Origin of the sequence: Flavobacterium facile (genome assembly GCF_036321945.1) — a bacterium.
GTDB classification, from domain to species: Bacteria; Bacteroidota; Bacteroidia; order Flavobacteriales; family Flavobacteriaceae; genus Flavobacterium; species Flavobacterium facile.
Map to the genome: position 1 here is coordinate 1 of NZ_JAZAYT010000031.1, position 57,671 is coordinate 57,671.

The following is a 57,671-nucleotide window of genomic DNA, read 5'->3' on the forward strand; positions in this document are numbered from 1 at the left end:
CAGCAGTTGGCGTTCCTCCTAATTGTGCAAATAATTGCGCATTTGTAGGTGTTGTACCTTGACAAACTGTTAAAGTACCATTTGTTCCTGCATTAGGTTGTGGTTGTTCTGTTACAGTAACAGTAGCTGAAGCATTTGTTGTACATGGCGCTATTGCAGCAACAGTATAAGTATAAACAAAACCTGAATTTGTCCAACTTCCTCCTGCTGTTGGCGTGCCTCCTAATTGTGCAAATAATTGCGCATTTGTAGGTGTTGTACCTTGACAAACTGTTAAAGTACCATTTGTTCCTGCATTAGGTTGTGCTTGTTCCGTTACGGTAACAGTAGCTGAAGCATTTGTTGTACATGGCGCTATTGCAGTAACAGTATAAGTATAAACTAAACCAGAATTCGTCCATGATCCTCCTGCATTTGGTGTTCCTCCTAATTGTGCAAATAATTGTGCATTTGTAGGTGTTGTACCTTGACAAACTGTTAAAGTACCATTTGTTCCTGCATTAGGTTGTGGTTGTTCTGTTACAGTAACAGTAGCTGAAGCATTTGTTGTACATGGCGCTATTGCAGCAACAGTATAAGTATAAACTAAACCAGAATTCGTCCATGAACCTCCTGCATTTGGCGTTCCTCCTAATTGTGCAAATAATTGTGCATTTGTAGGTATTGTACCTTGGCAAACTGTTAAAGTACCATTTGTTCCTGCATTAGGTTGTGCTTGCTCAGAAACAACAACAGTAGTGCTTGATGGCGTACAGCCTGCTAAATTAAAACTATAAGTATAAGTTCCTGGTGTATCTAAAGCTGGATTATAAACTCCTGTTCCACTTGCCATTGCTGGCGACCATGTTCCTCCTGCGTCTTTTGGACCAGTGATAGATAAAAACAAATCTTCTGGAGTATCTGAACTACAAAAGGCTTTTGGATTACCTGTACCGGCATTGGGTGCAGCAGTTAATGTAACATTTACTAAACTGAAATCGTTAGCACATGGCGAGGTACCTGTTAATTCATATCTAAAAACATAACTTGTTGCTCCTACTGCTGGTAAAAACGTACCTGCAGCAGAATTAAATGTTCCGCCTACTCCTGTTGAAGTTGGATCTATTGACCATGTCCCTCCTATTTGAGCGCCAGTTAAATAGCTAAATAAATTAATGGCTGTTGTACTACTTTCGCAAATTGTTGTACTTCCATCTGCACCAGCATTAGGCTGAACATTTTCTGAAACAACAACTGTAGTACTTGATGGCGCACAGCCTGCTAAATTAATACTATAAGTATAAGTTCCTGGTGTATCTAGAGCTGGATTATAAACTCCTGTTCCACTTGCCATTGCTGGTGACCATGTCCCTCCTGCGTCTTTTGGACCAGTGATAGACAAAAACAAATCTTCTGGAGTATCTGTACTACAAAAGGCTTTTGGATTTCCAGTTCCTGCTTTTGGTGCGGTAACTACAGTAATTGTAGCCGTTGAACTTAAAGTATTTGTAGTTACTGGCGAACCACCTGTTATACTTGTTAAATCGTAAGTAGTAGTTGCAGTTAAAACTGGTGAAGTCCAAGTTCCCATACCAGACCCATTTAAAACTACGCTATAATCTGCTGGTAGTACTGCTGGTGAAACATCAAAATATACAGTTGCACCTGGCGTACCAACAAAATTTAGAGTACCTGTATTTGTTCCTGTTTGACATATTGAATTTCCAGTTGCAGTTGCATCATTTAAACATTGTACATCAATTGTCATGATGTTTTGTGTTCTATTACATGTAGGTGATCCATTAACTTCTAACCTAATAAAAATGTTTCTATCAAAAAGAGGCTGATAATTAGTTAAATTTGTTATTGGATTAACATCATTATTTGCATCTGTTATAGAAGTATGAAATGTTAAAGTGTAATTTGAAACATTTACTGATCCAACAATACTAGCAATTAAAGCTTGTAGATTAATTGTACAATTCGTGCTGTTATTAACAATTTGAGTCCCAATATTTGTTAAAGAAGGAGGTCTGTTAAATTGTACAAATATTTCATCATCATAAACAGAATTTCCACATAATGGACTAGTTACTTCAACTTTCCATGTACCAGACTGGGTGACTGTAATCGACTGCGTCGTTAACAAAGGTTGCAAGACATTATTTAAATACCATTTATAAACAGGTGTTGTTAAACCCGGATTATTAGGCCTAGCAGTTAAAACTTCAGATATAGGTGTAGGAGCACAATTAATTACATCCAATTCATTTCCTAAAAAATTTTTAATTCTAACTCCACAAACCGGATCACAACTTAATTGATTGGTAATAGGAGACGATGGTGTACCTCCTAAAATTTGTACATATCCCGCACCACCATTAAAATTGGTTATCATTACCATGTAGTACTGACCTGAAATTGCATTAGGTATTGTAAAAGTTTCAATTGCTGCTCCGTTATAACTACAAGCAACTAAATTACTTGGCGTATTAGGAACGCCATCTAAACCAGAAAAATTACTACAATTTAAAGCTTGAGTTAAAGTACTGAATGGTCCCCAAGCTTCAAAATCAACGTCTATATTATTGTATAAAGGCGGATTACTTCCTTGAGTAATAGTTAGTTGAATATTTCCAGTTGAATTCACTTGAATTGGATGAAATGATCTTCTTGGAGTAGAACCCAAACAATTAGATGGTGGACCAGGAAAAGGACCGGTAGTGTTTGACGCAGGTGGCAATCCTCCATCGCAAATAGGACTATAATTTGTAATAGGACATTGTGAAAAAGATAAAGCCGTTACAAATAAGAGTAAAAATTTTTTCATTTTTTTGAATATAATTAGTAATAAGTAGTTGATTGTATCTAGCAAAAATAAATAAAAATTTAACTTTACGTTAATAAATTGCTTTTTTAACAAAAACAGATGCATTTCGTCGGTTTTATATGTTTTTTATCGATATTTTACAATAGAACACTTAAATACAAAAAATAATAGTTAGGAATTTACTTTCAAAATAATATAAATCAAATTTATTTAGAAATGTATATATTTGCAGTAATTTGCAAACTAAAGGTATGATGATTAATAACGAAGAACAAAACGACGAAATAGGCAATAACCATATTGCTACAAACACTCATAATCCAGTTAGAGAGGACGCTTTTGATATTTCTGACGAGGAAAAAATTACAAGAATAAAAAAAGACGTAGAAAACATATTACTAACTCTTGGAATGGACTTAACAGACGATAGTTTGAAAGGCACGCCAAATAGAGTAGCAAAAATGTTTGTGAAAGAAATTTTTGGCGGATTAAATCCAAATAAAAAACCAAGCGCTTCTACTTTTGATAACAAGTACAAATACGGAGAAATGTTGGTGGAGAAAAACATTGTAGTATATTCTACTTGTGAACACCATTTACTACCTATATATGGTAGGGCTCATATTGCTTACATTTCAAACGGAACAGTTGTAGGTTTATCTAAAATGAACAGAATTGTGGAATTTTACGCGAAAAGACCTCAAGTTCAAGAACGTTTAACGATTCAAATTGTAAAAGAATTACAAGAAGTATTAAACACGGAAGATGTAGCTTGTGTAATTGATGCGAAACACATGTGTGTAAATTCTCGTGGAATTAAAGATATTGAAAGTAGCACTGTTACTTCTGAATTCGGCGGAAAATTTAAAGAAGAAAAAGTAAAAAGAGAATTCTTAGACTATATTAAATTAGATACGAGATTTTAACTAGCCCTGATTGCAGTGAAAATCCTTTTTATTTGTTGCTAAAGACAAACTGAATACAACAAATAAAAAGATTGTAACGTAAAGCAGGATAAAGCTCCAAAAAAAATAATTAAACATAAATTAAACAAAATGTCACTTTACCAAACCCATCCACTTCAGGTGTATAATTCTTTATCGGGAAAAAAAGAAAATTTTAAATCGATTCACGAAGGTCAAATTGGTATGTATGTTTGTGGACCAACGGTTTACAGCAATGTGCATTTAGGAAATGTGAGAACTTTTATGAGTTTTGACATGATTTATCGTTATTTATTGCATTTAGGTTACAAAGTTAGATATGTACGAAATATTACAGATGCTGGACATTTAACAGATGATGGCGATGTAGATAATGACAGATTTGTAAAACAATCTCGTTTAGAAAAATTAGAACCAATGGAAATTGTACAAAAATATACGGTTGATTTTCATAGAGTTTTAGAAACTTTCAATTTCTTACCTCCAACTATTGAGCCAACGGCAACAGGACATATTATAGAACAAATTGAATTAACTCAAAAATTAATTGAAACTGGTTTTGCTTATGAGAGTCAGGGTTCGGTTTATTTTGATGTGTTAGAATATAACAAACGTGGTTTAAATTACGGCGAATTAAACAATAGAAATATTGAAGATTTACTAGCCAATACCAGAGATTTAGATGGACAATCGGAAAAGAGAAATCCGCAAGATTTTGCCCTTTGGAAAAATGCATCTCCAGCACATATTATGCGTTGGAATTCACCTTGGGGAGCTGGTTTTCCAGGTTGGCATTTAGAATGTACAGCCATGAGTACGAAATACTTAGGTGAAACTTTCGACATTCACGGTGGTGGTTTAGATTTAAAATTTCCACATCACGAATGTGAAATCGCACAAGGGACGGCTTGTAATGGACACAGACCTGTAAACTATTGGATGCATACTAACATGCTTACTATGAATGGTTTACGAATGAGTAAAAGCACTGGAAATTATATTTTACCAATGGAATTACTAGATGGTAAAAATGATTTCTTCGAAAAAGCATTTGATCCAAGTGTGGTGCGCTTTTGCTTTATGCAAGCGCATTATCGTGGCGTTTTAGATATTTCTAATGAAGCCATGGTGGCGAGTGAAAAAGGCTACAATCGTTTGATGGAAGCTATAGATGTTGTATCAAAAATTGAAGTTAGCAATTCATCTTCAGTTGATATTGCTACATGGAAAAAAGCGTGTTATGATGCGATGAATGACGATTTCAATACTACGATTTTAATTGCTCAATTATTTGAAGCGGTTCGAATTATCAATGTATTGAATGATAAAAAAGAAACGATTTCTGCAGCTGATTTAGCTGAATTAAAAGCAACTTTAGACATTTTTGTTTTTGATGTTTTAGGATTAACGAATAAAAAAGCGGAAGGAAATAATAATAAATTGGGAAGTGTTATTGAAATGCTTATCGAAATGAGAATGGAAGCTAGAGCGAATAAAAACTGGGCTTTATCTGATGAAATTAGAGATAAATTAGCTGTTTTAGATATTCAATTGAAAGACGGAAAAGAAGGAACGAGTTTTACCTTATAAAAAAGAGCCAAGGAAAAAGTAAAAAGATAAAAGTTTGATACTTTATTAGTAACAAAATATGAAGAAAATTTTAATTTTTCCGTTTATCGTAATTATTCGGTTTTATCAAATCGTAATTTCGCCTTTAACACCAGCAACTTGTAGGTTTGCTCCTACTTGCTCAAGTTACAGTAAAGAAGCATTAGAAAAACACGGAATACTAAAAGGAAGTTGGCTCGCGATTAAAAGAATTGGTAGCTGTCATCCTTGGGGAAGAAGCGGTTACGATCCGGTTCCTTAGAAAAGAACCAAGGAAAAAGTAAAAAGAGCCAAGTAAAAAGGCAAAAGGGATAAGTTTTAAGTAAAAAGTTTAAATACTAAAATAACATATAAAATATGATTTGGAATCCAACAGAAGGTATCGATTTAGGTTTTTTCATGATTCGTTTTTACAGCTTAACATGGGTTGCGGCTTTTGCACTTGGCTGGTACATTATGAAACTTATTTTTGATAGAGAAAACGAATCTATTGAAAAATTAGACAATTTATTTGTTTACACAATTGTTGCTACAATGGTTGGCGCACGTTTAGGTCATGTGTTTTTTTACCAACCCGAATTAATTTCACAAGACCCTTTAAGTGTTTTGTTGCCATTTAGCACTAAACCCGAATTTCATTTTACTGGTTTTAGTGGATTAGCAAGTCATGGTGCGGCAATTGCTATCATCATCACCATGTATTATATCAAAACAAAAGTACTTCAACGTCCGTTATTATGGATTTTAGATAGAATTGTAATTCCAGTGGCTTCTGGAGCGATTTTTATTCGTTTAGGAAACTTTATGAATTCAGAAATTTTTGGAAAAACAACTTCAAAAGACAGTTTCATGGCAATGAAATTCGTTAAAGGCGAAGATAATTTGCCACCACAATTGGCCTCTCAATTAACAAACATTCCTGACGGAACGCAAGCGTATAATGCGATTGCGAAAGATATTCAATTTAAAGATATTTTAGAAAAAATTCCTTACAGATATCCAGCTCAATTGTTTGAAGCGATTTTATACGTTCCAGTTTTCATCATCTTATTATATATGTATTGGAAAACCGACGCGAGAAACAAACCAGGATTACTATTCGGAACGTTTTTAGTTTTACTTTGGTCGGTTCGATTTTTTGTAGAGTTTGTAAAAGATAGTCAAGGTGGCTTTGAAGAATATCCAATGTTCAATGCATTATCTACTGGACAATGGTTAAGTATTCCTTTTATCATACTTGGATTTTATTTCATTTATGCTTCACAAAAGAAAACACTATCCAACAATAGTTAAAAATTATAAAACACGCCTTGAGCGTGTTTTTTTTATGTGTAATTTTGAAAAACAAATAATAAAAATCAACTCAAAATGAAAAAAATTATCTTAATGTTATTGGTAGCACTAACCACTTCACTTTCTTATTCGCAAAGTTGTTGTCAATTGGCTTTTGCTTCCAACGAAGGAAATATGTCGGAATTTACTACAGATAAAAACTTCGTAGCTTCACATCAACTTCCATTAGAATACACACACAATTCTTTAGTTGGAGGTGAAATGATAACTTTCAAAACTACAGATGTTACTGACGGAAATGCGTATTTCGTAAAATCGAAAACCAAATCAAAAAAATGGCTTTTTGTATATCAAGAATGGTGGGGATTGAATGATCACATTAAAAAACAAGCCGATATTTTATACAATGAAATGGGTGGAAACGTAAATGTTTTAGCCATTGATATGTATGATGGAAAAGTAGCTACTACTCGAGAAGACGCAGCAAAATACATGCAAGGCGCAGATGAGAAACGATTAGAAAATATCGTAAACGGCGCTTTGGCTTATGCTGGTAAAAAAGCAAAAGTGGCGAGTATTGGCTGGTGTTTTGGTGGCGGATGGTCTTTAAAATCTGCGATTTTATCTAAGAAACAAGCAATTGGTTCAGTGATGTATTATGGAATGCCTGTTCAAGATGTAGAAAAATTGAAAACCATAAATTGTGAGGTGTTAGGTTTATTTGCTACAGAAGAATGGATTTCTAAAAAAATTATTGAAGAGTTTGCTGCAAACATGAAAACAGCGAACAAATCGTTAAACTATAAAATTTTTGAAGCGGAACATGCTTTCGCAAATCCAAGTAATCCGAAATTTGATGAAAAAGCTGCAACCGAAGCGAATGCTATGGCTGTGAAATTTTTAAAAGAAAAATTCAAGTTGAAATAAATTCTGAATTAAAATAAAAAACGGCAAACTCTACATTAGATGTTTGCCGTTTTTTTTTATGTTTTATCCTCTAAACTTCCATTCAAATTCGTCTTTATCGTTGATTATGGCACCAATTTCAACCTCAACGACTTCGTCATAGTCTACATGGAAAAACAACCAATTGTCTTCGTTAAAATAAATATCAATTCCTTCTTCTGAGTCTTTTTCAAATTTGGTAATTTTATTTAAAGCTAAATCGCCATTCACTACATCCCAAGGCTGATTTATTATAGAAGAACCAAACAATTTAATTGCTGGATTTGTAGTAGTAATATAACCTAATTTCATGTCTTCTTCTACATAAAACGTTAACTTCATACGTTCTTTGTTGTACACATAAATCGTATTGTTCTCGTCATCTGTAAACGTCTTATTCGGCTTACCACATAAAGCTTCTACGTATTTTGGAGTCATACCGAACTCTAATCTATCAATTCCGTTTTTTAATTTAATTTCCATGGTTCAAGGTTTTTGAATAACAAAGTTAGGGTTTTTACATATTGATTTTGCGATTTCTTACAAAATATTAATTATAGGCATAAAAAAACCACGAAAATCAAATGAAATTCGTGGTTTATTGTATTTGAAAAAAAATTACTTTTTAATAATTTGAATGGATTGACTGCCTGTTGTAGAAGTTAATTTCAAGAAATAATTACCCGAATTTAAATGATAAGGTAATTCAATTGGTAATTTATGATTTCCTACAGAATACTCTTGGTTATTAGCAATTGTTTGTACCAATTTACCTTGAATATCATATAATTCTATGTTAATGTTTTCTGAGTTGTTTAAAGTAAACTCAAAAGTAGCGGAAGTTTCTATTGGATTTGGGTAAATTGACAATGTATTTTTTGAAGATGAAAAATCTAAAGTTCCTAAAATGGTATTGGTAAAACGGGCAATAACCGCCAATTGATTATCACTAGTTGTAGATGTACCACCAACTACAATTTTACCATCGGCTTGTAATAAAATATCAGATATTGAAGAAGCATAACCTACAATTGGGTTTAATTCACCATTTGTACCAAAAGAAGTATCAACAGAACCATCCGCATTATAACGACTAATTGAAAAATGATTGTTTTTAGAGCCTGCTTTAAGGTATTTTCCGTCTGGTTGAAATACCATTGTGCTGTTATTTGAACCTACAAAATCATTACTAATACCGTTTGTTCCATGAGATAAATCTACTGCACCATCAGCTAAGAATTTTATAGATTTCATTTCTGAATTATTTTGACTTTTCATAAAACACAAAACACTATTGTCACTAAAAATGAATGAATTTATTGGCCAATTAATTAATGAAGGGAATGTATTAGTTGTTTTACCGTTATTTCCATAAGCTGTATCTAAAACACCATTAGAATTTATTCTAAAAGAGCAAAAAGTATATTGAATTGGTATATTTTGGTTATGATGAAACTGTCCTAAAATTTTAATCTTACCATCATTTTGTAAAATAATGTTTTGAGGAAATTCACGAAAATTTAAATCACTATTAAATCTTGTCGTGAACAATCCATTATTCCCAAAAGAGACATCTACTAAACCGTTATTTAAAAATTTTAATACCCCCATTGAAAAATAATTAATAGAACCACCAGTTATGTAAATATCAATTGCAACAATTAAATTACCAAATGCATCTATTTTAACATCATCCATATTTCCAAGACTATAATTATTATTAAAACTATTTAACACAGTTCCCATATTAATATATCCATCCGTATCAAAACTGGTATCTAAAGTTCCGTTACTATTAAATTTATAAATTCCAAAATCTAAATAAACAAATATTTTATCAGAAAAAATATTTATTTTACAATCATTTTCTGCACTATCTGGCAAGATGACTTTTCCACTTACTCCAAAAGTAACATCTAATTGTCCAGATGAATTATATTTAAACAAAGTAGGATTGGGTGTATTGGCTAATACAAAAATATCGCCATTTGCATTTTTATTCATTGAAATAAATTTATCAACTCCTAAAAACAAGTTTTTAGTTACTGAATTTATTAATGTTCCGTTACTTGCAATTTCTACTTCCTTAATTTTTGCATCACTATTTAAGGCTGTTGTAAAACTTATACCGCCAGTAATTATATTTCCATTGGGTTTAATTTGTAAAATTGTAGAAATATCAGCTTCCGAATTTGAAGTAAAAATTCCATTGATACCAAAAGTAGTATCTAAATTATAAGCTGTATTTAATTTTACAATTGTATAATCTCCATTATTTGTACATGAAATTATAACTTCTCCTGTTGGTAAAATACTAAATTTTGAGAAATAATGTAAACTTGTTGATGTACTAGTAGTTGCTTGATTTGAAATAATAGTAAATGTTTTTTTACCTGTTGTATTAAAAGAAGTGTCTAAAGCACCCGAAGTTGTATATTTAGCCAATGCCACATTACCAGCCGAAGAACCTAAAACTAAAATAGAATTATCGGGCAAAATTTGTATATCACGTGCATAATCAACACTGGATGAAAAATCTGTAATTGCATAACCAGTTAAATTAAATGTAGTATCTAAAGTTCCATTAATATTAAGACGAACAATTAAAAAGTTTTTTGCAGCAGTTGTTGCTCCCGTATCTCCTACAATCACGATTTTACCATCTGCTTGTATTTTGTGAGTAAATCCATTATCAATTGAAGAAGAAATAAATGTATAAATTCCATCTGTATCAAATGTAGTATCAAAAGTACCGTCAGTATTTAACCTAGCCACAGCAACATCATTATTGGTTCCATTACTAATAAATCCCGAAACTACAATTTTGTTATCTGACTGTACAGAAACACATTTCATATTCATATTTTGCCCAGACAAACTAATAGTTTTATAACCAATACTGTTAAAACTTGTATCAACTATACCGTTTGCTGTTAATCGATACACACTGCTTGTACCTGCAACAAGAATTTTACCATCCGCTTGTAAAGTAACGCTTTGAAAACCATTAACACCAAAAATGCTAATACCACCTGTAGCAAATGACGTATCTTTTGTTCCGTCTGTATTGAATCTTACAATAAAACCTTTCGTAATTACTGTTCCATCAAAATAACGTCCTACATAAATCATTTTACCATCAGGTTGCAAAATACCATCATAAGCATTTTGTATGGAAGGAGTAGTAGAAATTGGGTTATTCACCAAACCATCGGTATCAAAAGTTGGGTCTAAACTTTGTGCTGTTGTAATAATAGAAAACAATAAGAAAAGTAGTGTTTTTTTCATTTGTAAGAAAAAGTTAAATTCATACAAAACAAAAAAAAAAAACACTTATCCTAGTGTTTTGGTGTGAATTATAGGTTTTTTATATTTTTGAAGTGTGTAACGCTTTTAAATAAATAGTGTGAATTGTAGTGATTGTGCTTTCAGCTTTACAAAAATTATAGTAATAGATGCTTAGACGATGTAGATTCTAACAAATATCTAAAAATCACGCAAAGCCGCAAAGTTGAACCATTAAATCCTTTGCGACTTAGCGCCTTTGCGTGAACTAAATTAATTTCATTTTTATTCATTTATAAAATAGATAGTTAAAAAATCTGTGAATCTGCGGTGAAAAAAGACACCCACTATTCGGACACCTCTCTTAAAAAAGGGGAATAAAAAAAAACCACGAAGATCAAATGAAATTCGTGGTTTAGTATATTTATAAAAAATCTAATTAGATTTTAAAACGTTTTCTGTCCGTTTCCGTTAAATGAATTTTTCTTAAACGAATAGATTTTGGAGTACACTCTACATATTCATCTTTTTGAATGTATTCTAAAGCTTCTTCAAGAGAGAAAATAACTGGAGGAATAATTCTTGCTTTTTCATCATTTCCAGATGAACGTACGTTAGATTGTTTTTTCTCTTTCGTTACGTTTACACACATATCATCACCACGAGAGTTTTCACCAATTACCTGACCTTCATAGATTTCAGCATTTGGTTCCACGAAAAATTTACCTCTATCTTGTAATTTATCAATAGAATAAGGAATCGCTTTTCCTTTTTCCATAGAAATCAATGAACCTTTGTTACGTCCAGAAATTTCACCTTTGTATGGTTCGTATCCAATAAAACGGTGTGCCATAATTGCCTCACCAGCAGTAGCGGTAAGTAATTGGTTACGTAATCCAATAATTCCACGAGATGGAATATTGAATTTAATAATCATACGTTCCCCTTTAGTTTCCATGCTTAACATTTCACCTTTACGTAAAGTAACAAACTCTACAGCTCTACCTGATAAACTTTCTGGTAAATCGATAGTTAATTCTTCAATTGGTTCACATTTAACACCATTAACTTCTTTAATGATAACTTGTGGTTGTCCAATTTGTAATTCGTAACCTTCTCTTCTCATTGTTTCAATAAGAACAGATAAGTGTAATACTCCACGACCAAAAACCATGAATTTATCAGCAGAATCAGTCTCACCCATTCTCATAGCTAAGTTTTTCTCTAATTCTTTTTCTAATCTTTCTCTAATATGACGAGACGTTACAAATTTTCCTTCTTTACCAAAGAATGGTGAGTCGTTAATTGTAAACAACATACTCATTGTTGGCTCATCAATAGCAATTGAAGTTAAAGCTTCTGGATTTTCAAAATCGGCAATAGTATCACCAATTTCAAAACCATCTACACCAATAATTGCACAAATATCTCCAGCAATTACACTTTCTACTTTCTTACGACCTAAACCTTCAAAAGTGTGTAATTCTTTAATTTTTGATTTTGTAATAGAACCATCACGTTTTACTAACGAAATGTTCATTCCTTCTTTTAATTCACCTCTTTCTAATCTACCAATCGCGATACGACCTGTAAATGCAGAGAAATCTAAAGATGTAATTAACATTTGAGGCGTTCCTTGTCCAACTTTTGGAGCTGGTACGTGCTCAATAACCATATCTAATAACGCTTCTACGTTATCCGTTACGTTTTCCCAATGATCAGACATCCAGTTGTTTTTAGCAGAACCATAAACAGCAGGGAAATCTAATTGTGCTTCAGTAGCACCTAATTCGAACATTAAATCGAATACTTTTTCGTGAACTTCTTCTGGAGTACAGTTTTCTTTGTCCACTTTATTAATTACTACGCAAGGTTTTAAACCTAAATCGATAGCTTTTTGTAATACGAAACGAGTTTGTGGCATTGGTCCTTCAAAAGCATCTACTAACAAACATACACCATCGGCCATGTTTAATACACGCTCTACTTCACCACCAAAATCGGCGTGACCTGGAGTGTCAATAATATTAATCTTAGTTCCTTTGTAAGAAACAGATACGTTTTTAGAAGTAATAGTAATTCCTCTTTCACGCTCTAAGTCGTTATTATCTAAAATTAAATCTCCAGTATTTTCGTTATCACGGAACAATTGACAGTGATACATAATTTTATCAACCAATGTAGTTTTACCGTGGTCAACGTGGGCAATAATTGCAATGTTTCTAATAGATGACATATATTCTTTTTTTGAAAGTGCAAAGGTACGTTTATTATCTTGATATTCAAACAACTATTTGTTTTGTTTACATTTTAATAAATTTAGGAGCAGAACTATTCATTTTCAATACACTAACAGTCGCGTGTTCCGCTATATCTTTTGTTTAATTGTCTTGAGCATAATTAAACCAAAAGATACCGCACAACCGACAGCTAGACAAGAAAAACAGAATTTTAAAAAAAAAAAAAGACCTGACAGGTTTTTGAAACCTGTCAGGTCTAAATAAAAAAATCCCATTCTGAAAACAGAATGGGATTTTGTATAAATTGTAAGTTCTAATTATAAACTAGCAACTAATCTTGTTAACTTAGATTTTAAGTTTGAAGCTTTGTTAGCGTGAATAATGTTTTTCTTAGCTAACTTGTCGATCATTGAAATAACTGTAGGTAACTTTGCAGCAGCTTCTGCTTTTACAGTTGCTAAACGAATTGCTTTAATAGCATTACGTGTAGTTTTGTGTTGGTATTTGTTTAATACTCTTCTTTTTTCGTTGCTTCTAATTCTTTTTAAAGCTGACTTATGATTTGCCATTTTCTTAATTTTTAAATTGTAATAACTTTATTTACTTATTAGTAAAAACAAGAAAAACCTCCCACAATTGAATTTTAATAAAATCAATCACTTCAGTTTTAACTAACAAAACAAAAAAGGAGACACCATCTTTTGTTTTATAAAACTATTTCAAAACTAATTTGTAGTCCGTAGGGGAATCGAACCCCTCTTACCAGGATGAAAACCTGGCGTCCTAACCGATAGACGAACGGACCATTAACTGATTTTATGTTTCAGTAAAAACATTGTAGTCCGTAGGGGAATCGAACCCCTCTTACCAGGATGAAAACCTGGCGTCCTAACCGATAGACGAACGGACCATTGCATTTGCTGTAATGCGAGTGCAAAAATACAACTATTTTTTATTTTTGCAATACCTGACGCAAAAATTTTCTAATTTTTTTTAAAACCTCAACTTAAGGCCTTATTTATAAGGCATTTAACTATTTTAAAAAAATAAATAAATTTCTGAAATCCTAAATTCCAAATCCCAAATTGTAAAATCTCTAATACGCTTTTGCGAAAAGAACTCTTCCTTTTGAAGGCGCTCCTGTTAAAATACAAACTCCAGCTTCTTCTACTCTATCCAAAGGAATACATCTGATAGTTGCTTTCGTTAAGTCTTTTATTTTTTCTTCTGTTTCTGCCGTTCCATCCCAATGCGCCGACACAAAACCTGTTTTATTATCTAAAACATCTTTAAATTCTTCAAAAGAATTCACTTCTGTTGTATGAGCTGTTCTGTAATCCACTGCTTTATTAAATAAATCCTTTTGAATTTGCTCTAACAAGTCTTGAATATAACTCACAATTCCATCCGCGGGTTTTACTTCTTTTGTTAACGTATCTCTACGTGCGATTTCAAAAGTTCCATTTTCTAAATCTTTCGGACCAATTGCTACACGAACTGGCACTCCTTTTAATTCCCATTCTGCAAATTTGAAACCAGGTTTTTGTGTTGTTCTGTTGTCAAATTTTACTGAAATGTTTAATTTCTTAAATTGAGCGACTAAACCATTTGCTACTTCTGAAATTCTAGCAAACTCTTCATCCGTTTTAAAAATTGGCACAATAACCACTTGAATTGGTGCTACATTTGGAGGCAATACCAATCCGTTATCATCAGAATGCGTCATCACTAACGCACCCATTAAACGCGTTGAAACTCCCCAAGATGTTCCCCAAACATATTCTTGTTTCCCTTCTTGATTCGTAAACTTCACATCAAATGCTTTAGCAAAATTCTGACCTAAAAAGTGAGACGTTCCTGCTTGTAGCGCTTTTCCATCTTGCATTAACGCTTCAATACAAAACGTTTCATCCGCACCAGCAAAACGCTCTGTTTCAGTTTTCAAACCTTTCACAACAGGAATAGCCATGAAATTTTCAGCAAAATCAGCATATACGTTCATCATTTTTTCAGATTCTTCCATCGCTTCTGCTTTTGTTGCGTGAGCGGTGTGTCCTTCTTGCCATAAAAACTCCGCAGTTCTTAAAAACAAACGTGTTCTCATTTCCCAACGCACTACATTCGCCCATTGGTTAATCAATAAAGGTAAATCTCTATACGATTGCACCCAACCTTTATATGTACTCCAAATAATAGCTTCAGAAGTTGGACGAACAATTAATTCTTCCTCTAATTTAGCATTTGGATCTACCATTAATTTCCCAGGTTTATCTGGATCATTTTTCAATCTATAATGAGTAACAATAGCGCATTCTTTAGCAAAACCTTCCGCATTTTTTTCTTCCGCTTCAAACATGCTTTTCGGAACAAATAAGGGGAAATATGCATTACTATGACCTGTTTCTTTAAACATTTTGTCTAATTCTGCTTGCATTTTTTCCCAAATTGCATAACCGTATGGCTTAATTACCATACAACCTCTTACACCTGAATTCTCAGCTAAATCAGCCTTTACGACTAATTCGTTATACCATGCAGAATAATCTTCGCTTCTAGTTGTTAAATTTTTACTCATTTTTATAATATTGGCACAAAATTTGTTTTATTTGTATTAATTTAGTGGTACAAAACTACTTAATTTTGTAAAGACCAACAATAAAATTTACTATATATGAAAACAAATTACACTTTTCAGCAAAAAACACTTAGATTTTTGAGTCTATTTGTTGGTGCAATCACAGTGACAGCTTGTGGTTCGTACCAAAATTCATCATATTACGATAATGATGGTGTTTACGGACCAGATAAAACCGTTACCTATGAACGACAAGTTCAAGATGAAAATGTTGTTGTAATTGAAGACAATAATAAATACGCCCAGCAATTCAAAAGCATGCAGAGTGATTTTGAAGTATTAACTGATGTAGACAACTACAAATCTACTCCAGATACCGTTTATGTTCAAGAATCTGACACTAGATATGCTGGCTGGGGTGAAAACCAAACTAGCAATGTAACTGTAAATGTTTATGGAAATTCTGGCTGGTATGGAAATGGCTGGGGTTACAACAATTGGTATGGAAACAACTGGGGTTGGAACAATGGTTGGTATGGAAATAATTGGGGCTGGAATAATGGTTGGTACGGAAATGGTTGGGGATACAACAATTGGTATGGAGGATATTATGGTCCATATTGGGGTAACAGCTGGTACGGAAATGGTTGGTACGGAAATGGCTGGAATAATGTATATTATGGCGGCGGTAGAAACGTATCTTACAATAGTGGTCCAAGAGGTGGTTATATTAATAGTAATGGAAACGCTGGAAGATATTCTTCAGGAAGAAATGGAAATGCAATCGGAAACCCAAGAAGTCAATCATCTCAACCAAGAGGAAATACTGTTGGAACACCTAGAAATCAAAACTATCAACCTAGAGCTATTTCACCAAGAAACAATTCAAATAGTAACACTCCAAGAAATCAAACTTCTGAACCAAGAATGAACACTCCTAGAGGAACTATCAATACTGGTACTCCTAGAAGTCAAACTCCTCAACCGAGAATTATTTCTATTCCAAGAAGTGAATCACCTAGAACAATATCAACTCCAAGAAGTGAATCACCAAGAACAATTTCTACACCAAGAAGTTCTGACTTTGGTGGTGGAAGAAGCTCTGGTGGCGGATCAATGGGTGGCGGAAGATCAGGCGGCGGTGGCGGTCGTGGTGGACGAGGATAAAAAACAAATTAAAAAACCTGTTTGTTTCTATCAGGCAGGTTTTTAAAACATTAATAAAAAATCTATGAAATGAGCATTACCAAAAATTGGTTTCAATAACCAATAATTATTTGCGAATTACATATGATCAATAAAAAATAATAAATATCAACATATGAAAAAGATATTACTTTCCTTATTAGTTGGAAGTTCTTTTATGGCCAATGCACAAGAGCCTACCATCACTGACGCTTTAAGATATAGCGTAGAAAACTTAAATGGAACAGCACGTTTTAGAGCAATGGGTGGAGCTTTTGGCTCAATAGGTGGCGATATGTCTGCTATAAACATCAACCCTGCTGGTTCTTCTGTTTTTAACTACAACCAAGCAACTATTTCCTTGTCAAGTTTTAACAAAAGTAATAATGCAGGTTATTTTGGCACAAACACTACTACGAAAGAAAACTCCCTTGACATAAATCAATTAGGAGCTGTTTTTGTTTTTAATGATAATAACGCAAAAAGCGGTTGGAAAAAATTTGCTTTAGGTTTAAACTACGAAAACACAAACAACTTTGATGATTTCATAATTAGTGAAGGAGTAAATCCATACAACTCAATGGATAGTTATTTTTTAAATTATGCAAATGCAAATCCACCATATTGGGATGGTATACAACTTGGATATTTGAACAATGTAAGTTATCAAGATGCCAGTTTTATTGATCAACAAGCGTTATTAGGATATCAATCCTACATACTAAGTCCTTTTGATAAAAACGATGATTTAAATTCTGATTATTACTCTAATGTACCAACTGGAGGAAATTACTATCATAAAAACACAATTAAAGCCAAAGGCTATAACGGAAAATTTACAGCTAACTTTTCTGGTGCATACCAAGACAAACTATACGTAGGTATGAATATGAACTTTCATTTTACAGATTATGTAAGAACATCCTCTTTATACGAAAGCAACAACAACCCTGTAGCTAACACACCAAATAATTATGCGATAACAGCAGCTCGTTTCAATAATGAACTTTACACTTATGGCTCTGGTTTTTCATTAAATTTAGGAGCAATTTATAAAGCATCAAACAATATTCGTGTTGGTTTAGCTTACGAAACACCAACTTGGTACCGATTAAATGATGAGATAACACAAAGTATTTCTACAGCATCAACAAACGGAACTGACAATTTTGACGACAACTACAACCCAAACACGGTAACCATTTTTCCAACTTACAAAATTCAAACACCTGGAAAATTAACAGGTAGTGCGACCGTATTATTTGGTAAAAAAGGATTATTAAGTGTCGATTACATTTCAAAAAACTATGCTAAAACACAATTTAAACCTAAAAACGAAGATACATTTAGCAGTTTAAACACTCAAATTAAAAACGAACTTCAAGACAACTACGAATTACGTGTTGGTGGAGAATATAAAATTCAAAAATGGAGTGTTAGAGGTGGTTACAGATTTGAGCAAAGTCCTTACAAAGTGGATTTAGCCTTTGGAGATTTAATGAGCTATTCTGGTGGTTTAGGTTATAATTTCGGGAAATCTAAATTAGATATTTCTTACACAAACGAACATCGTGCTAGAACAGAAGTCTTATTAACTTCTGGATTAAATGATCCTGCAAGAATTAAAAATTACAACAATAATGTTACTTTAACCTATGTGGTGAATTTCTAAATAAAATACAAATATTTCACAAATGTCGCTTTACTTCAAGTTTAGCGACATTTTTTTATTAATTTTGCACCCTGAAATAAAACAAATACTATGAGAACCAAGTCTTTAAAGAAAAATAAAATCAACGTCATTACCTTAGGTTGTTCTAAAAACGTATATGATAGTGAAGTTTTAATGGGACAACTTCGTGCCAACGGAAAAGAAGTAACACACGAAGCAACCGAAGACGAAGGGAACATTATTGTAATTAATACCTGTGGTTTTATTGATAATGCGAAAGAAGAATCGGTAAATACGATTTTAGAATATGCTGAAAAAAAAGAACAGGGTTTAGTTGACAAAGTTTTTGTTACTGGCTGTTTATCTGAACGTTACAGACCAGATTTAGAAAAAGAAATTCCAAATGTAGATCAGTTTTTCGGAACTACAGAATTGCCTTTATTATTAAAAGCTTTAGGTGCTGATTATAAACATGAATTAATTGGAGAACGTTTAACGACAACTCCAAAAAATTACGCGTATTTAAAAATTGCAGAAGGTTGCGACAGACCGTGCAGTTTTTGTGCTATTCCATTAATGAGAGGAAAACACAAATCGACACCAATTGAACATTTAGTGATTGAAGCTGAGAAATTAGCTAAAAACGGTGTTAAAGAATTAATTTTAATCGCACAAGATTTAACCTATTACGGTTTAGATTTATACAAAAAAAGAAACTTAGCGGAGCTTTTAGAAGCTTTAGTTAAGGTTGAAGGAATTGAATGGATTCGTTTGCATTACGCCTTCCCTACTGGTTTCCCAATGGACGTTTTAGAATTAATGAAACGTGAACCAAAAATTTGTAATTATTTAGATATTCCATTACAACACATTTCTGACAGTGTTTTAAAATCGATGCGTCGTGGAACTACTCAAGAAAAAACAACAAAATTAATTCAAGATTTCAGAGCGTTAGTTCCAGAAATGACAATCAGAACCACTTTAATCGTTGGTTATCCTGGAGAAACAGAAGAAGATTTCAATATCCTAAAAAATTGGGTAGAAGAAATGCGTTTCGAACGTTTAGGTTGTTTTACCTATTCTCATGAAGAAAACACACATGCTTATTTATTAGAAGATGATGTTCCTGAAGAAGTAAAACAAGACAGAGCAGCACAAATTATGGATATTCAAGCACAAATTTCTTGGGATTTAAATCAAGAAAAAATTGGACAAACGTTCAAATGTGTAATCGATAGAAAAGAAGGCGAACATTTTGTAGGAAGAACTGAATTTGATAGTCCAGATGTGGATAATGAAGTATTAATTGATGCATCAAAATTCTATTTAAAAACAGGTGATTTCGTAAATTTAAAAATCATTGATGCTACAGAATTTGATTTGTATGCAGAACCGGTTTCTTAATTTACGATTTTGAGATTTAGGATTTACGTTTAAGAACTTTTAAACTATTCAGAACATAACTATGAAAAAGATTTTTATTTGTTTTTTTATACTACTTTCAACTGTATTATTTGCTCAAAATAAAAGCAATTTAGTTTTTGAAGAAAGTATTTATTCTGTAGAAATTCAAATTGAAAACGGAAAAGATTTCTTAGAATTAGATAAAGAAAATAAAATTCAAATTATAACAAAGAATATCGATCCTTCAAATTTTGCTTGTTCGGGACGTGATTTAAGGAGAGGTGATTTTTCCAACCGTATTAACATCACTAGTTGGATAGCAACTGTTAGCAACGAAGGCTTAAAAGATGGAAAATACTCTTTAACAATCAGATTTAAAGGCAAAAGAGGAAAGATATTTCAACATCAGTTTTTAATTCCTGTAAAGTAGAACCTAAAAACTAGTCACTCATCACTTTTTAATATTTACTAAGTAAATGGATTCATTATCACAAGTCGTTCTAGGTGCAGTCACTTTTGACTTGGTAAAAGACAAAGAAATTGGTAAAAAATCATTAGTTTATGGTGCTGTTTTAGGAACTATTCCAGATTTAGATGTCTTATTAAATCCGTTTTTTGATGATGTGGCTAAACTAGCCGTTCATAGAGCGTTTTCGCATTCCATATTTTTCTCCTTATTATTAAGTATATTATTTGGGAAATGGCTTTCAAAAAAACATAATTCCAGCTATATTTCGTGGGTTTGGGCTTGCTTTTTAGCGCTTTTCACGCATCCTTTATTAGATTTATGCACCACTTACGGAACACGAATTTTATATCCATTAACCAAATCATATTATTCACTTAATAATGTGTTTGTTGTAGATTTATTTTACACGCTACCGCTTTTATTTGCTGTAATTGCTTTGGGCATAATGAAAAATAAAAACCCAAAAAGAAGTAAAATCATCAACATAAGTTTGATACTCTCAACTGGTTATTTACTTTGGGGATTAATTGTAAGGGAAATTGTTTACAGCAAATTCGAAACGGTTTTACAAGAAAAAAATATCGCTTACGAAAAAATGAATGTGGCTCCTACTCCATTTAATACGTTTTTATGGCAAGCCATAATTAAAACAAAAGAGGGTTTTTACTTAAGTGATTATAGTATTTTCGATAAGCAAATGAATACTACTTTTCATTTTGTAAAAAGCGAAAATCAATTGCTTCCAGCCTTAAAAAGCAGACCTAAATTAGAACCTTTTTTCAACTTCGCACAAGGTTACGAATTAGTTAAAAAAGAAGGTGATGTCATTAAAATCTACGTGACGAAATTCGGACCAATGAGCATGGAGAAAAACGAACCGAAATTTGCGTTTCCAATGTGTATCAATCCAGATGGGAGTTATTATGCAGACCAAAATCCACCCAAAAATTACGGCGAAATTTTCAGAAAATTATTTATCCGAATTCAAGGTAAATAACACATGACAAATATCATATTTTTTACGATTTATTATTCTGAACTTTGAATAGTAAATTAAAACAATAGCTATGATATCTAAACACATTTTAACCCAAGAATTTCCAGAGTACGAAACAAAAATTAGTAATTTAAAAGTTGAAAATGCGCATTTTAAAAAATTGTTTCATGAATTTGACGAATTAGATCACGAAATTTATAGAATTGAAAGTGATGCTGAACCCGCTTCAGATGATGCTTTGAATGATTTAAGAAAAAAGAGAGTACATTTAAAAGATGAAATTTACCAGTTTTTAACGAATAATTAATTTCTTCTTTTTTATTTTGATAGAATCCTTGTAGCGCAAATTTACAGGGATTTTTTTATATATTTGAATTTTAATCTACATTATGACTCCTAAAATTGTAACTATACCAGCTAAAAAATTAATCGGATATTCTGTAGAAATGTCTTTATTAGACAATAAAACTTTTAGCATTTTTAGTCAGTTAATGCCTCGTTTAAAAGAAATCACAAACCCTAAAAGCGCTGATATCTTTTGTGTTCAAGTGTATGAACCCGATTATTTTACCAATTTCACTCCAGAAACGGTTTTCACCAAATGGGCTGCTGTAGAAGTGAAAGATTTTTCAACAATTCCAGATAGATTTGAAAAACTAGAACTTATTGGTGAAAAATATGCTGTGTTTTTATATAAAGGCACATCTGAAATGTTTTCTGAAACTGCCCAATATATTTATGGCGAATGGTTACCCAATTCAGGATTTCAATTAGACAACAGACCGCATTTTGAAATCATGGGCGACAACTATTTAGGTCACGAAAACCCAGAAAGCGAGGAAGAAATTTGGATTCCTATTAAATAAGTAAACAGTCGCAGATTAAGTAATCAGCAAATAACTTTCAAATACTTTTTACTTGGCTCTTTTTACTTTTTACTTGGCTCTTTTTACTTGGCTCTTCTAAAACCTAATTCAACTGCTCACTAAATAAAGCCATTAAAGTCTGGCCATCAACCATATGATTGGGCGAATCTTCAATAAGTTTTAAAGCGCGTTTCATCGCATACGGATCCAAACCCATATTAATTCCGATTTCGTTGATTTTTACTCTTTCTCTTTCGTGTAAAACGTCGTCAGAACGCATCAATAAAGCCAAACGGTAAAACTGACAAATTCTATTCAATTCGTCTTTTATCACTTTAACTTCTCCTTTATTTTCGTAAAGTTTATGTAAAGTTTCTTTATCAACACCTAATTCGTAAGCTACAATTTCAATAAAATCATATTCTCTGTCGTGCAATTCGCCGTCAATTAAGGCAAACGAAATCATTTCTTGCAACAAACTAATTTTTTCTTGAGTAGTTTCCATCAAAATACTTACTTTTATAATATTCTTCAAATATAAAAAAATGCAACAATTATTAAGACTATTTCTTTTCCTTTTTTTCTTTTCGATTCACCAAATTGAGGCACAAAATAGATATTCCACCTTTGAAATTGACGCACCACAACTACAAACCAAAAAGAAAATTTGGGTGTATTTGCCTTTGAACTATGAAAAATCGAACCAAAAATATCCAGTAATTTACATGCATGATGCGCAGAATTTATTTGATAAAGACTTTTCTTTTGGTGGTGAATGGAATATTGATGAAACTTTAGATAGTTTGAAAGCGAAAGTCATTGTAATCGGAATTGAACATGGAAATGAAAAACGTTTTGAAGAATTAACGCCTTATAAAAATGAAATACGCGGAGGCGGAAATGCAGATGCCTATTTAGAATTCATCGTAAAAACGTTAAAACCACAAATTGATTCGACATACAGAACCAAAGCAAACGCTAGAAATACTTGTATTTGGGGAAGTTCACTTGGCGGATTGGTTTCTTTTTATGCGGCTTTGAAATACCCAGAAGTGTTCGGAAAAGTAGGTTGCTTCTCCCCTGCTTTTTGGATTAATAAAGAAGCAATTTTTCAGAAAATGGAAAACACGCCAAAGTTCAATACTAAAATTTATTTGCTTTGTGGCGACAAGGAAGGTAAGGAAGACATGGCTACAAATATGGAACAAATGGAAACGCTAATCAATTCAAAACGATGCGAATGCAAGAAACAAAATAAATCGGTAATTGTAAAAGGTGGCGAACATAACGAAAAATTATGGCGAAATGCGTTTGCAAAAGCGTATCTTTGGCTTTTCTAATGAAAATAAACATTCAACATTCAACATTCAACATTCAACATTCAACATTCAACATTCAACATTCAACATTCAACAACGAACATTCAACAACGAACATTCAACAACGAACATTCAACAACGAACATTCAACAACGAACATTCAACAACGAACATTCAACAACGAACATTCAACAACGAACAACGAATTAGGAACAACGAATTAGGAACAAAAAATAAAAACACAATATACAATGAATAACAACGATATCTTCAAAAAACTACGCGTAGCCTTACAATTACGTGACGACCAAATAGTTGAAATTTTAAATCTAGTCGATTTTAAAATGTCGAAAGGCGAATTAGGCGATATTTTCCGTGCGGAAGATCATTCTAATTTTATGGAATGTGGCGATCAAGTATTGCGTAATTTCTTAAATGGATTAATTATTCATTTACGAGGAACAAAGGAAAACCCGAAAAACCCACGTGAAGTCATTAAGTCGCACAAAGATTACGAAACGCAAACAGAAAGAACAGATAAAGTTTACGAACCGAAGAAACCATACGACAAAACGGATAGTAAAACGCAATTTAAACCAAGAACTGGAGATAAAAAACCATTTACAAAAGACGGTGACAAAAAAGAATTTAAACCTAAAACTGGTGAAAGTTCAGATAAAAAGCCTGCTTTTGGAAAAAACAAATTTGGTAACGATAAAAAACCAGCCAAACAAAATCCTGTCGAAAAATTCAAGTTTAAAGACGGTAAAAAATAAAACGAAATCCTCAATAGTACTATTGGGGATTTTTTTATGCTAAAATTTATATATTTGTTTTTCTATCAGCCATAAAAAATCAAACACATTAAAATGCTTAAAAAAATTCATCATATTGCTATTATTTGTTCGAATTACGAAAAATCTAAACACTTTTATACTGAAATTTTAGGATTCGAAATCTCGCAAGAAGTCTATCGTAAGGAAAGACAATCGTACAAATTAGATTTAACTTTAAATGGGAATTATTGTATTGAATTATTCTCCTTTCCAAATCCGCCAGAAAGAATTTCCAGACCAGAAGCTCGTGGCTTACGTCATATTGCTTTTGAAGTAGACAATATTGAAAGTGCAATTAAAATTTTATCTAACCATAATATTAAAACTGAACCGATAAGAATTGACGAATTCACCCAAAAAAGATTTACTTTTTTCGAAGATCCAGATCAATTACCTATTGAATTATACGAAATGTAATAGAACAAAAAAATCCTGAACTTTCATTCAGGATTTTTTTATATATTTTTATTTGTAAACCGATTCTTTATTGAAGTGAACCGCTAATAAATAATACACTACAGCTCTGTATTTACTTCTATTAGAACGACCGTATTTTTCAATTACAGCATCAATTCCTTTATCTAAATCTGCACCATCACTTAAACCTAATTTCTTAATTAAAAAATTGTTTTTTACAGTTGCTAATTCTTTATCATCTGTTCCTGAAACCGTTGAAGAATCTGCATTATAAATAGATGGACCACAACCAATAACTACTTTAGTTAATAAATCCATATCAGCAGATACACCACATTTGTCTTTTAAATCTGCAGCATACTTTACTATTAATTCATCTCTTTTACTCATAATTGTTTGTTTTTTTGTTAGTTATCTTTCAAACTTACAATAATTTACTTAAAAAATAAAGAATTTGAAATAAAAATTAACCTTTTAATAATGAAAATAAAACAAGTAAAAACTTAGCCTAAACTCATTTAAAAAAAACTAATATGACTTATATGGAGAAAATAAAAGAACGAATGTTGAACTTGGAATTTTGAATGTGAAATTAAAACCTACAAATGCTTAAAATAATCCAATAAAATAGAGTTATTCAATTTTTCTGGAGTGAAAATTTCTAGAATTGTTGGCGAATTTTCTTCTGAAATAAAAGTATTCCAAACCGATTGTAACTCGTTTTCATTTTGTACAGAAACATAATTTAAATGATACATTTTTGCTAAATGTTCAGCAGTTAAATGATGCGAGGTTTCGAAAAAAGTATTAAACGTTTCCGTTTCTTGATGTCCAGGCAAAATTCTAAAAATACCGCCACCGTTATTATTAATCAAAATAATTTTGAAATTCTTCGGAATGTAATTGTTCCATAACGCATTGCTATCGTACAGAAAACTAATATCACCCGTAATTAAAATTGTTGGTTTTTCATTCACTACAGCTGCTCCAATTGACGTTGACGTGCTACCATCAATTCCACTTGTACCTCGATTACAAAACACTTCAATCGTTTTATTAATATTGACCAATTGAATATAACGAATCGGTGAACTATTACTGACTTGCAACTGAATATGCTCAGGTAAATTTTGACTTAAAAAATCGAAAACTTTAAAATCTGAATATGGAATTTCAGACATATAACTGTCGTGTTTCACTAATCTTTCTTGCCAAATAATTTGAAAATCCCATTGATATTTCGATTCAATGATATTATTTTCGACTAACAATTGATTAAAAAAGCAAGAAATATTCGTTTGAAAATGTTCCGACAAACAACCAAATGTGTCATACGCACGAAGTTCATCTACATGCCAATGTTGTTTCGGTTGATAACTTCTCAACAAGGCTTTTATTCGTTTAGAAACAACCATTCCACCAAAAGTAAGTAGAATATCTGGTTGAAAATTGTGTTTATCATCTTCTGAAAAAGTGGTGACTAACGTATCAATTCTGTCAATAAAAGTTGGATGATGTAAGTTGGACGTTTTCTCTAAAAGCACCAAAACACTTTCGTCTTTAGCTAAAAATTCAACATATTTTTGTTCGATGGAATTCGGCAACAACTCGCCTACTAAAATTAATTTCTTTTTTGCAGAATGCCAATCTGAAACAATCTTCGCATCTAGATTAAATTCTGGTTTTTCATAATCTAAAACAGTAATTTTCGGAACATAAGTTGGTTCTAAAAGTGTTTCATATAAAGGTTCTTCGAATGGAACATTAATATGCGCTGGACCTTTTTGAGAAATAGCCGTTTCAATCGCCGAAACTATTAAATTGTCATTTTCCTCAGAAGCATTTTCGGTTAAATTAGCAGAAAAAACGATATGATTCGCAAAAACATTTTCCTGACGAATCGTTTGTCCGTCTCCAATATCGATTTTACTTTGCGGTCTATCTGCCGAAACCACTAATAAAGGAATTTGACTGTAAAACGCTTCCGCAACCGCTGGATAATAATTCAACAAAGCCGAACCTGAAGTACAAACTACGGCAACGGGTTGTTGTAATTGTTGTGCTAAACCTAATGCAAAAAACGCCGCACATCGCTCATCTGCAATACTATAGCAAGTAAAACCTTCTTGATTGGTAAATCCGATGGTTAAAGGTGCGTTTCTCGAACCTGGAGAAATTACAATATGTTGAATTTCTTTTTGACGAAAAATGGCAATGACAGCTTGTGCTAATGGTATTTTTGGGTATAAGTTGGCTTTCAATTTTACTAGTTAAAAAATTAATAAACACATAGAAACATAGGTTTTTATGATGAAAAAATCGCTTCGCTAAAATAGAAAACAAAGCGAAAAGAATGCTTCAAATCAAATATATCATTATTTTGCCACGAATTCACTAATGTAAAAGGGATTAGATTTAATTCGAATTTTTCGTCAAAGACGAATAATACAAACTATGTCAACTATTTTTTAAATTCGTTAATTCGTGGCAATATAAATAAAACTATGTGCCTATGTGTTTTTAAAATATTCTTAGAGACAAATTTACGAAATAACACACATTTTTTATACTTTTATGTCATAAATAAATACTTCATAATGAATCCAATAATTCGTAGTTACAAAACCGAAGATTGCCCAGCCATATTAGAAATCATCAACGACCAAATTTTAAACGGTGTGGCTTTGTACGATTATCAACCTAGAACTTTAGCGCAGCAATTGGCTATTTTTGAAGATAAATTGCAAAAAGGCTTTCCAATTATTGTCGCAGAACTAAATAATGAAGTAGTAGGTTTTGGATATTATAGCGAATTTCGTTTTAGAGAAGCCTATAAATTCACCGTCGAACATTCTGTTTATGCCAATAAAAACTTCATTGGAAAAGGAATTGGAAATATGTTATTAACCGAATTAATTGCTTTAGCGAAAAACCAAGGTTTACATACGATGATTGGTGTAATCGATTCGGAAAATGAAAGCAGTATCGCCTTTCACGAAAAATTCGGATTTGAAAAGGCGGGTTTTATAAAAGAATCTGGGTTTAAATTTAACCGTTGGCTACATTCGGTTTTTATGCAGAAAATATTGTAGTGAAATTCTAAAACAAAAAAATTCCAAATTTCAATAAATTGAAACTTGGAATTTTAACAACTTAAACTAAAAACTATTTCCCTTCAATCCAATTGGTAATTGAACTGTCGTTTGGTAACACTCTTGGCGAAATAACATCTACTAAATGTCCGTTTTCGTCAATTAAATATTTTTGAAAATTCCATTCTACAACACTATCTTCTAATCCGTTTTTGGCTTTTTGAGTTAAGAATTGATAAATCTCATGCATATCGCTTCCTTTTACTGAAATCTTCTCCATCATTGGAAAAGTCACACCGTAATTCTTTTTACAAAACGCACCAATTTCTGCATTTGTACCTGGTTCTTGTGCACCGAAATTGTTAGCTGGAAAACCTACAATAACAAAATTCTTATCTTGGTATTTTTCGTAAATTGCTTGTAATTGTTCGTATTGCGGTGTTAATCCACATTCTGAAGCTGTATTTACAATTAGTATTTTCTTTCCTTTTAATGAAGCGAAATCAAATTCGTTTCCTGATAAATCTTTTACTTTAAAAGTATAAATTGAACCTTGTTCCATAGTAGTAATTTTAGAAGTTTCTGAGGAAGGATTTTCGTTAGTATTTTCCACGAAATGTTCCCAATTTTCTGCTTTTTTATCTTCGTTTTTAGTATTGCAAGCCAATACAACTAGTACAATTCCTGTGAAAGTGTGAAATAATTTCATAAACAAGTATTTTTATTTCTCAAATGTATGAAAAGATACAGGAAACAAAAGTTAATGTTGGGTTAAAATAAAAAACCTGACAGGTTTTAAAATCTGTCAGGCTTTTTAAAAGTAAAATTTATTTTTAATTCTTCTTGTAAAATCTTTTATATTGAACGTAAGCTATCGCTGAAATCGTTAAAACAACTGCTAAAGCGTATCCATAATAAATTACATTTTGTTCTTCTCCAGAAGCGTAAGAATGCAATCCGCTCAAGTGGAAATTTACACCAAAATACGTCATTAAAATACTTGCAAAAGCTAAAACCGACATAAAATTATAAGCAAAAAAGCCGCGTAAAGCTGGTACAAATCGAGCGTGAATTACAAAAGCGTACACCATAATACTAATTAACGCCCAAGTTTCTTTTGGATCCCAACCCCAATAACGACCCCAACTTTCGTTAGCCCATTGTCCGCCAAGGAAATTTCCAATAGTTAACATGACTAAACCAACAGTTAAAGCTAATTCGTTAATATATGTAATTTCTTTGATGTTTAATTCCATTTTGGCTTTGTTCTTTTTATTCGTAAAAATTATTAAGAACAAAGACACTAATCCTAAAATCATAGCCAAAGTAAATGGTCCGTAACTCGCTACAATAACCGCAACGTGAATCATTAACCAATACGAATTTAAAACCGGTTGTAAATTCGCAATACTTGGATCCATCCAATTCCAATGTGCAATCATTAAAATCATAGCTGTTACAAAAGCTGTCGAAGCTACTGTTAGTTCCGATTTTCTTCCGAAAGCCACACCAAAGAACATGGTTGCCCAAGCTACATAAATCATACTTTCATAAGCGTCAGACCAAGGTGCGTGACCAGAAATATACCAACGAACAATTAAACCTGCTAAGTGTAAAATGAAAAGTAAAATAATAGTTCCGTGGAAAAACTTCACTACATAATTTACCCATTTCTTTTTATTGAAAATTTGAACAATCACAAATGCAAACATTAATACTCCAGCATACATATACCAAGAGAATAATTTTTTAAAAATATCGTATTTGTTATATTGAATTTCTGCTTCTAATTTGTCTTGAGAAAGCATTACTTTTCCGCCAAATTCTCTTTGAAATTTTGACAAACCAGTTAATAAACTTTCTGCATTTTTATAGTCTTTAGATTGTGAGGCTCTTGCCGCTTCTCCGAAATAAAACGGAATAATGTTTTTAACCGTATCTAAATTGGTTTTCGTTGGATGTTGCAATTCTAAATAAGAAGCCCATTTGTTGTTGGCATCTTTTGGAAGTGGAAAAAATCGCAAAATTTGTCCGCTAATTGCAGAATATAATAAGTTTACCTTCTTATCTGCTTCTATAAAATCTTTTTGAAACTTATTTGGAACAACTTCTTTATACGCTTCATCTGTTTGTTTTTGTAATTTATAATTTCCGAAATCATCGAAAAAACTGATTAACGGTGCGTATTTTGCCTCTTTGTCTACACCTATAATTTTACGAATGCTGTCGTTTCCTTTAACTAAATGAATAATTGGAATTTGATACCAAAATTCTGGAAATTGATTCATCGAAATTAATACCTGATCTGAAGTATAGCCTTCAAATGTGTCGTTTTTAGAAACTTTTCGTAATAATTCAGAGGAGAAAGTATTCACGGGTTTCATTCTTCCGCTATAGTCTTGGATGACTAATCTTCCGAATTTTTCCGCATGTTCAGCAGTCACCATATATTTTCTAATCTCTTTTAAAGATTGTTCTACAGTTGGCATTTTTGGCTTAGTAACCGAAGATGTTTCATGCTGATGTGGTTCGGCTCCATGATTATGTCCGTCATGATTGGTATGTTCTTCTTGAGCAAAACCAACTAATCCGAAGAAAAATAATAGTACAGATAAAGCCGCTTTTTTAGCACGGATTTTGTCTACTTTCACTTTTAAATCGTTAAATCTGGTGTTTTTATCGAATAAAATGGCCATCATCGCAAAATACAATAAGAAATAACCGATGTAACTAATCCAAGTTCCCCAGAAATCGTGACTTACAGAAAGTACGGTTCCTTTTTCGTCTTCATCAAAACTCGCTTGAAAAAATCGGAAACCTTTGTAGTCTAAAACGTTATTCATAAAAACGCTGTCTTTAAAACTTTCTTTTCCGTTCAATACTTCGATTTTACTTTTAAATGCCGAATAACTTTTTTCTGTTCCTGGTTGTTTTTCAGCAATAAAATCGTCTAATTTTATAGAAAAAGGCAAGTTATGTACTTTACTTCCATACATTAAAGTGAAATCTAATTTTCCAATTTTAAAGCTTTTTGGTTCCCCTTGTTTTCCTTTTGAACCAGATAATGTTACAATTTCTTCTTTATTTTGAGAAGTCACTTTAACCACAATCGCATCATCTGTTTTTTTATCTTTATAATTGTTGTTTGAAGCTAAAACCACTTCTCCATGTTGAGCCATTTCTGGAAATACGAACTGACTTCCACCAGCATTATATAAAGAACGGAACATTAACGGACTTGGTTTGTCTTTAGCAATTGTTCCTTGGAATTTATCTGCCATTCGCATGAAATTCCCGTCAAATGGCGTTTGAATCGTATAAGCCGATGATATTTTAGTAATATTTACAGCACCTTGAGTGAATTTATTAAACGCAAATAATACGTTACTAATATTTTTAACTTCACCATTACGTAAAAAATGTTCTTTTCTGCTTCCGCCACTGGCTTCCACTAATTTAATATATAAATCGCCTTTAGCATTTGGTTTAAATGTTTCTGACGCATTCATAATAAATTCTTTTAATTCAATTTTATATGGAATGTCCGAAAATTCATCAGAATATGAAAATGAATTATTTACAGCTTGAGAAAGTAATAATTGATTTTCAGTAGTTTTACGTTTCATTTCACCTTTATAGTCACCATCTACAAAAGTGGTTAAATGCGGCATATCAGAATATACCATATTTGCTGTAGCGCCTTCACGAATTGGCATTAAGCCTTCGTAGCTAATATATCTTGTGACAAATGCACCAATAATTATAAAAATCCAAGACAAGTGTAATAATAAAGTCGCCCATTTTTCTCTTTTATGCAATTGGTAACGTTTGATGTTTCCAAAAAAGTTGATTAAGAAAAACAACATAATGGCTTCAAACCACCAGGTATTGTATACTAAAATTCTAGCAGTTTCTGTATTATAAGCATCTTCAATGAAAGTTCCTGCCGCCATTGCTGCTGCAAAACCAATGAATAAAAGAGCCATTAAGCGCGTAGAATATAGAGCGGAAAGTAATTTTTGTAACATAAAATGTTGTCGTTTTTTTGAGTACTGCAAATGTACAGAATTGAAAATAAAGAGTAACTATTTTAACAAAATTTAATATTTGTAAGAGGAAGTTGGAAGATCGAAGTTGTAAATTGACAATCTAATACAACATTTTTATTTCTTTAATGTCAAAAAGCTTCAAACTATCGTCTTCTAACTCAATTTGTAACAAACCATTTGGCAATACTTGTTTGATTATTCCCATAAATTTATCACTTGATGCGTTTTCAAAAGCCATAGGCACATTTTTTTTAAATAAATTTTCGTGATACATTTCCCAAAAATATGCGGCACCTTGGTTTTTATATAAATTGATGTTGTTTTGAAATTGGTTTAAGAAATTTAGCAATACTTCCTCTTTATTCCATTCTTGTCCAGAAATCTTTTTTAATGAACTCGCTTGTGGCAAATTTGAAAAATTTTCTTGATTCACATTTATGCCAATTCCTATGACAGAAATGATTTCTGAGTTACTTTTGAACTGATTTTCAATTAAAATGCCACAAATTTTCTTTTTATCTGCCAAAATGTCGTTTGCCCACTTTATAGTTAAATTCGGAATTTTCAAATTAGAAAACGATTGAAATAAACTAACAGCAACCACTACATTTAAATTGAAAACTTCTTCAAAATTCAGCAACACATCTTTTATCAAAACACTGAATGTTAGATTTTTACCACTTTCAACTTCCCAATTCGCACCGCGTTGCCCTCGTCCATTTGTTTGGTTTTCTGCTACAACAACTGTGAAATTTTCAACAGATTGTTTCGTAGTCATTTCCTTTAAATAGCTATTTGTTGAATCAATGGCAGGGAGTTTGATAATATGCATATAAGAAATTTTGTTATTACTTAATTGAAGTTACAAAAATAAAGACAAAAAATGATACCTTTGCACAAAACGAATAAATAATAGATGACGAAAAATATTAGCACAGATGATTTACTAGCAAGTATCATCAAAGGAATTGAAGATGTAAAAGGATTAGATATTGATATTCTTGACTTAAGAGGAATTGACAATAGTGTTTGTGATTATTTTGTAATTTGCAATGGTAATTCGAATACCCAAGTAAATGCAATTGTAGGTTCCGTACAAAAAGGCGTGTCTAAAGAATTAAAAGACAAACCTTGGCATGTTGAAGGAACTGACGTTGGAGAATGGGTATTAATGGATTATGTAAATGTAGTAGTTCACGTATTTCAAAAACACATTAGAGAGTATTATAACATTGAAAGTCTTTGGGGTGATGCAAAAATTACTTCAATAGAAAACAAATTCTAAAACAATTATGTCAGAGAAAGAAAACGAAAACAAAAACAAGCCAATTATTAAAGTTGTAAAACTTGGGCCTTGGTTTTTCCCAATATTAGCTGTTTCGATAATTTTATTAATCAACTTTTTTAATGGTGGTTTCGATATGAATTATCCGAAATCGACTTCTATTTCTTCTTTTTATGATTTATTGAATAAAAATCAAATTGAAAAAGTAGACATTTTAACTAGTACTTCTGGTAATACTGCCGAAATTACTTTAAAAAAAGCTGCTTATAAAAGTTCCACAGACAAAGAATTAAAGAAAGTAACTCTAGAAAAAGGGCCACATTATTTAGTAAAAGATGTTGGAAGTTTAGAGTTATTTCAAAACGAACTAAAAGAGGCTAAAAAAAATAAATTAATTTCTACATACGATTTAAAACCTACAAGTAATTGGGGCGAATGGATTGGATTGTTATTACCAACCTTAATTTTTATTGGATTTTTCTATTTCATTTCGAAAAGAATGTCTGGTGGTGCTGGTGGTGGCGGTCAAATATTTAGTATCGGCAAATCGAAAGCGAAATTATTCGACGAAAAAAATGACATAAAAGTTACTTTTGAAAACGTAGCTGGATTAGAAGGTGCCAAAGAGGAAATACAAGAAATTGTAGAATTCTTAAAAACACCTGAAAAATATACAAGTATTGGTGGTAAAATTCCAAAGGGAGCCTTATTAGTTGGACCTCCAGGAACTGGAAAAACCTTATTAGCCAAAGCTGTTGCTGGCGAAGCAAACGTACCTTTCTTCTCTTTATCAGGTTCTGATTTTGTGGAAATGTTCGTAGGTGTTGGAGCTTCTCGTGTTAGAGATTTATTCAAACAAGCTAAAGAAAAAGCGCCTGCTATTATTTTTATTGACGAGATTGATGCCGTTGGTAGAGCACGTGGTAAAAACAACATGTCTGGAAGTAATGACGAAAGAGAAAACACATTAAATCAGTTATTGACTGAAATGGACGGATTTGGTACCAATTCTAATGTAATTGTATTAGCTGCAACAAACAGAGCTGATGTTTTAGACAAAGCATTAATGCGTGCAGGTCGTTTTGACAGACAAATTTATGTAGACTTACCAGATATTAGAGAACGTGCTGCTATTTTTGAAGTACACTTAAAACCTATTACAAAATCAGAAGCATTAGATGTGGAGTTTTTAGCGAAACAAACGCCTGGTTTTTCTGGTGCCGATATTGCAAATGTATGTAATGAAGCCGCTTTAGTTGCCGCAAGAAAAGACAAAAAAGCTGTGGATAAACAAGATTTCTTAGATGCTGTTGACAGAATTGTTGGTGGTTTAGAAAAGAAAAATAAAATCATTACAAAAGCAGAAAAACACGCTATTGCGATACACGAAGCAGGTCATGCCACCGTAAGTTGGATGTTAGAACATGCTGCGCCTTTAGTGAAAGTTACGATTGTTCCTAGAGGACAAAGCTTAGGTGCTGCTTGGTATTTACCAGAAGAAAGACAAATTGTGAGAACCGAACAAATGTTAGACGAAATGTGTGCTACAATGGGCGGAAGAGCTGCTGAAAAAGTAGTTTTCGATAAAATTTCGACTGGTGCACTTTCAGATTTAGAAAAAGTAACCAAACAAGCTCGTGCAATGGTTACGGTTTATGGTTTAAATGATAAAATCGGAAACATCACTTATTACGATTCATCTGGGCAATCTGATTATAATTTTTCAAAACCGTATTCAGATGATACTGCAAGAGTTATTGATGCGGAAATATCAGGTTTAATTGAAGAACAATATCAAAGAGCGATCTCGATTTTAACGGAGAACAGAACAAAATTAGAAGCATTAGCTGATATTTTAATCGATAAAGAAGTCATTTTCAAAGACGATTTAGAAACTATTTTTGGAAAACGACCTTTTGACATTGAGGAAGATAAACCTGAAACCATGACTGAGATTATTTCTAAATCTGATTCAGAATCTAACTCAGAAAATATAGCAGAATAAGTTATTAACAATCTATTGTATAAAAAATCTTAACCTAGAAGTAATTTTAAGTTAAGATTTTTTTATATTTGATGCTTAAGAATGTTTACAGATTTAAAATGAATATTTTCAAAAAAATATTTGGCAACCAAGACGATACCGATAATACGGAGAAAAACGTTAATAAAAGCCAATATACACCCGACATTAGTACACCAGTAGACGAATTATTTACCATTAACTTTAAAAATAATGGTGGAAAATTCATTTATTGTTCAAGTATGAGCGAGGTTCATGATAACTTTGAAAATATTTTAGAAGAAAATGACTGGTTTGAAAATGAAGTAAAATGCTTTGATTCGAGATTATTTCACTTTTTAGATGAAAATAGATTAGAATACAAAAACACACCAAATCCAACTTTCTTCTTTACACCATGTGAAAACTTAATTGCTGATGAAGGTTCGATCTTATTCTCATCAAAACAATTAAAACAACATAAAATAGACGAATTACCAACTAATATTATTGTATTTGCTTCCACTAGTCAATTAACCATGACAAAAGGTGACAGTTTAAGAAACATCAAAAACAAATACGACAAAGAATATCCAACAAATATTACTGCAATTAAGTATTTTGAAAAAACCAAAGAAGAAGATTTTCTTCACTATGGTAGTTGCCACAAAAACTTATACTTAATTCTACTAGAAGATTTATAATAATGAGTGAAAATGTAACAAGAGCAACTAGTGGTGCCATTTATATTGCGCTACTTATATTTTGCACCCTTTTTTCGCCAATTACCTTTCATATTTTATTCACTGTTTTTATGTGTTTAAGTATTTATGAATTTTCAAAAATGACCAATTACAAATACTATTACTTATTTGCCATTGGAGGAATTTTAATTTCAGTATTGTTTTTCTTAAGCCAGCTTCCGCCAGCAAATTTAATTTACATTGCTTCAGGTTGCGTAGTTTTCAACATCTTACTTTTAATTAATTTATTTAAGGACAAATCTTTTCATAAATACCACAAAACGTATAGTCATTTGTTTTTATACATTACTTTACCTTTTATCTTATTATTGTCAATTCCAAACTTCATAAATCCAGCTAAATACGAAATTGTTTTGGCCATTTTTATTATGATTTGGTGTAACGACACATTTGCCTATATAGTTGGCAAATCTATAGGAAAACACAAACTACTTGAAAGAGTTTCTCCAAAAAAAACAATTGAAGGTTTTATTGGCGGAATGCTATTTACCATACTTGCTTCTTTAATAATTAGTCAATTTTATACTTTTTTTAACGTAACTTTGTGGATTATTACAGCAATTGTAATTGCATTATTTGGTACTCTTGGCGATTTAGTAGAATCTAAATTCAAAAGAGAAGCCGGAGTAAAAGATAGCGGAAACATTATGCCTGGTCACGGTGGAATTTTAGACCGATTAGACAGTGTTATTTTTGTAGTTCCGTTTTTATATGTTTTATATTTAATTTATTTTAATTATGCTTAAATTTCATCCAGAAGGATCTAAAATCATTTTAATTTCAACTTTAATTACCGTTTTGGGTATTTTTGGTGTTGATTATTTACTACATGATACTACCGTTATAAGAATAATAGTTCAATGTACACTACTTTTTCTTTTAATCATGATTCTTCAATTTTTTAGAGATCCAATAAGAATTGCTGATAATAGTGACAATCACGTATTAGCTCCAGTTGATGGAAAAGTAGTGGTAATTGAAGAAGTTTTCGAACCAGAATATTTTAAAGATAAAAGATTAATGGTTTCTATTTTTATGTCACCTATCAATGTTCACGTAACAAGATATGCGTTAAATGGAATCGTAAAATATAGCAAATATCATCCTGGTAAGTTTTTAGTAGCTTGGCATCCAAAAGCCAGTGAAGAAAACGAGCGTACAACTGTTGTTATAGAAAACAGAGTATATGGCGAAATTATGTACCGACAAATTGCTGGTGCATTAGCCAAAAGAATTGTAAATTATGCGGTTGAAGGCATGAGAGTTGTTCAAGGAAAAGATGCTGGTTTTATTAAATTTGGTTCTCGTGTGGATTTATATTTCCCAATTGGAACAGAAATTAATGTAAAATTAGGACAAAAAGCAATTGGAAACAAAACCGTAATTAGTAAAAAATAAATGAACAATTTGTCGTTAGATGAAAGATTCCAGGAAGCTATTCGAAATGCCAACGAAAAAATCCCTAAAACTTCTGTACCGCAAGATGTACAGCTGGTTCTTTATGCCTACTACAAACAAGCTCTTTCTGAAAACATCAGTTATAGTCATCATGGCTATGAATCTGATGAAGTAATTACCGCTTTTAAACAAAACGCCTGGATGCAAGTTAGACATCTTAGCGCCGATCAAGCCAAAGAAAAATATATCGAAATTATAAATCAAATGTTAAAAGATAGACAGTAATGTTTATCTTTTTTATTTTTGTAAAATCTAAATAACAAATCAAATGAAACATAGAATTCTAGTACTAACACTTGCTACGATAGTTGGTTTTACAAGTTGTGGAAAAGATAAAGAATTGATAGAAGTTACCATTCCCGAACCAGAAAAAGTAGAAAAAATTGCGATGGGAAATCCTGCTGACGTGAAAGCTGATGATGCAGAAGGTGCTTTTCAAATGAAAGGTTTGCCATATGCTTATAATGGTTTAGAGCCATTTATCGACACGAAAACCATGGAAACTCATTATTCGAAACATCATGTTGGATATTGCAACAAATTAAATACAGCTCTCAAAGGAACAGATTTAGAATCTAAATCAATAGAAGAAATTCTAAAAAAATTAGATATGAATAAATCGGACATAAGAAATAACGCTGGTGGTTATTACAATCATAATTTCTTTTTCCAAATATTAACAGCAAATGGCGGAGAAGCAACTGATGAAGTTTTGGAAGCTATCAACAAAGACTTTGGTTCTTACGATGAATTTAAAAAACAATTTACTGAAAGTGCTACAAAATTATTTGGTTCAGGTTGGGTTTGGTTAGTAAAAGACAAATCCGGGAAATTAGTAATTACTTCTACTATAAACCAAGACAATCCATTAATGCCAAGAGCAGAAATTAAAGGAACACCAATTTTAGCTTTAGATATTTGGGAACACGCGTATTACTTAAAATACCAAAACAAACGAAAAGATTATATTGATGCGTATTTCAACGTAATTAACTGGAAAAAAGTTAATGAAAATTTCAAATCAGCAACAATTACAGAATAAAAAAAAAGGCTTCAAATTACTTGAAGCCTTTTTTAATAAATATATAACTTGTATTATCTCAATTGAAAACTGTTTTTAGAAACTAACTCTCCATTTTTATCAAATACATTTACAAAATAAGTTCCCGCAGAAATACTTTTTACAGGTAAATCTTCTTGCACTTGTACCGTTTTATTTTCATACTTAACTGTTTTCTGAAAACTATATGGTAAATATGTAGTTCCAAAAGCTTCTGTTTTTTTATCTCCTAAAACATTGTTTTTACTATCAATTACTTGTACAAAATACGTTCTATCTCCAGTTTTAGCCACTTGGTTTTCAGCAATTGTAAAACTAATTTTTAAAACATCAGCTCTTGTTGCTTTGTCAGTGTCTATTTGTTTTCCTGAACTTCTTTGTTTTACTGCCAAAGTTGTTAAGTTTAAAACTGATAATTTTTGAGCTTTTTCAACTGTTTTAGATAAATTTTCGTTTTTTGCAACTAAAGTATCATTAGCTGTTCTTGCGTTTGTTAAAACTACAACTGTACTGTCTAAATTCTTAGTTAACTTCGTGTTATTCTCTTTTAAAACATTATTTTCAGCGATTAAATTATCCATTTCACGTTTCAATTTCACATACTCATTTTTGTATTTAGAAAGTTCAGCCACGCTACCATTAGATTTTTTAATTTTCTCTAATAATTCCACAATTTTTGCTTGTTCTTCTTCCAATTCCCCTTTTAAAGCAGTGTTGTCAGCAATAGCAGTATCATATTCTGCAATTTTTGCTTCTAATTCTGATTGAAATTTTTCTTTTTCAGTCATTGTTTTAGACAAACTAGAATCAACTTCACTTTTATCCTGATTCAATTTATACACATAAGCTAAACTTCCCATTAGAAGTAAGGCCAAAACAACAATAGCAGCCTTTAATCCAGAATTTCGAGGATTTGATTGATTTAATTCCATTTTTTTTGATTTAGGTTAATTATTCCATACAAAAATAAAATTTTATTTATTTCTATCACTATATAACGTAATGTATCTTGAAAATATTATATTTGGATACACATTTAAAACACAAAATGGATAAATTAAACGTATTCAGCACTAAAGATTTAGCTAAAATCACACAACACAGAAGTGGTGAAATAAAGTTTGGCGAAAAGATGATAACGGTTCCAAGTAATGAAAATTGGATAGAATTCATTACCAATTGCGAAGCAAAATTTGTTTTAATTGGTTTACCCGAAGATATTGGTGTAAAAGCAAACTTGGGAAGAACTGGTGCCGCAACCGCATTTGAAAGTACTTTAAAAAGTTTAGTCAACTTCCAACATAATAAATTCTGTAAAGGAAGTGAATTGATAGCTTTAGGCGAAATTGATTTCACAGCAGAAATGGAAATTTCAAAAAATTTAGACACAACCAACAAGGAAGATCGTAAAAAACTTTTTAGTTTGGTTGAAACTATTGACAAAGATGTTTCATTCGTGATTAGCACCATTATTAAAGCAAATAAAATTCCGATTATCATTGGTGGCGGACACAACAATGCATATGGAAATATAAAAGGGTTAGCACTTGCAAAAGGAATTCCAGTGAATGCCATAAATTTTGATGCACATACTGATTTCCGAATTATGGAAGGCCGACACAGTGGAAATGGTTTCACTTATGCTTTTGAAGAAGGTTTCCTAAAAAAATATTTCATCTTCGGGTTGCATGAAAATTTCGTGTCAAAAAGCGTTTTCAATACCTTAAAAACAATTGAAGAACGGGTGAAATATGTTACCTATGAAGAAATGGCGGTTAGAAAATCGAAAAGTTTTTCAAATGAAATATTAAATGCTTTGAAATTCATCTCTAATACGCCTTTTGGTTTAGAATTAGATTTAGATGCGATTCCAAACATCCCAAGTAGTGCCATGACATTAAGTGGATTTAGTGTAGAAAAAGCGCGACATTTTATACATTCCGTTGGAAAAGAAGAAAATGCCTGTTATTTTCACATTTGCGAAGGTGCTCCGGATTTGGATTTATCTAACAATAATCATTTAACAGGAAAATTAATTGCAACACTAATTTTAGACTTCATAAAGAGTAAAAAACCAACAGAACATTAAGAAAATAACTCTCGAGAAAAAAACTTTATAATTTTTGTAAAAAAATGTTGGATTTCGAGATTGAAGTTTTAAATTTGTAAAATCAAGAAAAGAATTAAGTTGTAATGAGCGAATTGTCAAAAGTTATTGATTCTTTAGAAGTAAAGTTCTTTAAGTTGTCTAAAAAAATAGAGAATTTAGAGCAATTGAACGAAAGTTTATCTAAAGAATTGAAAGAAATCAAGCAAACCGCCCAACACGAAAATGAAAAAGTAAACTTATTAAAAAATGAGTTAGAAAGCTTACGAATTACTAATTCTCTTCTAGGCAGTGAAGAATACAAGAAAGAAACAAAACTGAAAATAAATTCGTTGATTAGAGAAATCGACTATTGTATAGCTCAACTTTCTGAATAATTATGGCAGAAAAGTTAAAAATAAAAATTTCAATTGCAGACCGAGTCTATCCATTAACAGTGGAAACTACTCAGGAAGAAGGTCTAAGAACGGCATCTAAAAAAATCGATGCTACCATTAAAAAATTTGAAGCCAGCTATGCGGTAAGAGATAAACAAGATGTTTTAGCCATGTGCGCTTTACAATTTGCTTCTCAAATCGAACAAACACAAATAGATACTTCTACAGATACCGTAGATGCATTTGAAAGATTGAAAAAACTCAACGATAAAATTGAAAGTTTACTTTCAAAACAAGAAAATACGTTCATACAAAAACACTAAAGTACTGCCCACATTAGTAAATATTTGATAAACTCAACACTAACAATTAAACGAGTGAATTTGTAATAGTAAAGCACGTCCTTCACGGGAATCCTTGATCATTGCTCTAGCTCAAATCCTGTCTGAATCGAGTTTATTCAAACACCTGATGTGGGCTTTTTTATTAAACTAAACAAAACTATGGAATCAACATTAATCATAATTATTGGAATCGTTGCTGGATTGGCTATGGGATTTGCAATTGCTAAATTTTTAGAAAAAAGCAATGTTTCAAACCTAATCAAAAATGCTAAAAAAGAAGCGGGTTCAATTTTAAGAGATGCTAAATCAGAAGCTGAGGCTGAAAAGAAAAATAAGCTATTACAAGCCAAAGAGAAATTTTTAGAATTAAAATCGGAACACGAAAAAGAAATTTTGTCAAAAGACAAAAAAATGGCTGAAGCCGAAAAAAGAACAAGAGATAAAGAGTCTCAAATTTCAAATGAATTAGCCAAAGCAAAGAAAGTAAACGACGAAGCAGAAGCTAAAATCACAGAATACAACACCAAAATTGACAACTTAGAGAAAAAATCTCAAGAAGTTGACAAATTACATAAAAGTCAGATTGAGCAATTAGAAGTAATTTCTGGTTTATCTGCAGAAGAAGCAAAAAACCAATTGGTTGAAAGTTTAAAAGCAGAAGCTAAAACGAATGCAATGGCGCATATTCAAGAAACAATTGAAGAAGCGAAAATGCAAGCTCAACAAGAAGCTAAGAAAATCATTATTAGCACGATTCAACGTGTAGGTACAGAAGAAGCTGTTGAAAATTGCGTTTCTGTATTCAACATTGAATCTGACGATGTAAAAGGTAGAATTATTGGTAGAGAAGGAAGAAACATTAGAGCTATTGAAGCGGCAACTGGAGTTGAAATCATTGTAGATGACACACCAGAAGCTATTATCTTATCTTGTTTTGATCCTGTTAGAAGAGAAATTGCGCGTTTAGCACTACATAAATTAGTTACTGACGGTCGTATTCACCCAGCTCGTATTGAAGAAGTAGTGGAGAAAACAAAAAAACAAATTGAGGAAGAAATCATCGAAGTTGGTAAACGTACGGTTATCGATTTAGGAATTCACGGTTTACACCCAGAATTGATTAAAATTGTAGGACGTATGAAATACCGTTCTTCTTACGGACAAAACTTATTACAACACTCAAGAGAAGTTTCTAAATTATGTGGTTTAATGGCTGCAGAATTAGGATTGAACGTGAAATTAGCGAAAAGAGCTGGTTTATTACACGATATTGGAAAAGTTCCAGATACAGAAAGCGAATTGCCTCACGCCATTTTAGGTATGCAATGGGCTGAAAAGTATGGTGAAAAAGAAGAAGTTTGTAATGCGATTGGAGCACACCACGATGAAATTGAAATGAAATATTTAATTTCTCCAATTATTCAAGTGTGTGATGCGATTTCTGGAGCAAGACCAGGCGCAAGACGTCAAGTATTAGATTCTTATATCCAACGTTTAAAAGACTTAGAAGAAGTAGCTTATAGTTTCCCTGGAGTGAAGAATGCTTACGCGATTCAAGCTGGTAGAGAATTACGTGTATTAGTAGAAAGTGAAAAAGTTTCTGACGATTTAGCAGCAACTTTATCTTTTGAAATTTCACACAAAATTCAAACGGAAATGACTTATCCTGGTCAAGTTAAAGTAACTGTAATTAGAGAAACTAGAGCGGTAAATATTGCGAAGTAAACTCTAAAATAACATAATTAAAAAGTCCGTCCTGATATAATTGGGACGGACTTTTTATTTTGTTGTAAAGGATTATTTACTAAAGCTAAAAAATCAGTATTATAACTATCAACAATATTACTTCCGAACAAAATTATAAGAATAATAATTTAATAAAAGCTAACATTAACAATTCGTTCTTTAACATAAAAAATCCCCAATAGCTATTGAGGATTTCGTATTATTTATTTTTAAGTTGGCTTATTTTTTCTTAACCGGTTTTTTCGTTTTTCCGTTAATTACTTTAATAGCCACATACATGAACAAAACAAAAGAAAGTAATCTTAAAAACATAAAGATACTTTCGCTTTGCATAAAACTTAAAAATTTCAAATCAAATGGTAAGGCTAAAAAAGCAGCTATAATGGCAATTAATAGCAATTTTGAATTGGTCATATTTTTAAAAAAATTCATCATACTTTATCAAATTAATTAAAGAAAGAATCCACAAATTCTGTTTTATTAAATACCTGTAAATCTTCAATTCCTTCACCTACTCCAATATATTTTACTGGAATTTGAAATTGATCTGAAATACCTATTACAACACCACCTTTAGCGGTTCCGTCTAATTTAGTTACTGCTAAACAAGAAACTTCTGTAGCAGCAGTAAATTGTTTGGCTTGTTCAAAAGCGTTTTGTCCTGTAGAACCATCAAGCACCAACATTACGTCGTTTGGTGTATTTGGAACCACTTTTTGCATTACATTTTTTACTTTGGTTAATTCGTTCATTAAACCCACTTTATTGTGTAAACGTCCTGCTGTGTCAATAATAACAACATCCGCATTTTGCGCAACAGCAGATTGTAACGTATCAAAAGCAACAGAAGCTGGATCAGAACCCATTTGCTGTCTTACCATTGGAACATCTACTCTATCTGCCCAAATTTGCAATTGATCTATTGCCGCAGCTCTGAAGGTATCAGCAGCACCTAAAACGACTTTATATCCTGCTTTTTTAAACTGATAGGCTAATTTTCCAATAGTGGTAGTTTTCCCTACACCATTAACACCAACTACCATAATCACATATGGTTTGGTATCTTTTGGAATGGTAAATTCAGAATCGTTTCCAGAATTAGTTTCAGATAAAAGCGAACCAATTTCTTCTCTTAAGATTAAATTCAGTTCGTCAGTTCCTAGATATTTGTCTTGAGAAACTCTTTTTTCAATCCTTTGAATAATTTTTAATGTAGTATTTACACCAACATCTGAAGAAATAAGTACTTCTTCTAAATTATCTAAAACTTCATCGTCCACTTTAGATTTTCCAGCAACTGCTTTAGTTAATTTGGAAAAGAACGATGTTTTTGTTTTCTCTAAACCTTTATCTAAAATTTGTTTTTCCTGTTCCGTGATTACAGGTTCACTTTTGTTAGAAGAAAATATTTTTTTAAAAAAACTCATTGTATTAAGTAAGTAATGATATGATTTTCATTATTTATGGAACAAAAATAAAATAAAAAAAGCTACTTTCAAATGAAAATAGCTTTTTTAGTATCTATATTGTACAGATTATTTCTTTTTTAAGAACTCATCTACTTCTTCTGGAGTCATTACTGATTCCACAAATGTATAAGCACCTGTTTTAGGAGACTTTACCATTTTGATTGCTTTAGTCAATCTTTTAGAAGCTGTTTGTAAAGTTGCTACGGTTTTCTTTGCCATGACTTAATGTTTTATGAATTTAAAAGTTTCAAATACGTTATTTGAAAATTAAAAATTTCTAATTATTTAATTTCTTTGTGAACAGTTACTCTTTTCAAGATAGGATTGAATTTTTTGATTTCCATTCTATCTGGTGTGTTTTTCTTGTTTTTAGTCGTGATGTAACGAGAAGTTCCTGGTTGACCAGATTCTTTGTGCTCAGTACACTCTAAAATTACTTGGATTCTATTACCTTTCTTTGCCATTTTAATATATTTTATAAATGATTAAACAGATTTTACAAATCCTTCTGCTTTAGCTTTTTTCAAAACCGCGGCAATACCATTTTTGTTAATTGTTTTTAATACTGCTGTAGATATTTTTAGGCTCACCCATCTATCTTCTTCAGCAATGTAAAAACGTTTTTTCACTAAGTTCACAGAGAATTTTCTCTTAGTTTTATTCATCGCGTGAGAAACGTTGTTTCCAACCATTGCTCTTTTTCCTGTTAGTTCACAAACTCTTGACATTATTCTAAACTTTTATATCGTTATTCTAAATAAGGGTGCAAAGAAAAGGATTTTTCATTTACTATGCAACTATTTTTTATTAGTTTTTTAAAATTTCTTTGTATAACATTTCAAATGCTTTGTTAACCGCCCTATCCACGACCTTTTCACGCGGTTGACCAAAATTAAATTCTTCTACAAAAACTTCATTTGGAGTAGCGATTGCAATAAAAACACTGCCAATTTCGGCTTCGCTGTTCCCTTTTGTTGGTCCAGCGTTTCCAGTTGTGGCAATTGCGAAATCTGTATTAAAAATAGTTTTACAATTTAAAGCCATTTCTCTCGCAACCTCAGCACTCACTACAGAAAACTTTTTTATTGTTTCCGAATTCACTTTTAACAAATCCATTTTCACATGATTGGAATATGCTACAATTCCACCTTGAAAATAAACAGAAGCTCCTGATACTGATGTAATTAATTCCGAAATCTTCCCACCTGTACAACTTTCTGCGATAGACAAAGTTACTTCTTTTTTTGCTAATGCTCTTCCGACAATAACCTCAATCGTCTCGTCTTCATCATAACCCACAATAATATCACCAATTAAAGGCTCTAATTTCTCTACTTCTTTTAAAATAGAAGCACTTAAAACCGCTTCATTTTCTCCACGAGCAGTTAATCGCAATCGTACTTTTCCTGGACTTGGCAAATACGCTAATTTTATAAAACTCGGCAAATTCGTTTCCCAATCTTCAATTTGTTCTGCAATTAAACTTTCTCCACGACCATAAGTCATCAGTGTTTTATGCACAATATATGGTCGCTCAAATTTCTCAACTAAATAAGGAATCAATTCATTATCAATCAAATACTTCATTTCATAAGGCACACCTGGCAAAGAAACAAAAACGGTATTTTCATGTTCCATTAGCATTCCAGGAGCTGTTCCCATTTTATTGAAAAGTACTTTTGCTTTTGATGGCACCAACGCTTGCTCAATGTTTAATTGCGTAATTGGTCTTTTATAAAACCCTTCAATAATATCTTTTACATGAGATAAAACCGATTCATCTTGCACCAAAACATCCTCAAAATAATCGCAAAATGTTTTTTTAGTAATATCATCTTTGGTTGGCCCTAAACCACCAGTTATAACAACAACATCAAAATTATTCTGAACTTTATGAAACGTTTCTAAAATATGGGTTTTATCATCTGAGATAGAAAGCATCTCATAAGTTGCAATTCCTATTTTATCTAATGCTTTTGAAATGTAAGATGAATTTGTGTCAACAATTTGACCAATTAATATTTCATCTCCAATAGTTATGACTGCTGCTTTCATATGTTGTATTAATGTTTTTTTTATTTGTCAAATGGAATCGCATTTTTTTATTGGTGTTTGTTTTACAAACATTTTTTTATAGCGATTTCATTTTTTAAATTTGTGTAAAAATAAGAAAACCACGCCGAAAGCGTGGTTAAATTTATATTAAAAGTACGAATTTACAATTTAAAATCTTTTTTGATTTCATCTGCAGCTTCTGAGATTCTTGTTTTTAGAGATTTGAAAACTTCTTTAATTTCTTTTCGTTTTCCTTCTTGTTTCGTCCAATTCATAATCAGCATATTGTCTTCATAAGCGATATCCATTCCTAACAAATCTAAGGTTGGTTTTATCTTATGTGCAGACGCATAAGCTTGTGTATAATCTTTTAATTCAATAGCATTTTTCATCGATTGAATTTCAACTGGAACTTCTTCTAAAAATAACGATACAATTTGCAAGGCAAAATCCTTATCATTTTCAGAGATTTCATAAACTTTTGATAAATTATATTGTAACGCCATCTATTTTACTTGTATTTTAAACATTTGTTTACCTTCTAGAAAACCTTCTAGAATATCATTTTCCTTAACAGCAGCTACACCCTTTGGTGTACCAGTAAAAATAATATCGCCTTTTTTTAAAGTAAAAAATTGTGATACATACGAAACAATTTGATCAATATTCCATAACATCATGGAAGTAGAACCTTGTTGAACAATCTCCGAGTTTTTCCTTAATTCAAAGTTAATATTTTCTAAAGAAGTATAATTTATTTTCGGCAAAAAGTCACCAATAATCGCTGAATGGTCAAAAGCCTTTGCTTTTTCCCAAGGCAATCCTTTTTCTTTTAACATAGTTTGTAAATCACGAGCAGTAAAATCGATTCCTAAACCAATTTCATCGTAATATTTATGTGCGAATTTTGTACTGATGTATTTTCCCACTTTACAAATTTTTACTAAAACTTCCACTTCATGATGTACATCCTTACTAAATTCTGGAATCACAAAAGGTGTTTTCTTCGGTAAAATTGCCGTATCAGGTTTCATGAAAATAACGGGCTCCTCTGGACGTTCGTTATTTAATTCTGAAATATGGTCGGCATAATTTCTGCCTATACAAATAATCTTCATACTATAACTTCGTATTTAATCGTCTTAATTTCAAACCAGTTAATACCTTTTTAGTATACAGTGGAAAATCGGCATTTTGAATCCAACCGAAATAACCTGGATCTTTATCAAAAACATCATCTACTAAAACATTCTTGTATTTTCCAAAACTGAACATTTCTTGACCTTTATCGTTTAACACAATCATACCCGCAAAATCAACAGATTTTTTACGAGTTGTGAATTCCGACAAAGCTTTCATATCATTTTGCAAATCTGGATATCTTTCTAATTGTCCTAATAAAATCTCATAGGTTGCCATCGTATCCGCTTCTGCAGAATGCGCATTTTCTAATGTTTTTCCACAATAAAACTTTAAAGCTGCAGAAAGTGTTCTTTCTTCTTTTTTATGAAAAATGGTTTGTACATCAACTGAAACACGATTTTTCATATCGAAATCAACACCAGCACGAAGCAATTCTTCCGCTAATAACGGAATGTCGAATCTATCTGAATTATAACCCGCTAAATCAGAATCTTTAATCATATTGTAAATTTGAGAAGACAATTCTACAAAAGTGGGTTCATTGGCTACTTTTTCATCAGAAATACCATGTATAGCAGTACTTTGAGGTGGAATTGGAATTGTAGGATTTACTAGCCAAGTTTTACTTTCTTTATTTCCATTTGGGAAAACTTTAAATACAGCTATTTCTACGATTCTGTCTTTTCCAACATCTATTCCTGTAGTTTCTAGATCGAAGAAACAAATTGGTCTTGATAGTTTAAGTTCCATTTTTATATTTTAGACAACAAAGATAAAAGATATTAACTTTTTCAATAATAAATGTATAAAAATTTTGGTATTTTTATCTAAAACAAGAAAAATATAACTAAAAAAATGCTTAATATTGTATTATAACAAAATGTTAATCAGTGTTTTACATGAAATTAAAAACCACAAATACATATTCGAAAATTATTATTTTAATATTTATATTAAGTAGTATAAGCCTTGTGTTATTTGCTGGATTGTTATTCTATGTCAAAAAACAGCAACAAATTGATTACGTTGAAACGAAAAATCAGTTCAAAAAAGATGTTTTAGCCATTCATAAAATGGAAGTTTTACAAAATGAATCCTATGTCAACGACATTGTTTATTGGGATGATTTCACAAAATACATTAGCACTAGAAATGAAGAATGGTTTAATAAATCTGTAGCAACTTCTTTAAACACACTCAATTTTGACAAAGTTATTGTTTTAGATAAAGCAGGTAACTTAATTATAGAGAAAAGTAAAAACCCAGAAATTTTATCCGATTTAAATGTATCGGAAGCTACAAAAAACATAAAACTACACAACTTAATACGTTTTTATAAAAAAATAAATGCTGGATATGTAGAAGTGATTGGTTCCGGAATTTATAAATCTACCAATGCTAATAAAAGATTTGGAAAACCAGTTGCTTATTTCTTTGTGGTACGAATTTTAAATAATACTTTTTTTGAAAAATTAAACATAATTACTAACTCTAAGACTCAAATTACACACAGTCCATATTCTGAAAAGGATTCTGAAGTTAGTATTGAAATTAAAATGCGAGACGAGAATAAAGGAAAGATAGGTGATTTTTTATTCGTTAGAAATTACAACAATAACTTCATCATCTTAAACAACATCATCTACTTCATTACTGTTTTTTCTTTTTTAAACCTATTGATTTACTTCTTATTCATTAGAAAATGGGTAAACAATCCTTTAAATTTAGTTCGAAAAATATTGGAGAACAACAACTCCAAAGCGATAAATAGTTTGGTTCAATATAAAGGTGAGTTTGGATATATAGGAGAACTTTTCAAAAACAATAAAGAACAAGAAAAATTATTAAAAAAAGCCAAGCTAAAAGCGGAACAAAATGACAAATTAAAATCGGTTTTTTTAGCCAATTTATCACACGAAATCAGAACACCGATGAATGCAATTTTAGGCTTTACTCATTTATTGAAAAATGACAAATTAAATCCGGAAGAAACAAAAGAATACCTAGAAACTATTGAAAAAAGTGGCAATAACCTAGTTTTGATTATTAATGACTTGATTGAAATGTCAAAAATTGATGCGAAACAAATTATTCCAAATTACACATCTGTTGAGTTAAATAAATGTTTAGATGAAATTTACGAAACGATAAAAATCACTATTCCAAAAGATAAAAAGGCTGCGTTTATATTTAAAAAGGACAAATTAAACAACAATATTTATGTCAATATTGATGAAACAAAAGTGAAACAAATTTTAGTGAATTTAATAACCAATGCCATTAAATATACTGACAGTGGAGAAATTTCTTTTGGTTTTAAAATTAATTATGAAACGCAACAAATTGATTTTTTCGTAAAAGACACAGGCTATGGTATTAACACAGAAGATCAAGCTTTAATTTTTGACCGATTTAAAAGAATAGACAATGATTACACTACAAAATCATCAGGTTTAGGACTCGGTTTATCAATTACTAAAGCTTATTTAGACATGATGAACGGGAGCATTTGCTTAACTTCTTCACTTGGAAATGGCTCACAATTTTACTTTTCTATTCCTTTAGAAATAGCAAAAAAGAAACCTAAAAACAAAAACAAAGAAAATCTTTCAATCATCTCAAGTTCAACTACTTCTCAAAAGCGAATTTTAATTGCAGAAGATGATGAAATCAACTATTTACTTATAACAAAAATGCTTGCTCCATACAAAAATCTAGATCTTATTAGAGCTAAAAACGGTAAAGAAGCTGTAGATATTTTTACAAATGATAACACGTTTGATTTAATATTATTAGATATTAAAATGCCAATTATGAATGGTTTTGAAGCTTTTGAACACATTCACAAAATTAAATCTAACATTCCAATTATTGCACAAACTGCCTTTTCGTCTAGTGATGATGTAAAAATGATTACTAAAAGTGGTTTTACTGATTATATCTTGAAACCTATAAATCGAGAAAAACTTTTTGAATTGATAAACAAATATTTGAATGAATAAAAAAATACCCGATAATTTCTTATCGGGTATTAAAATATTACATAAAATAAAATCTTTAAAATCTTCTAACTTGCCAACCTGAATACAATTGGCTTGTTTTAGCTAATAAAACTTGAGAACCATCGTCAAAATTTATACCATAACATGTAGTACTATTCAATTGAGAAGAACTTAATACATTTTTATTGTAGAATGAATTAGTTCCAGAAGCTGGACTACCAATTAGACCTATCGATTTTAATTTATACAACTCTTTCAATTCTTTTATTGAAGGTAAAAACCAATCATTTACATTATTGTTTGCTAAATAAACAGACATTGCGGCCGCAACATTAGTAAAATTATTAGTACTCTTAATTTGTACTGAATTCTCTAAACCTGTACCAATTTCTTGACTTATATTTGACATAAATCCGTCAGAAACTGCCCATTTGAAATTATTAGAACTTGGATCGTTTAATTTAACAGTTGAGGCTTCTAAATACCTCCATCCATTAGTCGTTTCTCCTTTATCAAAAAACACATAACCACCTGATCCACCAATAAAACCAGGCGTTTTAAATGAAACTTGATTTCCATAATAATAAGTAGAATTTATTCTAACATAACTCTTTAAATAATATGTTGTATTTGGAGAAACATAAAAAGTCGGAAAAGAATTACCTCCATCTACAGAAATAGTAAAATCCCCAACTCCATTTGTACTATCAGAAATAGTTGAATTTGATACAGTTGGATTCTGACTTGTACTATAACAAACACCTCTTTCTGTATTACTACTTAAATTACTAGCTACATTTACATCTACAGAAAAACCTGTAATTGAAATATTTTTCACAATACTAGTTGTAACCGATGATGGAATAAAAACAGAAAGTTCATTACCATATTTCACTTCTCCAGTAGTACCATTTTGCACAAAAGCTCGTACATAATAAGTTACACCAAACTCAATGTTATTAAAATTAATTATATAATTTTGAGATGAACTCGTATTTGAATAATTTAAATTATCATTTGTGGTAGGATTTCCTGTTTTATTAAAACAAGCTCCAGTTATATAAATATCTTTAATAAAAGACAAATTACCACCAGTATTAAATGATAAATTATTACTTTCCATTGTAGGCTGAACAGTTGTAATCACTAAATCACTAAAGTTTTTTGGTTCAGATGCTTCAGCTGGACCATCGTCTTTACTACAAGAAAATGAAAATAGTATTAATAACAAATACAGTATTTTTTTTAAATTCATAATATTTTTTTTTTTTTTAAAGTTTGTAACAAATATAATAAAATCATTTACAAACAAATATGACATTAATAAAAAAGCCTGACAATTTCTTATCAGGCTTTTTAAAATATGTTTTTTTTGAAACTTAGAAATCTCTATTGATATCAAATGCTTCTAAATAATCTGCTACACGTTTTACGAAACTTCCACCTAAAGCACCATCTACCACTCTGTGATCATATGAATGAGATAAGAACATTTTCTGACGGATTCCGATGAAGTCACCTTCTGGAGTTTCGATAACTGCTGGTACTTTTCTAATTGCACCTAAAGCTAAAATACCAACTTGTGGTTGATTGATAATCGGTGTTCCGAAAACTGAACCAAATGTTCCAACGTTTGTTACAGTATATGTTCCACCTTGCGTATCGTCTGGTTTTAATTTTCCTGCTTTTGCACGGCTTCCTAAATCGTTAACCGCTTTAGCCATTCCAACTAAATTTAATTGATCTGCATTTTTAATTACAGGTACGATTAAGTTTCCGTTTGGTAAAGCTGCTGCCATTCCTAAATTGATGTTTTTACGTTTGATAATGTAATCACCATCAACAGAAATATTCATTCCTGGGAAATCTTTCAACGCTTTTGCCACAGCTTCCATCATAATTGGAGTGAACGTTAATTTCTCACCTTCGCGTTTTTCGAAAGCCGTTTTCACTTTATCTCTCCATTTTACGATGTTGGTTACATCTACTTCAATAAACGACTGCACGTGTGCAGAAGTTTGTACAGAAGCTACCATGTAACCCGCAATCAACTTACGCATTCTGTCCATTTCCACAATTTCGTCACCACCGTTTACTGATGGAGCAACTTTTGGAGCTGAAACTGGAGCTGAAGCAACTGGAGTTGCAACTACCGCTTTTGCTGCAACAGGTTGATTACCTCTATTTGCAATATATTTTAAAATATCTTCTTTGTTAACACGACCATCTTTTCCAGAACCCGCAATAGACTCTAATTCTGCTAAAGAAATTCCTTCAGCTTTAGCCATATTTTTTACTAATGGCGAAAAGAATTTATCTGAACCAGAAAAATCTGCTGGAGCACTCGTTTCAATAGCTGCTTCAACTGTTTTAACCACTTTTGCAACCGCAACTGGAGCTTCCGATTTTACTTCTGGAGTTGCTGCAACAGCACCACCTTCTGTTTCAATAATGGCAATTGTTTGTCCAACTTGAACCACATCATCCACATTAAACAAAATTTCAACTAAAGTTCCAGAAACTTCAGAAGGCACTTCGCTATCTACTTTGTCCGTAGCAATTTCTAAAACTGCTTCGTCCATTTCAATGGTTTCGCCTACTTTTTTTAACCAATTTGTAATGGTTGCTTCCGCAACACTTTCTCCCATTTTAGGAAGTTTCAATTCAAATCTTGCCATATTATTATTGTAATGTTGTGTTTTATTCTTTGGAATACAAAATTAATAAATATTTTGATGTTTTATCACGAAAAAATCAAAAAATCAAAAATTTATAACTTCACCTCTATCATTTGCATTATTGCTACCAATTAGATAATTTGATTGCGAAATATAGTTCTTAAAAGTTATTTTCTTCGATTTATTTTTTTCCATGAATGCTATAATTTCAGCAAATGAAAAAGAATTCGTATCAAAAACCACTTCAATATTTAAATTTTCATCGGTTACAAATTGCTTAAAATCAGTTAAATATTCATGTGTTTTCTTCAAATTCAATTGCAAATTTTCTTTTGAAAAAACGATGTATTTATCAATATTTCTAACCGTATTTTTTTGTTGCTTTTGTTTTAAAATCGTAAAAACGAAACTTCCAACTTGCATCATCACATCAAAAATCACTGACTTTTTAAAATGTTTTTTATAGAAAAATTGCATCGCCTCGCGGAAACGTTTCAAATATTTCTCATCTCGAACCGTACTTTCTCCTTTATAATGAATGACAGTTGTTTTGTGAAAATAGAAATTCTCTTTTCCTAATTTCTGAATCATATAACTTAAATCAATATCGTCAGAATACATAAAACAATTTTCATCAAAACCACCGACTTGTAAATACAAATCGCGTTTCAAAACCATAAAAGCGCCGACTAAAATATCCACTTTCCCAGATTGATTTTCAGTAAGATGTTGCGCATAATATTTTCCGAAAAAACTAGAAATTTTATACAATCCGAAAATTTTGGTAAAAGCTACCCAAGGCGTTGGCACACCACGCTTACTTTCTGGAAGAAAATTTCCAGTTCCGTCGATAAGTTTACAACCAATTATTCCAAGTTGTGAATTGTGAATTGTGAATTGTGAGTTCAGTATTTTCTCAAAAGTATCTTCCGCTACAACAGTATCAGGATTTAAAATGCAAATATATTCACCTTTCGCTTCTGCCACAGCAATGTTATTACCTTTCGGAAAACCAACATTTACTGGGTTTTCAATAAGTTTGATGTGTGGAAACAATCGTTTCATCATTTCACAACTATCATCTGTAGAATTATTATCCACCACAATAATTTCAGCATCAAGATGAATCAGTGCTTTTTGAACACTTAAAACACATTGCTCTAAAAAATAGCGCACGTTATAGTTAAGAATGATTACAGATAGTTGCATTGTGCGAAGATAACAAAACTTTATTTTAATAAAACATTAACAGAAAGATTAAAAAAAAACGCAATATATTAGTGAACTGAAAATTTTAATTATTCTAACCAAAAATAAAATGAAATTTATACTAAATACTGCTACTCTTTTATTGTCATTCTTACTGTTTTCTCAAGAAGATTTTAAATCAAGCTATGATAAAAAAGAGGTTTACATAACCATGAGAGATGGCATTAAATTATTTACTGCGATTTACACGCCTAAAGACATTTCTAAAGACAAAAAATATCCAATTTTAATGCAAAGAACTTGTTATAGTATTGCACCATATGGAATAGAAAACTATAAAAAAACTTTAGGTCCAAATACATTTTTATCTAAAGACAAATACATTTTTGTGTATCAAGATGTTCGTGGTAGATATATGAGCGAAGGTACTTTTACCAATATGACACCTCAAGTTGAACATAAAACAAAAAAAGATATTGACGAAAGTACGGACACGTATGATACGGTAGATTGGTTAGTGAAAAACTTAACTTTTAATAATGGTAAAGTGGGCCAATACGGAACTTCGTATCCAGGTTTTTACTCTGCTGTTGGCGCTTTAGCTAAACACCCTGCTTTAGTGGCTTCATCGCCTCAAGCGCCTATTTCCGATTTCTTTTTTGATGATTTTCATCATAATGGTGCATTCTTAATGGGCTATTTTAAAACTTTTCCTGTATTTGGAGTGCAAAAAACTAAAGCTGAAGAAAAAGCATGGTATTCTGATCAAAGTATAAAAGCCACTTCAAGAGATGGTTCTATATTTTACAACGAAATGGGAACTTTAAAAAATGGCGTTGCTAAATATTACCAGAATAATTTTTTCATGCAAGAAATTGTAAATCATCCAAGTTATGATTCGTTTTGGAAATCTAGAAACTTACTTCCTCATTTAAAAAACATAAATCATGCAGTAATGACAGTTGGTGGTTGGTTTGATGCAGAAGATTTAGCTGGACCTTTAAATATTTACAAAACCATTGAAAAGAATAATCCGAAAGCTAAAAACACCATTGTAATGGGACCTTTTTCACATGGCGGTTGGTCTAGAGAAGCTGGCAAACATTTTCATAATGACATTTATTTTGGGGATAGTATTGCGACTTTCTACCAAAAAAACATGGAGTTTAAATTCTTCAATCATTATTTAAAAGAAAATTCAAAAAATGCAGCCGCACTTCCAGAAGCTTATATGTTTGATACCGGTAAAAAAGAATGGAAAGAATTTTCAAATTGGCCTCCAAAAAACAGTAGCAAACTAAATTTATTTTTGAATGCAGACGGAAAAATAACAAATCAAAAACCTACCAATTCTTCCTATTCTGAATATTATAGCGACCCGAATAAACCAGTTCCAAGTAGTATCAATTATAGTGATATGAATGGTTTTACTCCTAGAAATTACATGTCAGAAGACCAAAGATTTGCTTTAAACCGACCAGATGTTTTAACTTTTACTACAGAATATTTAACAGAAGACATTACTTTAGCAGGTGAAATTATGGCTAAATTAAAAATAATGTCTTCCGCTACAGATGCTGATTTTATTGTAAAACTTATCGATATTTATCCAATTGACGAACCACAAAATACGGACAAACCAAATGTATTATATGCGAATTACCATCAAATGGTTAGAAGTGAAATCATGCCAGCTCGTTTTAGAAATAGCTTTGAAACACCAGTAGCATTGACACCAAACACAGCGACTGAAGTTAATTTCAGATTACAAGATGTATTACATACGTTTAAAAAAGGACATAAAATACAAATCCAAATCCAAAGTACATGTTATCCACTTTTTGCAGTAAATTCTCAAAAATACCTAGAAAACCAATACTTAGCTGATAAAGAAGACTATACCAAAGCCTTCATTAAAATTTTAAATGAAAGTCATATTGAAGTCGAAATACTAAAATAACATAAAAGCTGTCCTAACCGACAGCTTTTTTATTTACTTCCAAAAGATTGCTTCATTCTATTCAATAACCTATTTTTGCAAAACAATTGGCATATTGCCACATTGTCTAATTGACAAATTGACAAATGAATTACCTTTCAGTAGAAAACATATCAAAATCATACGGAGAACGTGTCCTTTTTAAAGACATTTCTTTCGGAATTAATAAAGATCAAAAAATTGCTTTTATAGCGAAAAATGGTTCGGGTAAAACCACCATTATGAATATGATTAATGGTTTTGATGAACCTGATACGGGTCAAGTGGTAATTAGAAAAGGAATTAAAATGGCTTTTTTGAGTCAGAATTTTAATTTACAAGACGAATTAACTATTGAAGAAAGCATTTTTGCATCTGACAATGAAGTTTTACAAGTCATTAGAAACTACGAAAAAGCCTTAGAAAATCCAGAAGACGAAGAAAAATATCAGAAAGCTTTTGATGATATGGATCGTTTTAATGCGTGGGATTTCGAAACACAATACAAACAAATTTTAACTAAATTAAAGTTAGACGATTTAAAACTGAGAGTGAAAAAACTTTCGGGTGGACAAAAAAAGCGTTTATCATTAGCGATAATTTTAATTAACAGACCGGATTTGTTAATCTTAGATGAGCCAACTAATCACTTAGATTTAGAGATGATTGAGTGGTTAGAAGATTATTTTGCCAAAGAAAACATCACTTTATTTATGGTGACGCACGACCGTTTCTTTTTAGAACGTGTTTGTAACGAAATTATAGAATTAGATAACGGAAAACTATACCAATACAAAGGAAATTATTCGTATTATTTAGAGAAAAAAGAAGAACGTCAAGTTTCTGAAAACTCTAGTATCGATAAAGCGCAAAACCTTTTCATTAAGGAATTAGCTTGGATGAGACGTCAACCAAAAGCGAGAACTACCAAATCGAAATCGCGTCAAGATGATTTTTACGTGATTAAAGAAAAAGCGGAAAGTCGCCGT

56 protein-coding genes and 2 tRNA genes (1 of these 58 running past the window's edge) are annotated in these 57,671 nt (G+C 31.5%); 31 read left to right on the forward strand and 27 right to left on the reverse strand.

Annotation, left to right across the window (positions count from 1 at the left end; all coding sequences use genetic code 11):
* Nucleotides 1–2,809: hypothetical protein (locus UEQ13_RS06605; RefSeq protein ID WP_329805553.1), on the reverse strand; the 2,809-nt coding region annotated here is incomplete at its 3' end.
* A gap of 254 nt (nucleotides 2,810–3,063) precedes the next feature.
* Between UEQ13_RS06605 and folE the strand changes: the two genes are divergently transcribed.
* The 5 genes from folE to UEQ13_RS06630 all read left to right on the forward strand — a co-directional run bounded on the left by folE (nucleotide 3,064) and on the right by UEQ13_RS06630 (nucleotide 7,581).
* Nucleotides 3,064–3,735 carry a GTP cyclohydrolase I FolE gene (gene folE, locus UEQ13_RS06610; RefSeq protein ID WP_329805791.1) on the forward strand — a complete coding sequence of 224 codons (672 nt, stop codon included), beginning with the start codon at nucleotides 3,064–3,066 and terminating at the stop codon, nucleotides 3,733–3,735.
* Between the two features lie 129 nt (nucleotides 3,736–3,864).
* Nucleotides 3,865–5,343: a cysteine--tRNA ligase gene (gene cysS / locus UEQ13_RS06615; protein WP_329805554.1), complete on the forward strand. Its 1,479-nt coding sequence runs from the start codon at nucleotides 3,865–3,867 to the stop codon at nucleotides 5,341–5,343.
* Between the two features lie 58 nt (nucleotides 5,344–5,401).
* Nucleotides 5,402–5,623, forward strand: coding sequence for a membrane protein insertion efficiency factor YidD (gene yidD / locus UEQ13_RS06620; protein ID WP_329805555.1), 222 nt, complete (start codon nucleotides 5,402–5,404; stop codon nucleotides 5,621–5,623).
* A 95-nt stretch (nucleotides 5,624–5,718) separates the two neighbouring features.
* The gene (gene lgt, locus UEQ13_RS06625; protein WP_329805556.1) at nucleotides 5,719–6,654 is read left to right on the forward strand and encodes a prolipoprotein diacylglyceryl transferase; all 936 of its coding nucleotides are present in this window, start codon (nucleotides 5,719–5,721) and stop codon (nucleotides 6,652–6,654) included.
* A 75-nt stretch (nucleotides 6,655–6,729) separates the two neighbouring features.
* On the forward strand, nucleotides 6,730–7,581 hold the full coding sequence (locus tag UEQ13_RS06630) for a dienelactone hydrolase family protein (RefSeq protein WP_329805557.1): 852 nt from the start codon (nucleotides 6,730–6,732) through the stop codon (nucleotides 7,579–7,581).
* A 63-nt stretch (nucleotides 7,582–7,644) separates the two neighbouring features.
* Here the strand turns inward: UEQ13_RS06630 and UEQ13_RS06635 are convergent, their stop codons facing one another.
* The 7 genes from UEQ13_RS06635 to proS all read right to left on the reverse strand — a co-directional run bounded on the left by UEQ13_RS06635 (nucleotide 7,645) and on the right by proS (nucleotide 15,699).
* The gene (locus UEQ13_RS06635; RefSeq protein ID WP_329805558.1) at nucleotides 7,645–8,082 is read right to left on the reverse strand and encodes a hypothetical protein; all 438 of its coding nucleotides are present in this window, start codon (nucleotides 8,080–8,082) and stop codon (nucleotides 7,645–7,647) included.
* 135 nt (nucleotides 8,083–8,217) lie between these two features.
* On the reverse strand, nucleotides 8,218–10,887 hold the full coding sequence (locus UEQ13_RS06640; protein ID WP_329805559.1) for a T9SS type A sorting domain-containing protein: 2,670 nt from the start codon (nucleotides 10,885–10,887) through the stop codon (nucleotides 8,218–8,220).
* 436 nt (nucleotides 10,888–11,323) lie between these two features.
* A complete protein-coding gene (gene typA / locus UEQ13_RS06645; RefSeq protein ID WP_329805560.1) occupies nucleotides 11,324–13,120 on the reverse strand; it encodes a translational GTPase TypA in 1,797 nt (598 codons plus the stop codon).
* Between the two features lie 321 nt (nucleotides 13,121–13,441).
* Nucleotides 13,442–13,693 carry a 30S ribosomal protein S20 gene (gene rpsT, locus UEQ13_RS06650; RefSeq protein ID WP_166127941.1) on the reverse strand — a complete coding sequence of 84 codons (252 nt, stop codon included), beginning with the start codon at nucleotides 13,691–13,693 and terminating at the stop codon, nucleotides 13,442–13,444.
* 164 nt (nucleotides 13,694–13,857) lie between these two features.
* A tRNA-Glu gene (locus UEQ13_RS06655) sits at nucleotides 13,858–13,929 on the reverse strand.
* 33 nt (nucleotides 13,930–13,962) lie between these two features.
* Nucleotides 13,963–14,034, reverse strand: a tRNA-Glu gene (locus UEQ13_RS06660).
* A gap of 186 nt (nucleotides 14,035–14,220) precedes the next feature.
* Complete coding sequence (gene proS, locus UEQ13_RS06665) at nucleotides 14,221–15,699, reverse strand: proline--tRNA ligase (protein ID WP_329805561.1); 1,479 nt, start codon at nucleotides 15,697–15,699, stop codon at nucleotides 14,221–14,223.
* Between the two features lie 96 nt (nucleotides 15,700–15,795).
* On the opposite strand from proS, the gene UEQ13_RS06670 reads away from it, so the two are divergent.
* The 7 genes from UEQ13_RS06670 (at nucleotide 15,796) to UEQ13_RS06700 (ending at nucleotide 22,292) form a co-directional block, all read left to right on the forward strand.
* Nucleotides 15,796–16,866: a hypothetical protein gene (locus tag UEQ13_RS06670; protein WP_329805562.1), complete on the forward strand. Its 1,071-nt coding sequence runs from the start codon at nucleotides 15,796–15,798 to the stop codon at nucleotides 16,864–16,866.
* Nucleotides 16,867–17,020: 154 nt separating this feature from the next.
* Nucleotides 17,021–18,556, forward strand: a complete 1,536-nt coding sequence (locus tag UEQ13_RS06675; protein ID WP_329805563.1) for an OmpP1/FadL family transporter — start codon at nucleotides 17,021–17,023, stop codon at nucleotides 18,554–18,556.
* A 90-nt stretch (nucleotides 18,557–18,646) separates the two neighbouring features.
* Nucleotides 18,647–19,960: a 30S ribosomal protein S12 methylthiotransferase RimO gene (rimO, locus tag UEQ13_RS06680; protein WP_329805564.1), complete on the forward strand. Its 1,314-nt coding sequence runs from the start codon at nucleotides 18,647–18,649 to the stop codon at nucleotides 19,958–19,960.
* 61 nt (nucleotides 19,961–20,021) lie between these two features.
* Nucleotides 20,022–20,390 (forward strand): hypothetical protein, encoded by a 369-nt coding sequence (locus tag UEQ13_RS06685; RefSeq protein WP_329805565.1) that lies wholly within the window; start codon nucleotides 20,022–20,024, stop codon nucleotides 20,388–20,390.
* Between the two features lie 46 nt (nucleotides 20,391–20,436).
* Nucleotides 20,437–21,426, forward strand: a complete 990-nt coding sequence (locus UEQ13_RS06690) for a metal-dependent hydrolase (protein WP_329805566.1) — start codon at nucleotides 20,437–20,439, stop codon at nucleotides 21,424–21,426.
* Between the two features lie 70 nt (nucleotides 21,427–21,496).
* On the forward strand, nucleotides 21,497–21,733 hold the full coding sequence (locus UEQ13_RS06695) for a YdcH family protein (RefSeq protein WP_329805567.1): 237 nt from the start codon (nucleotides 21,497–21,499) through the stop codon (nucleotides 21,731–21,733).
* Between the two features lie 82 nt (nucleotides 21,734–21,815).
* Nucleotides 21,816–22,292, forward strand: coding sequence for a GyrI-like domain-containing protein (locus tag UEQ13_RS06700; RefSeq protein ID WP_329805568.1), 477 nt, complete (start codon nucleotides 21,816–21,818; stop codon nucleotides 22,290–22,292).
* A 103-nt stretch (nucleotides 22,293–22,395) separates the two neighbouring features.
* On the opposite strand, the gene UEQ13_RS06705 is transcribed toward UEQ13_RS06700, so the two are convergent.
* Nucleotides 22,396–22,827, reverse strand: coding sequence for an excinuclease ABC subunit B (locus UEQ13_RS06705; RefSeq protein ID WP_329805569.1), 432 nt, complete (start codon nucleotides 22,825–22,827; stop codon nucleotides 22,396–22,398).
* Nucleotides 22,828–22,837: 10 nt separating this feature from the next.
* Between UEQ13_RS06705 and UEQ13_RS06710 the strand changes: the two genes are divergently transcribed.
* The 4 genes from UEQ13_RS06710 to gloA2 all read left to right on the forward strand — a co-directional run bounded on the left by UEQ13_RS06710 (nucleotide 22,838) and on the right by gloA2 (nucleotide 24,864).
* The gene (locus tag UEQ13_RS06710; RefSeq protein WP_329805570.1) at nucleotides 22,838–23,632 is read left to right on the forward strand and encodes an alpha/beta hydrolase; all 795 of its coding nucleotides are present in this window, start codon (nucleotides 22,838–22,840) and stop codon (nucleotides 23,630–23,632) included.
* Nucleotides 23,632–23,835, forward strand: a complete 204-nt coding sequence (locus UEQ13_RS06715; protein ID WP_329805571.1) for a hypothetical protein — start codon at nucleotides 23,632–23,634, stop codon at nucleotides 23,833–23,835. Before UEQ13_RS06710 ends, UEQ13_RS06715 begins: the two co-directional genes overlap by 1 nt.
* Nucleotides 23,836–23,862: 27 nt before the next feature.
* On the forward strand, nucleotides 23,863–24,387 hold the full coding sequence (locus UEQ13_RS06720; protein WP_329805572.1) for a DUF1456 family protein: 525 nt from the start codon (nucleotides 23,863–23,865) through the stop codon (nucleotides 24,385–24,387).
* A gap of 93 nt (nucleotides 24,388–24,480) precedes the next feature.
* Nucleotides 24,481–24,864, forward strand: coding sequence for an SMU1112c/YaeR family gloxylase I-like metalloprotein (gene gloA2, locus UEQ13_RS06725; RefSeq protein WP_329805573.1), 384 nt, complete (start codon nucleotides 24,481–24,483; stop codon nucleotides 24,862–24,864).
* Nucleotides 24,865–24,912: 48 nt separating this feature from the next.
* Here the strand turns inward: gloA2 and UEQ13_RS06730 are convergent, their stop codons facing one another.
* Together UEQ13_RS06730 and menD are read right to left on the reverse strand one after the other, a co-directional pair.
* Nucleotides 24,913–25,254, reverse strand: a complete 342-nt coding sequence (locus UEQ13_RS06730; RefSeq protein ID WP_329805574.1) for a DUF2853 family protein — start codon at nucleotides 25,252–25,254, stop codon at nucleotides 24,913–24,915.
* Between the two features lie 209 nt (nucleotides 25,255–25,463).
* Nucleotides 25,464–27,125, reverse strand: a complete 1,662-nt coding sequence (menD, locus tag UEQ13_RS06735; RefSeq protein ID WP_329805575.1) for a 2-succinyl-5-enolpyruvyl-6-hydroxy-3-cyclohexene-1-carboxylic-acid synthase — start codon at nucleotides 27,123–27,125, stop codon at nucleotides 25,464–25,466.
* Nucleotides 27,126–27,461: 336 nt separating this feature from the next.
* On the opposite strand from menD, the gene UEQ13_RS06740 reads away from it, so the two are divergent.
* A complete protein-coding gene (locus UEQ13_RS06740) occupies nucleotides 27,462–27,956 on the forward strand; it encodes a GNAT family N-acetyltransferase (RefSeq protein WP_329805576.1) in 495 nt (164 codons plus the stop codon).
* Between the two features lie 73 nt (nucleotides 27,957–28,029).
* Here the strand turns inward: UEQ13_RS06740 and UEQ13_RS06745 are convergent, their stop codons facing one another.
* The 3 genes from UEQ13_RS06745 to UEQ13_RS06755 form a co-directional block, all read right to left on the reverse strand.
* Nucleotides 28,030–28,665, reverse strand: coding sequence for a glutathione peroxidase (locus UEQ13_RS06745; RefSeq protein ID WP_329805577.1), 636 nt, complete (start codon nucleotides 28,663–28,665; stop codon nucleotides 28,030–28,032).
* A gap of 124 nt (nucleotides 28,666–28,789) precedes the next feature.
* On the reverse strand, nucleotides 28,790–31,984 hold the full coding sequence (gene ccsA / locus UEQ13_RS06750; protein WP_329805578.1) for a cytochrome c biogenesis protein: 3,195 nt from the start codon (nucleotides 31,982–31,984) through the stop codon (nucleotides 28,790–28,792).
* A 121-nt stretch (nucleotides 31,985–32,105) separates the two neighbouring features.
* On the reverse strand, nucleotides 32,106–32,837 hold the full coding sequence (locus UEQ13_RS06755; protein ID WP_329805579.1) for a biotin--[acetyl-CoA-carboxylase] ligase: 732 nt from the start codon (nucleotides 32,835–32,837) through the stop codon (nucleotides 32,106–32,108).
* 84 nt (nucleotides 32,838–32,921) lie between these two features.
* Here UEQ13_RS06755 and rsfS point away from each other — a divergent pair, with 84 nt between their 5' ends.
* From rsfS to UEQ13_RS06790, 7 genes are all read left to right on the forward strand, one after another.
* Nucleotides 32,922–33,290: a ribosome silencing factor gene (gene rsfS / locus UEQ13_RS06760; protein WP_329805580.1), complete on the forward strand. Its 369-nt coding sequence runs from the start codon at nucleotides 32,922–32,924 to the stop codon at nucleotides 33,288–33,290.
* 7 nt (nucleotides 33,291–33,297) lie between these two features.
* A complete protein-coding gene (gene ftsH / locus UEQ13_RS06765; RefSeq protein WP_329805581.1) occupies nucleotides 33,298–35,295 on the forward strand; it encodes an ATP-dependent zinc metalloprotease FtsH in 1,998 nt (665 codons plus the stop codon).
* Between the two features lie 98 nt (nucleotides 35,296–35,393).
* Nucleotides 35,394–35,996, forward strand: a complete 603-nt coding sequence (locus tag UEQ13_RS06770) for a lactate utilization protein B/C (RefSeq protein ID WP_329805582.1) — start codon at nucleotides 35,394–35,396, stop codon at nucleotides 35,994–35,996.
* 2 nt (nucleotides 35,997–35,998) lie between these two features.
* Nucleotides 35,999–36,802: a phosphatidate cytidylyltransferase gene (locus UEQ13_RS06775; protein ID WP_329805583.1), complete on the forward strand. Its 804-nt coding sequence runs from the start codon at nucleotides 35,999–36,001 to the stop codon at nucleotides 36,800–36,802.
* Nucleotides 36,795–37,454: a phosphatidylserine decarboxylase family protein gene (locus UEQ13_RS06780; RefSeq protein ID WP_329805584.1), complete on the forward strand. Its 660-nt coding sequence runs from the start codon at nucleotides 36,795–36,797 to the stop codon at nucleotides 37,452–37,454. Before UEQ13_RS06775 ends, UEQ13_RS06780 begins: the two co-directional genes overlap by 8 nt.
* Nucleotides 37,455–37,739, forward strand: a complete 285-nt coding sequence (locus UEQ13_RS06785) for an acyl-CoA-binding protein (RefSeq protein WP_329805585.1) — start codon at nucleotides 37,455–37,457, stop codon at nucleotides 37,737–37,739.
* Between the two features lie 43 nt (nucleotides 37,740–37,782).
* Nucleotides 37,783–38,556 carry a superoxide dismutase gene (locus UEQ13_RS06790; RefSeq protein WP_329805586.1) on the forward strand — a complete coding sequence of 258 codons (774 nt, stop codon included), beginning with the start codon at nucleotides 37,783–37,785 and terminating at the stop codon, nucleotides 38,554–38,556.
* 53 nt (nucleotides 38,557–38,609) lie between these two features.
* Here UEQ13_RS06790 and UEQ13_RS06795 read toward each other — a convergent pair whose 3' ends face one another.
* Nucleotides 38,610–39,506, reverse strand: a complete 897-nt coding sequence (locus UEQ13_RS06795; protein WP_329805587.1) for a hypothetical protein — start codon at nucleotides 39,504–39,506, stop codon at nucleotides 38,610–38,612.
* A gap of 116 nt (nucleotides 39,507–39,622) precedes the next feature.
* Here UEQ13_RS06795 and UEQ13_RS06800 point away from each other — a divergent pair, with 116 nt between their 5' ends.
* The 4 genes from UEQ13_RS06800 to rny all read left to right on the forward strand — a co-directional run bounded on the left by UEQ13_RS06800 (nucleotide 39,623) and on the right by rny (nucleotide 43,127).
* Nucleotides 39,623–40,663, forward strand: coding sequence for a formimidoylglutamase (locus UEQ13_RS06800; RefSeq protein WP_329805588.1), 1,041 nt, complete (start codon nucleotides 39,623–39,625; stop codon nucleotides 40,661–40,663).
* Nucleotides 40,664–40,767: 104 nt separating this feature from the next.
* Nucleotides 40,768–41,058, forward strand: a complete 291-nt coding sequence (locus UEQ13_RS06805) for a hypothetical protein (protein ID WP_329805589.1) — start codon at nucleotides 40,768–40,770, stop codon at nucleotides 41,056–41,058.
* A gap of 2 nt (nucleotides 41,059–41,060) precedes the next feature.
* Nucleotides 41,061–41,381, forward strand: coding sequence for a cell division protein ZapA (locus tag UEQ13_RS06810; protein WP_329805590.1), 321 nt, complete (start codon nucleotides 41,061–41,063; stop codon nucleotides 41,379–41,381).
* Nucleotides 41,382–41,561: 180 nt separating this feature from the next.
* Complete coding sequence (rny, locus tag UEQ13_RS06815; protein WP_329805591.1) at nucleotides 41,562–43,127, forward strand: ribonuclease Y; 1,566 nt, start codon at nucleotides 41,562–41,564, stop codon at nucleotides 43,125–43,127.
* 240 nt (nucleotides 43,128–43,367) lie between these two features.
* Here rny and UEQ13_RS06820 read toward each other — a convergent pair whose 3' ends face one another.
* The 9 genes from UEQ13_RS06820 to UEQ13_RS06860 form a co-directional block, all read right to left on the reverse strand.
* Entirely contained in the window at nucleotides 43,368–43,562 is a 195-nt protein-coding gene (locus UEQ13_RS06820; protein ID WP_329805592.1) for a hypothetical protein, read from the reverse strand.
* A gap of 32 nt (nucleotides 43,563–43,594) precedes the next feature.
* A complete protein-coding gene (gene ftsY / locus UEQ13_RS06825; protein ID WP_329805593.1) occupies nucleotides 43,595–44,575 on the reverse strand; it encodes a signal recognition particle-docking protein FtsY in 981 nt (326 codons plus the stop codon).
* A 108-nt stretch (nucleotides 44,576–44,683) separates the two neighbouring features.
* The gene (locus UEQ13_RS06830) at nucleotides 44,684–44,836 is read right to left on the reverse strand and encodes a DUF4295 domain-containing protein (protein WP_014389076.1); all 153 of its coding nucleotides are present in this window, start codon (nucleotides 44,834–44,836) and stop codon (nucleotides 44,684–44,686) included.
* Between the two features lie 62 nt (nucleotides 44,837–44,898).
* Nucleotides 44,899–45,081 (reverse strand): 50S ribosomal protein L33, encoded by a 183-nt coding sequence (gene rpmG / locus UEQ13_RS06835; protein ID WP_091308983.1) that lies wholly within the window; start codon nucleotides 45,079–45,081, stop codon nucleotides 44,899–44,901.
* Nucleotides 45,082–45,102: 21 nt separating this feature from the next.
* Complete coding sequence (gene rpmB, locus UEQ13_RS06840) at nucleotides 45,103–45,345, reverse strand: 50S ribosomal protein L28 (protein ID WP_166127789.1); 243 nt, start codon at nucleotides 45,343–45,345, stop codon at nucleotides 45,103–45,105.
* 79 nt (nucleotides 45,346–45,424) lie between these two features.
* Nucleotides 45,425–46,672: a CinA family nicotinamide mononucleotide deamidase-related protein gene (locus UEQ13_RS06845; RefSeq protein ID WP_329805594.1), complete on the reverse strand. Its 1,248-nt coding sequence runs from the start codon at nucleotides 46,670–46,672 to the stop codon at nucleotides 45,425–45,427.
* A 161-nt stretch (nucleotides 46,673–46,833) separates the two neighbouring features.
* Complete coding sequence (locus UEQ13_RS06850; protein WP_329805595.1) at nucleotides 46,834–47,178, reverse strand: Hpt domain-containing protein; 345 nt, start codon at nucleotides 47,176–47,178, stop codon at nucleotides 46,834–46,836.
* Nucleotides 47,179–47,790: a fumarylacetoacetate hydrolase family protein gene (locus UEQ13_RS06855; protein WP_329805596.1), complete on the reverse strand. Its 612-nt coding sequence runs from the start codon at nucleotides 47,788–47,790 to the stop codon at nucleotides 47,179–47,181.
* A gap of 1 nt (nucleotide 47,791) precedes the next feature.
* Nucleotides 47,792–48,565, reverse strand: a complete 774-nt coding sequence (locus tag UEQ13_RS06860) for a 3'-5' exonuclease (RefSeq protein ID WP_329805597.1) — start codon at nucleotides 48,563–48,565, stop codon at nucleotides 47,792–47,794.
* Between the two features lie 149 nt (nucleotides 48,566–48,714).
* Here UEQ13_RS06860 and UEQ13_RS06865 point away from each other — a divergent pair, with 149 nt between their 5' ends.
* Nucleotides 48,715–50,817: an ATP-binding protein gene (locus UEQ13_RS06865; protein ID WP_329805598.1), complete on the forward strand. Its 2,103-nt coding sequence runs from the start codon at nucleotides 48,715–48,717 to the stop codon at nucleotides 50,815–50,817.
* A 55-nt stretch (nucleotides 50,818–50,872) separates the two neighbouring features.
* On the opposite strand, the gene UEQ13_RS06870 is transcribed toward UEQ13_RS06865, so the two are convergent.
* From UEQ13_RS06870 to UEQ13_RS06880, 3 genes are all read right to left on the reverse strand, one after another.
* Entirely contained in the window at nucleotides 50,873–52,072 is a 1,200-nt protein-coding gene (locus tag UEQ13_RS06870) for a hypothetical protein (RefSeq protein ID WP_329805599.1), read from the reverse strand.
* Nucleotides 52,073–52,196: 124 nt separating this feature from the next.
* Complete coding sequence (locus tag UEQ13_RS06875) at nucleotides 52,197–53,495, reverse strand: dihydrolipoamide acetyltransferase family protein (RefSeq protein WP_329805600.1); 1,299 nt, start codon at nucleotides 53,493–53,495, stop codon at nucleotides 52,197–52,199.
* Nucleotides 53,496–53,579: 84 nt separating this feature from the next.
* Nucleotides 53,580–54,704: a glycosyltransferase family 2 protein gene (locus tag UEQ13_RS06880; RefSeq protein ID WP_329805601.1), complete on the reverse strand. Its 1,125-nt coding sequence runs from the start codon at nucleotides 54,702–54,704 to the stop codon at nucleotides 53,580–53,582.
* A 109-nt stretch (nucleotides 54,705–54,813) separates the two neighbouring features.
* Between UEQ13_RS06880 and UEQ13_RS06885 the strand changes: the two genes are divergently transcribed.
* Both UEQ13_RS06885 and UEQ13_RS06890 read left to right on the forward strand, forming a co-directional pair.
* A complete protein-coding gene (locus UEQ13_RS06885; RefSeq protein WP_329805602.1) occupies nucleotides 54,814–56,664 on the forward strand; it encodes a CocE/NonD family hydrolase in 1,851 nt (616 codons plus the stop codon).
* Between the two features lie 125 nt (nucleotides 56,665–56,789).
* Nucleotides 56,790–57,671 carry the 5' portion of an ABC-F family ATP-binding cassette domain-containing protein gene (locus UEQ13_RS06890; RefSeq protein ID WP_329805603.1) on the forward strand. Its footprint extends 981 nt past the window's final position, so the window shows 882 of its 1,863 coding nt (coding positions 1–882); it begins with the start codon at nucleotides 56,790–56,792; its stop codon lies beyond the right edge, outside the window.

Coding starts and splice junctions, on each gene's coding strand:
- folE (WP_329805791.1), top strand. CDS start 3,064: ATGATTAATAACGAAGAACAAAACGACGAAATAGGCAATAACCATATT.
- cysS (WP_329805554.1), top strand. CDS start 3,865: ATGTCACTTTACCAAACCCATCCACTTCAGGTGTATAATTCTTTATCG.
- yidD (WP_329805555.1), top strand. CDS start 5,402: ATGAAGAAAATTTTAATTTTTCCGTTTATCGTAATTATTCGGTTTTAT.
- lgt (WP_329805556.1), top strand. CDS start 5,719: ATGATTTGGAATCCAACAGAAGGTATCGATTTAGGTTTTTTCATGATT.
- UEQ13_RS06630 (WP_329805557.1), top strand. CDS start 6,730: ATGAAAAAAATTATCTTAATGTTATTGGTAGCACTAACCACTTCACTT.
- UEQ13_RS06635 (WP_329805558.1), bottom strand. CDS start 8,082: ATGGAAATTAAATTAAAAAACGGAATTGATAGATTAGAGTTCGGTATG.
- UEQ13_RS06640 (WP_329805559.1), bottom strand. CDS start 10,887: ATGAAAAAAACACTACTTTTCTTATTGTTTTCTATTATTACAACAGCA.
- typA (WP_329805560.1), bottom strand. CDS start 13,120: ATGTCATCTATTAGAAACATTGCAATTATTGCCCACGTTGACCACGGT.
- rpsT (WP_166127941.1), bottom strand. CDS start 13,693: ATGGCAAATCATAAGTCAGCTTTAAAAAGAATTAGAAGCAACGAAAAA.
- proS (WP_329805561.1), bottom strand. CDS start 15,699: ATGAGTAAAAATTTAACAACTAGAAGCGAAGATTATTCTGCATGGTAT.
- UEQ13_RS06670 (WP_329805562.1), top strand. CDS start 15,796: ATGAAAACAAATTACACTTTTCAGCAAAAAACACTTAGATTTTTGAGT.
- UEQ13_RS06675 (WP_329805563.1), top strand. CDS start 17,021: ATGAAAAAGATATTACTTTCCTTATTAGTTGGAAGTTCTTTTATGGCC.
- rimO (WP_329805564.1), top strand. CDS start 18,647: ATGAGAACCAAGTCTTTAAAGAAAAATAAAATCAACGTCATTACCTTA.
- UEQ13_RS06685 (WP_329805565.1), top strand. CDS start 20,022: ATGAAAAAGATTTTTATTTGTTTTTTTATACTACTTTCAACTGTATTA.
- UEQ13_RS06690 (WP_329805566.1), top strand. CDS start 20,437: ATGGATTCATTATCACAAGTCGTTCTAGGTGCAGTCACTTTTGACTTG.
- UEQ13_RS06695 (WP_329805567.1), top strand. CDS start 21,497: ATGATATCTAAACACATTTTAACCCAAGAATTTCCAGAGTACGAAACA.
- UEQ13_RS06700 (WP_329805568.1), top strand. CDS start 21,816: ATGACTCCTAAAATTGTAACTATACCAGCTAAAAAATTAATCGGATAT.
- UEQ13_RS06710 (WP_329805570.1), top strand. CDS start 22,838: ATGCAACAATTATTAAGACTATTTCTTTTCCTTTTTTTCTTTTCGATT.
- UEQ13_RS06715 (WP_329805571.1), top strand. CDS start 23,632: ATGAAAATAAACATTCAACATTCAACATTCAACATTCAACATTCAACA.
- UEQ13_RS06720 (WP_329805572.1), top strand. CDS start 23,863: ATGAATAACAACGATATCTTCAAAAAACTACGCGTAGCCTTACAATTA.
- gloA2 (WP_329805573.1), top strand. CDS start 24,481: ATGCTTAAAAAAATTCATCATATTGCTATTATTTGTTCGAATTACGAA.
- UEQ13_RS06730 (WP_329805574.1), bottom strand. CDS start 25,254: ATGAGTAAAAGAGATGAATTAATAGTAAAGTATGCTGCAGATTTAAAA.
- UEQ13_RS06740 (WP_329805576.1), top strand. CDS start 27,462: ATGAATCCAATAATTCGTAGTTACAAAACCGAAGATTGCCCAGCCATA.
- UEQ13_RS06745 (WP_329805577.1), bottom strand. CDS start 28,665: ATGAAATTATTTCACACTTTCACAGGAATTGTACTAGTTGTATTGGCT.
- ccsA (WP_329805578.1), bottom strand. CDS start 31,984: ATGTTACAAAAATTACTTTCCGCTCTATATTCTACGCGCTTAATGGCT.
- UEQ13_RS06755 (WP_329805579.1), bottom strand. CDS start 32,837: ATGCATATTATCAAACTCCCTGCCATTGATTCAACAAATAGCTATTTA.
- rsfS (WP_329805580.1), top strand. CDS start 32,922: ATGACGAAAAATATTAGCACAGATGATTTACTAGCAAGTATCATCAAA.
- ftsH (WP_329805581.1), top strand. CDS start 33,298: ATGTCAGAGAAAGAAAACGAAAACAAAAACAAGCCAATTATTAAAGTT.
- UEQ13_RS06770 (WP_329805582.1), top strand. CDS start 35,394: ATGAATATTTTCAAAAAAATATTTGGCAACCAAGACGATACCGATAAT.
- UEQ13_RS06775 (WP_329805583.1), top strand. CDS start 35,999: ATGAGTGAAAATGTAACAAGAGCAACTAGTGGTGCCATTTATATTGCG.
- UEQ13_RS06780 (WP_329805584.1), top strand. CDS start 36,795: ATGCTTAAATTTCATCCAGAAGGATCTAAAATCATTTTAATTTCAACT.
- UEQ13_RS06785 (WP_329805585.1), top strand. CDS start 37,455: ATGAACAATTTGTCGTTAGATGAAAGATTCCAGGAAGCTATTCGAAAT.
- UEQ13_RS06790 (WP_329805586.1), top strand. CDS start 37,783: ATGAAACATAGAATTCTAGTACTAACACTTGCTACGATAGTTGGTTTT.
- UEQ13_RS06795 (WP_329805587.1), bottom strand. CDS start 39,506: ATGGAATTAAATCAATCAAATCCTCGAAATTCTGGATTAAAGGCTGCT.
- UEQ13_RS06800 (WP_329805588.1), top strand. CDS start 39,623: ATGGATAAATTAAACGTATTCAGCACTAAAGATTTAGCTAAAATCACA.
- UEQ13_RS06805 (WP_329805589.1), top strand. CDS start 40,768: ATGAGCGAATTGTCAAAAGTTATTGATTCTTTAGAAGTAAAGTTCTTT.
- UEQ13_RS06810 (WP_329805590.1), top strand. CDS start 41,061: ATGGCAGAAAAGTTAAAAATAAAAATTTCAATTGCAGACCGAGTCTAT.
- rny (WP_329805591.1), top strand. CDS start 41,562: ATGGAATCAACATTAATCATAATTATTGGAATCGTTGCTGGATTGGCT.
- UEQ13_RS06820 (WP_329805592.1), bottom strand. CDS start 43,562: ATGACCAATTCAAAATTGCTATTAATTGCCATTATAGCTGCTTTTTTA.
- ftsY (WP_329805593.1), bottom strand. CDS start 44,575: ATGAGTTTTTTTAAAAAAATATTTTCTTCTAACAAAAGTGAACCTGTA.
- UEQ13_RS06830 (WP_014389076.1), bottom strand. CDS start 44,836: ATGGCAAAGAAAACCGTAGCAACTTTACAAACAGCTTCTAAAAGATTG.
- rpmG (WP_091308983.1), bottom strand. CDS start 45,081: ATGGCAAAGAAAGGTAATAGAATCCAAGTAATTTTAGAGTGTACTGAG.
- rpmB (WP_166127789.1), bottom strand. CDS start 45,345: ATGTCAAGAGTTTGTGAACTAACAGGAAAAAGAGCAATGGTTGGAAAC.
- UEQ13_RS06845 (WP_329805594.1), bottom strand. CDS start 46,672: ATGAAAGCAGCAGTCATAACTATTGGAGATGAAATATTAATTGGTCAA.
- UEQ13_RS06850 (WP_329805595.1), bottom strand. CDS start 47,178: ATGGCGTTACAATATAATTTATCAAAAGTTTATGAAATCTCTGAAAAT.
- UEQ13_RS06855 (WP_329805596.1), bottom strand. CDS start 47,790: ATGAAGATTATTTGTATAGGCAGAAATTATGCCGACCATATTTCAGAA.
- UEQ13_RS06860 (WP_329805597.1), bottom strand. CDS start 48,565: ATGGAACTTAAACTATCAAGACCAATTTGTTTCTTCGATCTAGAAACT.
- UEQ13_RS06865 (WP_329805598.1), top strand. CDS start 48,715: ATGAAATTAAAAACCACAAATACATATTCGAAAATTATTATTTTAATA.
- UEQ13_RS06870 (WP_329805599.1), bottom strand. CDS start 52,072: ATGAATTTAAAAAAAATACTGTATTTGTTATTAATACTATTTTCATTT.
- UEQ13_RS06875 (WP_329805600.1), bottom strand. CDS start 53,495: ATGGCAAGATTTGAATTGAAACTTCCTAAAATGGGAGAAAGTGTTGCG.
- UEQ13_RS06880 (WP_329805601.1), bottom strand. CDS start 54,704: ATGCAACTATCTGTAATCATTCTTAACTATAACGTGCGCTATTTTTTA.
- UEQ13_RS06885 (WP_329805602.1), top strand. CDS start 54,814: ATGAAATTTATACTAAATACTGCTACTCTTTTATTGTCATTCTTACTG.